At 61.7% G+C, this 56,842-nt stretch carries 52 protein-coding genes and 1 pseudogene; 32 read left to right on the top strand and 21 right to left on the bottom strand.

Annotation, left to right across the window (positions count from 1 at the left end; translation table 11 throughout):
- Together NKH57_RS09960 and NKH57_RS09955 are read right to left on the bottom strand one after the other, a co-directional pair.
- Positions 1 to 408: a hypothetical protein gene (locus NKH57_RS09960; protein WP_352943840.1), complete on the bottom strand. Its 408-nt coding sequence runs from the start codon at positions 406 to 408 to the stop codon at positions 1 to 3.
- Between the two features lie 284 nt (positions 409 to 692).
- A complete protein-coding gene (locus tag NKH57_RS09955) occupies positions 693 to 2,576 on the bottom strand; it encodes a glycosyltransferase family 2 protein (protein ID WP_352943838.1) in 1,884 nt (627 codons plus the stop codon).
- A 617-nt stretch (positions 2,577 to 3,193) separates the two neighbouring features.
- Between NKH57_RS09955 and NKH57_RS09950 the strand changes: the two genes are divergently transcribed.
- Positions 3,194 to 4,117 (top strand): glycoside hydrolase family 26 protein, encoded by a 924-nt coding sequence (locus NKH57_RS09950; protein ID WP_352729833.1) that lies wholly within the window; start codon positions 3,194 to 3,196, stop codon positions 4,115 to 4,117.
- Between the two features lie 88 nt (positions 4,118 to 4,205).
- Positions 4,206 to 4,724, top strand: coding sequence for a DUF995 domain-containing protein (locus NKH57_RS09945; protein WP_352943836.1), 519 nt, complete (start codon positions 4,206 to 4,208; stop codon positions 4,722 to 4,724).
- A 118-nt stretch (positions 4,725 to 4,842) separates the two neighbouring features.
- Here the strand turns inward: NKH57_RS09945 and NKH57_RS09940 are convergent, their stop codons facing one another.
- Together NKH57_RS09940 and NKH57_RS09935 are read right to left on the bottom strand one after the other, a co-directional pair.
- Complete coding sequence (locus NKH57_RS09940) at positions 4,843 to 5,292, bottom strand: DNA polymerase III subunit chi (protein ID WP_109662848.1); 450 nt, start codon at positions 5,290 to 5,292, stop codon at positions 4,843 to 4,845.
- A gap of 39 nt (positions 5,293 to 5,331) precedes the next feature.
- A complete protein-coding gene (locus NKH57_RS09935; protein WP_352943834.1) occupies positions 5,332 to 6,843 on the bottom strand; it encodes a leucyl aminopeptidase in 1,512 nt (503 codons plus the stop codon).
- Positions 6,844 to 6,893: 50 nt separating this feature from the next.
- Here NKH57_RS09935 and NKH57_RS09930 point away from each other — a divergent pair, with 50 nt between their 5' ends.
- The 8 genes from NKH57_RS09930 (at position 6,894) to NKH57_RS09895 (ending at position 15,168) form a co-directional block, all read left to right on the top strand.
- Positions 6,894 to 7,082 carry a hypothetical protein gene (locus NKH57_RS09930; protein ID WP_156938602.1) on the top strand — a complete coding sequence of 63 codons (189 nt, stop codon included), beginning with the start codon at positions 6,894 to 6,896 and terminating at the stop codon, positions 7,080 to 7,082.
- A 113-nt stretch (positions 7,083 to 7,195) separates the two neighbouring features.
- Positions 7,196 to 8,398 (top strand): LPS export ABC transporter permease LptF, encoded by a 1,203-nt coding sequence (gene lptF / locus NKH57_RS09925; RefSeq protein ID WP_352943832.1) that lies wholly within the window; start codon positions 7,196 to 7,198, stop codon positions 8,396 to 8,398.
- A complete protein-coding gene (lptG, locus tag NKH57_RS09920; RefSeq protein WP_352599342.1) occupies positions 8,395 to 9,480 on the top strand; it encodes an LPS export ABC transporter permease LptG in 1,086 nt (361 codons plus the stop codon). The genes lptF and lptG overlap by 4 nt, the downstream gene beginning before the upstream one ends.
- On the top strand, positions 9,480 to 11,900 hold the full coding sequence (locus NKH57_RS09915) for an LPS-assembly protein LptD (protein ID WP_352943830.1): 2,421 nt from the start codon (positions 9,480 to 9,482) through the stop codon (positions 11,898 to 11,900). Before lptG ends, NKH57_RS09915 begins: the two co-directional genes overlap by 1 nt.
- A 100-nt stretch (positions 11,901 to 12,000) precedes the next feature.
- Entirely contained in the window at positions 12,001 to 12,927 is a 927-nt protein-coding gene (locus tag NKH57_RS09910; protein WP_352599122.1) for a peptidylprolyl isomerase, read from the top strand.
- 13 nt (positions 12,928 to 12,940) lie between these two features.
- The gene (gene pdxA / locus NKH57_RS09905) at positions 12,941 to 13,957 is read left to right on the top strand and encodes a 4-hydroxythreonine-4-phosphate dehydrogenase PdxA (protein ID WP_352599124.1); all 1,017 of its coding nucleotides are present in this window, start codon (positions 12,941 to 12,943) and stop codon (positions 13,955 to 13,957) included.
- Between the two features lie 10 nt (positions 13,958 to 13,967).
- Complete coding sequence (rsmA, locus tag NKH57_RS09900; RefSeq protein ID WP_352599126.1) at positions 13,968 to 14,807, top strand: 16S rRNA (adenine(1518)-N(6)/adenine(1519)-N(6))-dimethyltransferase RsmA; 840 nt, start codon at positions 13,968 to 13,970, stop codon at positions 14,805 to 14,807.
- Between the two features lie 67 nt (positions 14,808 to 14,874).
- Positions 14,875 to 15,168: a DUF1330 domain-containing protein gene (locus tag NKH57_RS09895; protein ID WP_023761594.1), complete on the top strand. Its 294-nt coding sequence runs from the start codon at positions 14,875 to 14,877 to the stop codon at positions 15,166 to 15,168.
- Between the two features lie 6 nt (positions 15,169 to 15,174).
- On the opposite strand, the gene gmk is transcribed toward NKH57_RS09895, so the two are convergent.
- The 3 genes from gmk to mltG all read right to left on the bottom strand — a co-directional run bounded on the left by gmk (position 15,175) and on the right by mltG (position 17,986).
- On the bottom strand, positions 15,175 to 15,831 hold the full coding sequence (gene gmk / locus NKH57_RS09890) for a guanylate kinase (RefSeq protein ID WP_013532512.1): 657 nt from the start codon (positions 15,829 to 15,831) through the stop codon (positions 15,175 to 15,177).
- A gap of 3 nt (positions 15,832 to 15,834) precedes the next feature.
- Positions 15,835 to 16,725 (bottom strand): YicC/YloC family endoribonuclease, encoded by an 891-nt coding sequence (locus NKH57_RS09885; RefSeq protein WP_352943827.1) that lies wholly within the window; start codon positions 16,723 to 16,725, stop codon positions 15,835 to 15,837.
- 157 nt (positions 16,726 to 16,882) lie between these two features.
- A complete protein-coding gene (mltG, locus tag NKH57_RS09880) occupies positions 16,883 to 17,986 on the bottom strand; it encodes an endolytic transglycosylase MltG (protein WP_502904068.1) in 1,104 nt (367 codons plus the stop codon).
- Between mltG and NKH57_RS09875 the strand changes: the two genes are divergently transcribed.
- The gene (locus NKH57_RS09875) at positions 17,973 to 18,257 is read left to right on the top strand and encodes a hypothetical protein (RefSeq protein WP_352729913.1); all 285 of its coding nucleotides are present in this window, start codon (positions 17,973 to 17,975) and stop codon (positions 18,255 to 18,257) included. The genes mltG and NKH57_RS09875 overlap by 14 nt on opposite strands.
- Here the strand turns inward: NKH57_RS09875 and fabF are convergent.
- A complete protein-coding gene (fabF, locus tag NKH57_RS09870; protein ID WP_352943825.1) occupies positions 18,245 to 19,507 on the bottom strand; it encodes a beta-ketoacyl-ACP synthase II in 1,263 nt (420 codons plus the stop codon). The two genes, NKH57_RS09875 and fabF, sit on opposite strands and share 13 nt — an antisense overlap.
- A 34-nt stretch (positions 19,508 to 19,541) precedes the next feature.
- Positions 19,542 to 19,778, bottom strand: a complete 237-nt coding sequence (locus NKH57_RS09865; protein ID WP_023761599.1) for an acyl carrier protein — start codon at positions 19,776 to 19,778, stop codon at positions 19,542 to 19,544.
- Between the two features lie 401 nt (positions 19,779 to 20,179).
- Here NKH57_RS09865 and NKH57_RS09860 point away from each other — a divergent pair, with 401 nt between their 5' ends.
- On the top strand, positions 20,180 to 20,710 hold the full coding sequence (locus NKH57_RS09860; RefSeq protein WP_352729820.1) for a putative pterin-binding protein: 531 nt from the start codon (positions 20,180 to 20,182) through the stop codon (positions 20,708 to 20,710).
- Positions 20,711 to 20,726: 16 nt separating this feature from the next.
- Positions 20,727 to 22,700, top strand: a complete 1,974-nt coding sequence (locus NKH57_RS09855; protein WP_352943823.1) for a putative bifunctional diguanylate cyclase/phosphodiesterase — start codon at positions 20,727 to 20,729, stop codon at positions 22,698 to 22,700.
- 59 nt (positions 22,701 to 22,759) lie between these two features.
- Here NKH57_RS09855 and fabG read toward each other — a convergent pair whose 3' ends face one another.
- Together fabG and fabD are read right to left on the bottom strand one after the other, a co-directional pair.
- The gene (gene fabG, locus NKH57_RS09850) at positions 22,760 to 23,497 is read right to left on the bottom strand and encodes a 3-oxoacyl-[acyl-carrier-protein] reductase (protein ID WP_352599135.1); all 738 of its coding nucleotides are present in this window, start codon (positions 23,495 to 23,497) and stop codon (positions 22,760 to 22,762) included.
- A 56-nt stretch (positions 23,498 to 23,553) separates the two neighbouring features.
- Entirely contained in the window at positions 23,554 to 24,507 is a 954-nt protein-coding gene (gene fabD, locus NKH57_RS09845) for an ACP S-malonyltransferase (RefSeq protein ID WP_352943820.1), read from the bottom strand.
- A 276-nt stretch (positions 24,508 to 24,783) separates the two neighbouring features.
- On the opposite strand from fabD, the gene NKH57_RS09840 reads away from it, so the two are divergent.
- A complete protein-coding gene (locus NKH57_RS09840) occupies positions 24,784 to 26,712 on the top strand; it encodes an LTA synthase family protein (protein ID WP_352943818.1) in 1,929 nt (642 codons plus the stop codon).
- 36 nt (positions 26,713 to 26,748) lie between these two features.
- Here NKH57_RS09840 and NKH57_RS09835 read toward each other — a convergent pair whose 3' ends face one another.
- On the bottom strand, positions 26,749 to 28,395 hold the full coding sequence (locus NKH57_RS09835) for a pilus assembly protein TadG-related protein (protein ID WP_352943816.1): 1,647 nt from the start codon (positions 28,393 to 28,395) through the stop codon (positions 26,749 to 26,751).
- A gap of 443 nt (positions 28,396 to 28,838) precedes the next feature.
- On the opposite strand from NKH57_RS09835, the gene rpsF reads away from it, so the two are divergent.
- From rpsF to NKH57_RS09775, 12 genes are all read left to right on the top strand, one after another.
- Complete coding sequence (gene rpsF, locus NKH57_RS09830; protein WP_352943814.1) at positions 28,839 to 29,339, top strand: 30S ribosomal protein S6; 501 nt, start codon at positions 28,839 to 28,841, stop codon at positions 29,337 to 29,339.
- Positions 29,339 to 29,587, top strand: coding sequence for a 30S ribosomal protein S18 (gene rpsR / locus NKH57_RS09825; protein WP_006203718.1), 249 nt, complete (start codon positions 29,339 to 29,341; stop codon positions 29,585 to 29,587). Before rpsF ends, rpsR begins: the two co-directional genes overlap by 1 nt.
- A gap of 260 nt (positions 29,588 to 29,847) precedes the next feature.
- Entirely contained in the window at positions 29,848 to 30,432 is a 585-nt protein-coding gene (gene rplI / locus NKH57_RS09820) for a 50S ribosomal protein L9 (protein WP_031260841.1), read from the top strand.
- A 297-nt stretch (positions 30,433 to 30,729) separates the two neighbouring features.
- On the top strand, positions 30,730 to 32,034 hold the full coding sequence (locus tag NKH57_RS09815; protein WP_352943812.1) for a cyclopropane fatty acid synthase: 1,305 nt from the start codon (positions 30,730 to 30,732) through the stop codon (positions 32,032 to 32,034).
- Positions 32,035 to 32,101: 67 nt separating this feature from the next.
- Complete coding sequence (locus NKH57_RS09810; protein ID WP_352599144.1) at positions 32,102 to 32,425, top strand: YnfA family protein; 324 nt, start codon at positions 32,102 to 32,104, stop codon at positions 32,423 to 32,425.
- Position 32,426: 1 nt separating this feature from the next.
- Entirely contained in the window at positions 32,427 to 33,404 is a 978-nt protein-coding gene (locus NKH57_RS09805) for a small ribosomal subunit Rsm22 family protein (RefSeq protein WP_352943809.1), read from the top strand.
- Between the two features lie 219 nt (positions 33,405 to 33,623).
- A complete protein-coding gene (locus NKH57_RS09800) occupies positions 33,624 to 35,114 on the top strand; it encodes a replicative DNA helicase (RefSeq protein ID WP_023761614.1) in 1,491 nt (496 codons plus the stop codon).
- 225 nt (positions 35,115 to 35,339) lie between these two features.
- On the top strand, positions 35,340 to 36,743 hold the full coding sequence (radA, locus tag NKH57_RS09795) for a DNA repair protein RadA (protein WP_352599148.1): 1,404 nt from the start codon (positions 35,340 to 35,342) through the stop codon (positions 36,741 to 36,743).
- Between the two features lie 84 nt (positions 36,744 to 36,827).
- Positions 36,828 to 37,499, top strand: coding sequence for a CvpA family protein (locus NKH57_RS09790; protein ID WP_023761616.1), 672 nt, complete (start codon positions 36,828 to 36,830; stop codon positions 37,497 to 37,499).
- Positions 37,500 to 37,602: 103 nt separating this feature from the next.
- Entirely contained in the window at positions 37,603 to 39,072 is a 1,470-nt protein-coding gene (purF, locus tag NKH57_RS09785) for an amidophosphoribosyltransferase (protein ID WP_023761617.1), read from the top strand.
- 350 nt (positions 39,073 to 39,422) lie between these two features.
- Positions 39,423 to 40,169 carry an SDR family NAD(P)-dependent oxidoreductase gene (locus NKH57_RS09780; protein ID WP_023761618.1) on the top strand — a complete coding sequence of 249 codons (747 nt, stop codon included), beginning with the start codon at positions 39,423 to 39,425 and terminating at the stop codon, positions 40,167 to 40,169.
- A 167-nt stretch (positions 40,170 to 40,336) separates the two neighbouring features.
- Positions 40,337 to 40,555: a hypothetical protein gene (locus NKH57_RS09775; RefSeq protein ID WP_023761619.1), complete on the top strand. Its 219-nt coding sequence runs from the start codon at positions 40,337 to 40,339 to the stop codon at positions 40,553 to 40,555.
- Positions 40,556 to 40,558: 3 nt separating this feature from the next.
- On the opposite strand, the gene NKH57_RS09770 is transcribed toward NKH57_RS09775, so the two are convergent.
- Positions 40,559 to 41,065 carry an OsmC family protein gene (locus NKH57_RS09770; RefSeq protein ID WP_352943805.1) on the bottom strand — a complete coding sequence of 169 codons (507 nt, stop codon included), beginning with the start codon at positions 41,063 to 41,065 and terminating at the stop codon, positions 40,559 to 40,561.
- Positions 41,066 to 41,466: 401 nt separating this feature from the next.
- Here NKH57_RS09770 and NKH57_RS09765 point away from each other — a divergent pair, with 401 nt between their 5' ends.
- Positions 41,467 to 42,984 carry a S10 family peptidase gene (locus NKH57_RS09765; RefSeq protein WP_352943803.1) on the top strand — a complete coding sequence of 506 codons (1,518 nt, stop codon included), beginning with the start codon at positions 41,467 to 41,469 and terminating at the stop codon, positions 42,982 to 42,984.
- A gap of 101 nt (positions 42,985 to 43,085) precedes the next feature.
- Positions 43,086 to 43,303 (top strand): annotated as a pseudogene (locus tag NKH57_RS09760) (DMT family transporter); the annotation flags it as partial.
- Between the two features lie 138 nt (positions 43,304 to 43,441).
- On the opposite strand, the gene NKH57_RS09755 reads toward NKH57_RS09760, so the two are convergent.
- On the bottom strand, positions 43,442 to 44,299 hold the full coding sequence (locus tag NKH57_RS09755; RefSeq protein ID WP_352943801.1) for a LysR substrate-binding domain-containing protein: 858 nt from the start codon (positions 44,297 to 44,299) through the stop codon (positions 43,442 to 43,444).
- Between the two features lie 114 nt (positions 44,300 to 44,413).
- Here NKH57_RS09755 and NKH57_RS09750 point away from each other — a divergent pair, with 114 nt between their 5' ends.
- The 3 genes from NKH57_RS09750 (at position 44,414) to NKH57_RS09740 (ending at position 48,381) form a co-directional block, all read left to right on the top strand.
- Positions 44,414 to 44,821, top strand: a complete 408-nt coding sequence (locus tag NKH57_RS09750) for a tautomerase family protein (RefSeq protein ID WP_023761624.1) — start codon at positions 44,414 to 44,416, stop codon at positions 44,819 to 44,821.
- Between the two features lie 135 nt (positions 44,822 to 44,956).
- The gene (locus NKH57_RS09745) at positions 44,957 to 47,179 is read left to right on the top strand and encodes an AMP-binding protein (RefSeq protein WP_352943799.1); all 2,223 of its coding nucleotides are present in this window, start codon (positions 44,957 to 44,959) and stop codon (positions 47,177 to 47,179) included.
- A 104-nt stretch (positions 47,180 to 47,283) separates the two neighbouring features.
- Entirely contained in the window at positions 47,284 to 48,381 is a 1,098-nt protein-coding gene (locus tag NKH57_RS09740) for an ISAs1 family transposase (protein ID WP_352943797.1), read from the top strand.
- 147 nt (positions 48,382 to 48,528) lie between these two features.
- On the opposite strand, the gene NKH57_RS09735 is transcribed toward NKH57_RS09740, so the two are convergent.
- The 3 genes from NKH57_RS09735 to NKH57_RS09725 all read right to left on the bottom strand — a co-directional run bounded on the left by NKH57_RS09735 (position 48,529) and on the right by NKH57_RS09725 (position 51,776).
- A complete protein-coding gene (locus tag NKH57_RS09735; protein ID WP_502904069.1) occupies positions 48,529 to 49,347 on the bottom strand; it encodes a CDP-alcohol phosphatidyltransferase family protein in 819 nt (272 codons plus the stop codon).
- Between the two features lie 2 nt (positions 49,348 to 49,349).
- Positions 49,350 to 50,048 carry a phosphatidylserine decarboxylase gene (locus NKH57_RS09730; RefSeq protein ID WP_352661955.1) on the bottom strand — a complete coding sequence of 233 codons (699 nt, stop codon included), beginning with the start codon at positions 50,046 to 50,048 and terminating at the stop codon, positions 49,350 to 49,352.
- Positions 50,049 to 50,471: 423 nt separating this feature from the next.
- Positions 50,472 to 51,776 carry a DMP19 family protein gene (locus tag NKH57_RS09725; RefSeq protein WP_352943795.1) on the bottom strand — a complete coding sequence of 435 codons (1,305 nt, stop codon included), beginning with the start codon at positions 51,774 to 51,776 and terminating at the stop codon, positions 50,472 to 50,474.
- Between the two features lie 274 nt (positions 51,777 to 52,050).
- Here NKH57_RS09725 and NKH57_RS09720 point away from each other — a divergent pair, with 274 nt between their 5' ends.
- On the top strand, positions 52,051 to 52,914 hold the full coding sequence (locus NKH57_RS09720; protein ID WP_352943793.1) for an SMP-30/gluconolactonase/LRE family protein: 864 nt from the start codon (positions 52,051 to 52,053) through the stop codon (positions 52,912 to 52,914).
- 9 nt (positions 52,915 to 52,923) lie between these two features.
- Here NKH57_RS09720 and NKH57_RS09715 read toward each other — a convergent pair whose 3' ends face one another.
- The 4 genes from NKH57_RS09715 to NKH57_RS09700 form a co-directional block, all read right to left on the bottom strand.
- On the bottom strand, positions 52,924 to 53,271 hold the full coding sequence (locus NKH57_RS09715; protein ID WP_352943791.1) for an antibiotic biosynthesis monooxygenase: 348 nt from the start codon (positions 53,269 to 53,271) through the stop codon (positions 52,924 to 52,926).
- Positions 53,272 to 53,400: 129 nt separating this feature from the next.
- A complete protein-coding gene (locus tag NKH57_RS09710; RefSeq protein ID WP_352943789.1) occupies positions 53,401 to 55,281 on the bottom strand; it encodes an ABCB family ABC transporter ATP-binding protein/permease in 1,881 nt (626 codons plus the stop codon).
- Between the two features lie 77 nt (positions 55,282 to 55,358).
- Positions 55,359 to 55,700 carry an ArsR/SmtB family transcription factor gene (locus tag NKH57_RS09705; protein ID WP_023761633.1) on the bottom strand — a complete coding sequence of 114 codons (342 nt, stop codon included), beginning with the start codon at positions 55,698 to 55,700 and terminating at the stop codon, positions 55,359 to 55,361.
- Between the two features lie 67 nt (positions 55,701 to 55,767).
- Positions 55,768 to 56,700, bottom strand: a complete 933-nt coding sequence (locus NKH57_RS09700) for a LysR family transcriptional regulator (RefSeq protein ID WP_352943786.1) — start codon at positions 56,698 to 56,700, stop codon at positions 55,768 to 55,770.
- Between the last annotated feature and the right edge of the window lie 142 nt (positions 56,701 to 56,842).

Below are 56,842 nucleotides of genomic sequence, written 5' to 3'. Positions count from 1 at the left end.
TCAGTAACGCGAACGGCAGCTGGCGCGTTGGCCGAAGCCGCTCGGGCTGCAAATCCAGGGCGAATGACCCAGGAACGGGCCGCCATTGCCTGGACTATAGGAAACCTTCACCGGCGCCGGCCCGCCGACCTGCTGCGGCCGCACGAGAGCCGCATAGATCTCCTGCCTCGTACGCGTCACGGTCGTCATCCGTGTCAGCGGTTTGCGATTGATCAGATGCAGCGGCTTGTTCTCGACGGAGTGCTGCTTCTTGCCGAGCGTATAAACCACGGGCTTGGTGCCGATCGAGCTGGTCTTGTTCGCATCCATGCTCTGGCAACCGGACGCCATCGAGATCAATGCAACAGCGGTAAATGCACAGGCGTATTTCTTGCCGATCCTTGCCCCGCTTACCATAAATTTCTTCATCGCATCCCCTGCCACAAATACAAGTCGCTGGAGCGCTGAGATCTATTTCTCTTATTATGTCTCCGCGCCACGTGAGCAGCCTATCGCCACTCACATCGTGGCCACATATTAGAGGAAGCTTATTAAGATTCAGGCAAACGACATGATGAGCGCGGTCTTTCGGCGCTCAATAAGATTTTATTAAAATTTGATCTTTTGAGCGCGCCGCCACTGCTGCGGTCGCTGGCCTGCTATCAAGCCAAATGCAGTTCAGGGAACTGTTTGCGCGCCTACGCCTCACGGCGTCAGCGCGGTGATACCCAGCCGGGATCGAAGTAAAAATTGCGGGCACCGATGTTGCCCTGGCCGGCGCCGGAAACCACATAGGCGATGCGTACGATGCGGAGGCCGCCGGCGCCCTGCTGCAGGCCATAGACGCCTTCCAGACCGCGATCGTAGAAGCCCACGGCCGGAACGGCGAGCGCCAGCGTGGCAAGCGACGCCTGCAAGGCGAATTTCGCGGCATTGGCACGCAACGGGATCCTGTTCTCGATGACGTGTCTTGCGACGATGACCACCACCAGAAGCCCATAGAGGAAGGCGTTGAAGGCGGCGAACCAGTAGAAGCCGGTGGCGTCGAAGGGGTGATCCACGAGCAGCACGGGCAGCGCCGCGCCGATCGCCAGCGCCACATATGGAGCGAGGGCGCGGGCCGGCAGAAGGCTTTTTGGGCCGCTGCCCTTTGGCGTGACCCGAAAATCGACGAACGATTTGGTCAGATAGTCGCGGATCGACGACAGCGTGCCGGCGAGCACCCAGGGCCAGCGCGCGAAGAAGAGGAACAGCGTGCCTTCCCAACTGATCGTCTTGGCCGTCATCGGGCGCGAGAGGCCGAACGCCTTCAGCATCATAACCAAGCCAACCAGAGCGACGGCGTTCGGCAGATAATAGAAGAGGAAGTCGACATACATGACATTGGCAAAGTTGCGTCCGGTCGACAGCGCATAGATCGGCATGACGTACATCAGCAACGCAAAGACGGCGAACAGCGGATACCAGAGTTGGCAAAAGAGGAACTGGAACCGCATCCGCGGTGACAGCTTAGGGAGATAGCTCGGCGAATATTCGAGCAGGATCGTCATCAGGCTGCGCGACCACTGGAACTCCTGGGTAACGAGGTCGGCGAAGGTCTGTGGGCCGTCGCCATGGGCGATGGCGTCGAGCGCGTGCACCCCGCGCCATCCGGCCGCATTGATCAGCATCGAAGTGGAGTGATCCTCCGCCAGTTCCGGACCGAGACCGCCAGCCTGCTTCAGCGCCTTGGTCCGCATGGCATAGTGCGAGCCAATGCAGAGCGGAGCTCCCCCGCCCGTATGCCCGGACTGCAGAGGTCCGTGAAACATCCCTTCGGGAAACAGCCTGCCGCGCGCCGCCCAACTTTCGGCGGCATTGTTGTCGCAGATGCTCGGCGCCGACACATAACCGACCGCGGGATCGGCGAAGGGATAGAGGACTTCCCTGAGATAGGTCGGCGTCGGCACATGGTCGGCGTCCATCTGAGCGACGAAATCGTAATACTCATAGCCATAATGGTCGTAGAAGAACGCCAGGTTGCCTTCCTTGCAGCGGGTGCGGCGCGGCCATGTCGTACGGTGATAGTCTTCCCTGCCGCGCCGCGTCGAAATCAGCACGCCGCGAGCCTTGCACCAGCGCTCCGTCTCCTCGGAAGGATCCTCATCCGCCAGCCAAGTGTCATGTGGATAGTCCTGCGCAAGCATTGCCTCCAACGTGCGGGCAACCACGGCAAAGGGTTCGGATGGCGCCTTGGTCACGACCATGGCGACCCGCGAGCGCTTCGGGATCGTGTGAAGCTTGGACGGCTTTTTCGACGCATGCACGTTCAGGAGAAAGTACAAAGGCATGAGCGTGAGCCACACCAGAACGAGTGTCGCGAATGCGTATGGCCCAGCATGCTCGACATGCTCGGGCTTTAGCCACCAGATCCAGAAAAATCCGAGCGTGACGAACCAGAAAGCCAGCGCCAGTCTCAGGGTCCATTGCTGAGTGACCGACAGCACGGGCACCAAAAAAGGCCCTTTGCGCGCAGTGGCGGCCAGAGCCGTCTTAGAGCGATGCGCTGCCCGTCTGCTCGCACGGCCGATGATGCCAGCTTGTACGGAAGCACCCATACAGTTACCCGCCGCCACTTTGGGCTTCCGCCGACAAGTGGCTGAAGCTCGCAAAACCCGGGCAACAGAATCGGCCCACACTTTCTTAGTGTCAACTAAATTAGATATTCGTTAAGTATTTTTCCTGAGATCTGGTGAGCTACGCTTGGAAGGCCTTGGGAGAGGAATAGCCGCCATCGAGCGGCTTGTAGCGGGTGAGCCGGCAAACTCTTCGGCGTTGGAAATCCACCGACAGGATCGAGGCCATTCGGAGGGGATCCGGCCAGAGGGCGGCGTCACCCGCAGTGCCAATGACATGGTTAAGCAACTATTAATTGTGCTTGACTCTTGGCCCTGACCGGCTCTTAAATTAGCTAGGGATGATATATCGGGATATTGACGCGAATTTGTGAGTATCGCGGCGAACTTCTCTCTGTAGCTCCTCGGTGTTGGTGCAGCGAGAGATAGTTTTTGGGTGGCTCGGTGCGAAGGCTCGCACGCCCGCCAATGGTCGCTCCGAAATCCCGCAGATTCAGCCAATTGGACCGATTGGTTTTGGACAGTCGTGTCGATCAATCATCGATACGCATGGGCGAAGCTTTAACTTCCGCGGGAAGTTAAAGCTATGGAGGTCAGGCATGAAACGTTCTGCAGCAAATGCACTTGCAATCGCGCTTGCATTGGGCGGGAGCGCCGCATTCACCACAGCAGGAAGCGCCGGCTCCGTCGCCGGGACAGACCCCGTTCAGACGAGCAGCGCCGCTTCGGCATTCGGATCCTACGATCCCTATGGCGACTTCAGCGCCGACAAGAGCGCCAGCATCGAAGAGTTGTTCCTACCCTGGGAGGACGTCGATCTGGCGACGCTGCCACTGGCCGATACGTATGCACTGCAACGCGGCCGTTCGCTGCTTATCACGATTGAGCCGTGGACCTGGTCGAAGGACTGGCGCATCACCCCACCCGAATTGCGCGACGGCATTTTGGGCGGCAAATATGACGCCAACATGCAGGCTATCTGCGACCTGGTGGGACAAATGAAGAGCCCGGTGACCATTCGCTGGGCGCAGGAAATGGAGGACACGAACGGCCGCTTCACCTGGGCCAACTGGGCTCCCAAGGATTGGATCTCCGCTTACAAGCGCGAAGTCGATCTTTGCCGCAAGGCTGCCCCCGCCGCCAAGTATATGTGGTCGCCCAAAGGCGAAGAGGGCTTGGAAAAATATTACCCTGGCGATGACTATGTCGATGTCATCGGCCTGTCGGTATTCGGTCTGCAGAAGAAGGACATTAACGAGGCCGGTCATGACCGTACGTTCGCCGAGATGCTGAAGCCCGGCTATGACCGCGTGGCAAGGTTCAACAAACCGGTCGTGGTTGCGGAACTCGGCTATGTCGGAAAGCAGGACTATGTCTCGAAGTGGCAGGAAGATACCCGTAAATCCTATGCGGAGTTCCCGGCGCTGACTTCGGTCGTCTACTTCAACCAGAAGGAAGTGTGGCCGTGGTTGGATGGCTACGGGCTGCCGGACTGGAGAGTGACGCAGCACGTCCTGCCGTAAGCGCATCATGCCGATCCATCTCCTTCCAGAACCAGCGGTTCGGGAAGATGGTTGAGGCATGGCATAAATCAGTCCGTGGGGGAGTTTGATGAAACGAATACTGGGAAATTGTCGCGGAGCGGCATTCGCCTGCTCCGTTGTGGTTCTTGCCTTCCATATCCCTTCGACAGCCGACGCGGCGACGACAATCGCCGAGCAGGCGCAAAAGGCCACCGCTATTCCTGACGACGGCGTCTACCGGATCTACCAGAACCATTCGTGGCTGTGGGCCAAGAAGGGCGCCGGGTTCTTTGCCGTCAAGCAACGGCAATTCGACGCCTGGACCTACGACAAAGGCAATCCGGGCTATGGCGACGGCATGTGGTTCATCCCCGGCGGCGGCAAGTTGTGCTACCGTGCGCAATGGCATGGCTCCTGGGGTGTGAAGGGCTCGATGACCTGCTTCGAGCATCGCCAGGCAGGCAAGGTGATCTACAAGCGTAAATCACCTGATGGTGAGTGGTATGTTTTCAGGAGTTCGCATCGCAACCGGTCGGACGAATCCATGAAATTGAAATACGGAGACTACGTCACCAAGAAAATGAACCTGATCAAGGCAAAGCAGTAGATACTGTCTTCTGCGACGAGCCACTGGTCTAAAGCAGATCGGCTGAACGGTTCAGGCGACCTGCTTATGTCGCTGTTCTTATGCCTGCCGCTCTCCCAAAACCTTTGGGCGACATGCATCAAGCCTTGCGCTCCCAGCGACGGTCTGGCGTCTGTTGCCAGTAAGTGACGGCATGGCCGGCGTCCTTCATCACCTTCCAGTGTCCCCGCGCCGCTTCGACCTGGGCGGCATCGTGGCCGTCGAACAGGAACACCGCGCGCTCGTAGCCACCGAGGTCAGGCGGCACCGCGCCGTCAACGAGGAACCTTATCTTGGCCTGGTTGGGATTACCGTCTCCGGTGGTCAGCAGGATCGGCTGCTCGCCGGGATATGCCTCACGATCGGTCGCGTGGGCGAGGAACGAATCGTCGCGGAAGGTCCAAAGATGCTGGTCGAGCGCATCACGGCGTTCCTCGGTGCCGGTCTGCACCACGGCGCGCCAGCCACGATCGACGCTGCGCTCCAGGAGGCCCGGCAGCGCATCCTCCAGCGTCGATTCGGTCAGGTGATAGAACAGGACGTCGGCCATCGCTTCGTTCTATAGTGGTTCTATAGTGATTGAATCGGATCACTGCTCATAATTGTCGCGCACCAACCGATCCAGCAACCGGACGCCGAAGCCAGACCCCCAAGACTGGTTGATCTCGTTCGACGGCGAGCCCATCGCCGTGCCGGCAATGTCGAGATGCGCCCATGGGGTGTCCTTGACGAAGCGCTGCAGGAACTGCGCAGCGATGATGGCGCCGCCATAGCGGCCGCCGATGTTCTTCATGTCGGCGTTCTTGGAATCGATCAGCTTGTCGTATTCGGCGCCGAGCGGCATGCGCCACAGCCGCTCCTGTGTAGCGTGCCCCGCGGCCGTCAGCCTTTCGGACAGTTGGTCATTGTTGGAAAACAGCCCGGCATAGTGCTGGCCGAGCGCGACCATGACGGCGCCGGTCAGCGTCGCCAGATTGACCATGAATTTCGGCTGAAAGCGGTCGTTGCAGTACCACATCGCATCGGCCAACACGAGGCGGCCCTCGGCGTCGGTGTTGAGCACCTCAATGGTCTGGCCCGACATCGAGGTGACGATGTCGCCGGGACGCTGAGCATGGCCGTCGACGGCGTTTTCGACCAGGCCGATGATGCAGACCACGTTGGCCTTCGCCTTGCGCGCGGCCAGCGCATGCATCAGGCCTGTAACAGCGGCGGCACCGCCCATATCGCCCTTCATGTCCTCCATGCCGGACGCCGGCTTTATCGAATTGCCGCCGGTGTCGAAGGTGACGCCCTTGCCGATGAAGGCAATCGGATTGTCCTTTGGCTTGCCGCCGTTCCACTGCATGACCGCCATGCGAGCGCCGCGCGGCGAGCCCTGCGCGACGCCGAGCAGCGCGCCCATGCCGAGCTTCTTCATCTCTTTCTCGGCCAGGATCTCAACCTTGACGCCGAGCGCCTCGAGTTCCGTGGCGCGAGCGGCGAACTCGACCGGCCCGAGCACGTTTGCGGGTTCGTTGACGAGGTCGCGCGCCAGCAGGACGCCGTCGATCACCGCCTCGGCATCGGTGAAGGCTTTTTTTGCCGCAGCCGGATCGGCGGTGTGGATGATCACCTTGACCGGCTTTTTCGGCTCGGCCTTGCCGTCGTCCTTGTCCTTCCTGGTCTTGTATTTGTCGAAGGAATAGCTGCGCAGGAGAATGCCCGCCGCAAGGCTTGCCGCATCCTTGCCACTTGGCGACGCGCCGGCGAGATCGAGCACCACTGCCACCTCGGCCGCCTTGCGCAGCGACGCGGCAATGGTGCCGCCAAGCTTCAGCCACGCATAATCGTCCAGTCCCGACACCTTGCCGGCGCCTATCGCCACCAGCCTGTCGAGCGAGGCCCCCTGCGGCGCCAGAACTTCCACCACGCTGGCGAACTTGCCTGTGAACTCGGCCACCGGAAAAGCCCGCTCCAGCGTCTTGCCGGGATCGCAAGCCTTCGCTGCATCGCTCAGGCCGCCCTCATCCGCCGAGAGCACGAAGGCTGTGCCTTTTTTGCTCGACGCGGTCTGAGGTGAGGAGAATTTGGCGAAGGCGATCGACGGTCTTTGGCTCATAATGTCCTGCTTTCAGGGAATGCGCAGCTTTTGGGGAAGGGTTCGAGACGATGCGCGACATTTGGTCGTTTTCTGGCATTTGGCAAGACTTTGCCGAATTCGCATCCCATATGACCTACGGAATCGATGGTGATTCTTCGCGGCACGGCACCGCTTTTCGCCGCAACCTGTTGTTAACCATCGATGTTCTCCCTTTCTTATCCATTCCCGCCGACACTCCGGCCCGCCGGGGCGGGTGACTTGGGACGGGAGCCGGATCGACCCTCTGATGGAGCCAGTTGTGCAGGCGCTGCCGGACGGCTACCCTTGTGTGGTGGCATGATGCCGTTCGAAAAAATCGAGAAAAGCCTTCATGAAGGTCGTTGAACGCTACATCATGCGCCGCACTTTCGTGGTCTTCATGGCCGCGCTTGTCTGGACGCTGGCCATCGTGTGGACGACGCAAGTGCTGGCAAAGATCGACCTGGTCACTGACAGCGGCCAGTCGGCACTGACCTTCTTCGAGGTCGCCGCCCTCATTCTTCCGTCCATCATCCCGGTCGTGGTGCCTTTCGCGCTGGTGGTGGCGGTCGCACAGACGCTCAGCGTCATGAATTCGGATTCCGAGCTCGCCGTCGTCAACGCCGCGGGCGCCTCGCGCTGGACGATCGTGCGGCCAATCATGCTTTTGGCGCTCGCGGCAGCCGTCTTTTCCTTTGCGGTCGACAACGGCATCGACCCCTATGCACGGCAGAAAAACCGGGCCCTGGTGGCATCGTCGCGCGCGGATCTGTTGTCGCTGATCATCCAGGAAGGCACCTTCCGCAAGATCGAAGACGGGCTGTTCCTCCAGGTCGGCGAGCGACTTCCCGACAATCGACTGGGCGGCATCTTCGTCGCCGATTCACGCGAAGAAGGCGTGAACCTCGTCTACTACGCCAAGACCGGCAGCATCGTCGAACGTGGCGGCGAAAAGATGCTGATGATGAATGACGGTGTCATCCATCGCAAAACGCTGACCGGCGATCTCTCAGTCATCCGGTTCACCTCCTATGCCTTCGACATGTCGGCCTTCATGGCGTCAGCTTCGACGGTGACGCTCTTGCCAAAGGACCAGACGACCCAGTACCTGCTCAACCCAAGCGCCAACGACAAAAGTTATCAGCAGAACCCCTATGAATACTTGGCTGAGGTCAACCAGCGATTTTCGGAATGGATGTATTCCATGGTCTTCGCGCTCATCGCGCTCGCGGTCGCCGGAGATGCGCGTTCGCACCGCGAGGCGCGCGTCAATCCGCTGATTACAGCCATCGGGATATCGCTGTTCGTGCGCTGGCTGGGCTTTTTTGCCGCCAGCAAGGCCGACGATATCCCGCAATATGCCTATATGGTTTATGGCATACCGGTCGTGGCTTCCGCGGTGGCGATCTGGTTCATCGTCTCCAACCGGACCATGGAGCTGCCGGTGGCCTGGGCGGACTGGATGACAAACTTCGCCACCCGCATCGGTGACAGCTGGAACGCTCTCAAACTGCGGCTGTCCGGGCGCGGCACTTCAGGGCAAGGGGTCGGCTGATGGGCTGGACGCTGGGCCGCTATTTCTTCTTCCGCTATGTGACGATCACTATCTGGTTCTTCATCGGGCTTCTGGCGCTGGTGTTCCTGATCGATTTCACCGAGCTCTCCGGCCGCACCACCGGCCTGCCCGGCTTCACCTACGGGACGGCAGTGGCCATCTCAGGCCTCCGAATGCCGATGATCATGCTGCAGACCGTGCCGTTCGTCGGTCTCTTCTCGGCGATGGCGACGCTGGTGTCGCTCAACCGGCGCTACGAATTGGTCATCGCGCGTTCCGCAGGCGTTTCCGCCTGGCAATTCCTCTTGCCATGCTGCATCGGAGCCTTGCTGTTCGGCGTCCTGTCAGTTGGCGTCATCAATCCGCTCGCCGCGCATGCATTCTCCTGGTCCGAGCAGATCGAAACCCAGCTGCGTTCCGGAAAATCGAACAAGGTTTCGGCCGATGCCGCACCCTGGATTCGGCAGAAAACCGGTTCGGGGGACACCATCATCGGCGCGCGGGCCATCTTGAACCAGGGCCTGGAGATGGCCGATGTCGTCTTTTTCGTTCTCGACCCGCAAGGCAACATCGTCGAGCGCAAGGACGCCGCCCGTGCCTTCCTGCGCGACGGCTATTGGGAATTGCAGGACGTCAAGACATTGCAGAACGGCACGATCCAGGCATCGGCAAACGATCGCGTGCCAACCAATCTGAAGCCAGAATTCGTGCAGGAACGGCTGGCGCGGCCCGAAACCATCCCGTTCTACGATCTGCCGGGAAAGATCGAAATTGCCCGTTCCTTCGGCCTCAAGGCAAATGCCTTTGCCATGCAGTTTGATTCGCTGGTGGCGTTGCCGTTCCTTCTCGTCGCCATGACGCTGATTGCGGCAACGGTTTCAATGCGATTTGCTAGGATGGGGCAGTCGGCGACGATGATTCTGGGTGGCATCATCGCTGGCTTTCTGCTTTATGTCGTTTCGGTGCTGGTAAAGGCATTCGGCGTGGCGGGATTCGTGCCGACTGTCGTAGCCGCCTGGGTGCCCGTCGTGGTGGCTATGTTCTTCGGGGTGACTTTCCTGTTATACAAGGAAGACGGCTAGTGAGAGAGGCGTTTTTGCCCAGCAACAGGCAGGCCCGGTTGGCGCGCCTCTATGCGGCGACCGCCTTGGCGTGCCTGCTTACCTGCGCCGTCCCGATGCCGGCCTTCGCGCAGGATGTTGGCGACATGGCGACAACGGTTCCGTCCGGCTCGCAGATGTTGCTGGCGGCCGATACGCTGGTCTACAACAACGACAATCAGACGGTGACCGCCGTCGGTGGCGTGCAGATCGACTACGGTGGCAATCGCCTTGTCGCCCAGCGGGTCGAATACAACCGCAACACCAAGCGGATGGTCGCGAGCGGCAATGTCGAGGTCGTCAACAGCGACGGCACCAAGATCAATTCGGAACATATCGACATCACCGATGACTTCGCCGACGGCTTCGTCAACGCGTTGCGCGTCGAAACCATCGACAAGGCGTATTTCGCCGCCGAAAGTGCCGAGCGCATGGGCGGCGTGCTGACCACGTTCCACAATGGCGTCTACACCGCCTGTGAACCGTGCGAGGACAAGCCCGACAAAGCGCCGACCTGGCGGGTCAAGGCGCGGAAGATCATCTGGAACGGCGAGAAGAAGACGGTTCGCTTCGAGAACGCGAATTTCGAGTTCTTCGGCTTTCCGCTCGCCTATCTGCCTGCATTCGAGATTGCCGACCCGACGGTGAAGCGCAAGAGCGGCTTCCTGATACCCGGCATCGTCTACAAAAACGATCTCGGCGTCGGCGTAAAAATTCCCTATTACTTTGCATTGTCACCGACCTATGACCTGACCGTCACAGGTACCGGCTACACCAAGCAAGGCTTCCTCGGTGAGGCTGAGTGGCGCCAGCGCTTCAACAATGGCCAGTACAGCTTGAAGATCGCCGGAATCCATCAGCAGGATCCCAACGCCTTCCTCGACACGGCTGCCTTCCCCAGCACCGCCGGGCACAATGTCGATACGGGTGCGGCGGGCGATCCCAACAAATTCCGTGGCATGATGGGCACGCAGGGCCAGTTCGCTATCAATCAGCGCTGGAATTTCGGCTGGGACGTGCTGCTGCAGACCGACAAGAACTTCTCGCATACCTATAACATCGACAAGTACAATGCCTCCGTCCACCAGTCGTCGGTCTACTTGACGGGTCTCAACGGCCGCAACTATTTCGACGTGCGCGCCATGCATTTCGATGTGCAGGAGGATACGCTTAGCAGCAATGCCGCGGCGCGAAGCGGCCAGCAGCCCTGGGTGCTGCCGTCGCTCGACTACGCCTACATTCCCGACGTGTCGATGGCCGGCGGCCAGCTGTCGCTCAATGTCAACGCACGGGTCATCAGCCGCGACGATCTCGACAAGACCTTCTTCGTCCCCACGCAGCGCGTCCCCGGTATTGAAGGCGAATCCGGACGCCTCACCGCCGAAGCCGAGTGGAAGCGGAGCTTCGTCACCGATGACGGACTGGTGCTGACGCCGTTGCTGGCGCTGCAGGGCGACGTGGACTACCTCAAAGCGTCGTCGGCATCGCTCGACGCCATCAACAACATGGCAACAAATTTGGGCCAGCAGGACGACATGCGCTCGTCGTTTGCCCGCTTCATGGCAACCGCAGGCCTCGAGATGCGTTGGCCGGTGCTGTTTTCCATGGCCAGCGGGTCCAGTCACGTGATCGAGCCGATGGCGCAGGTCTTCATGCGCCCGAACGAACAGTATGTAGGCGGTCTCGCCGTTCCCAACGAAGACGCCCAAAGCATGGTCTTCGACGCGACAACCTTGTTCGAACGCGACAAGTTCTCCGGTTATGACCGCGTCGAAGGCGGTTCGCGCGCCAATGTCGGCCTCCGCTATTCCGGCTCCTACAATAATGGCTGGGGCACCAATGCCATTTTCGGCCAATCCTATCAGATCGGCGGCGAGAACTCCTTCGCCGCGCCGGATCTGGTCAATGTCGGCGCCAATTCCGGCCTCGACACGACCAAGTCCGACTATGTCGGTCTGTTCGGCATCAGCAGTCCCAACGGATTCGCTGCCTCGATCAGCGGCCGTTTCGACGAACAGACCTTCGAGAACCGCCGCACCGAGGTGAAAGCCGCCTATTCCGGCCTGCCCGTGTCACTGAGCGCCAAATACGCCTTCATCCAGGCCCAGCCCCTGTACGGTTTCACGACCGATCGTCACGAGGTCACGCTTGGCGCATCGACGCATCTCGCCGAGAACTGGCGTGTCTTCGGCACCGGAACTTACGACCTTCAGGAAAATCTGTTGGTCAGGGATGGTGTCGGCTTCGCCTACAACGATTCCTGCTTCACCTATCTGATGACCTATTCGCAGTCGCGAGACCTGAACACCAGGGAGGTCTCGCAGAGCATCGGCTTCAATCTGTCGTTCCGCACCCTCGGCGATTTCGGCTCGTCGACCAACGCCATCGACACGATCCAGTAACACGCGGCGACATCGTTTCGCCGCATAGGGCTGGCACGGATTTCGCGCACCTGGAAAAGCTGAAATTGGGCGGAACCGGGATAGAATTGGGATACCAACGATGAGGAAATACCTCTTTTCAGCAGGTTTCGCGTTGCTTGTGGCGGCGACGTCCCTGTCGCTCACCGTGATGACGCCACCTGCTTTCGCCAGCGAGATCAAATACGTCGTCAACGACATTCCGGTCACCACCGGCGACATCGCCCATCGTGCCGCTTTTCTGAAGCTGCAGCGCAAGAAGGGTGACGCTGGCCAGGAAATGATCGACCAGACGCTGCGCATGGCCGAAGCAAAGCGGCTCGGTATCCGCATCAGCGACGCGCAGGTCGAGGCGGCATATCAACGCTTTGCTTCGAGCAACAAGATGCAGCTCAGCCAGCTCGACGGCGTCATGGAGAAGTCAGGCGTCGGCAAGAGCCACTTCAAGGAATTCATTCGTGCCCAAATGGCCTGGAACCAGGCCTTGAGCGCGCGCTACCGTTCCGGCGATGGTACCGGTGCCGTCAGCGAACAGGACCTTGTCAGGAAGATGCTCGAAAAAGGCGGCGCCAAGCCGAGCGCTACCGAGTACATGCTGCAGCAGGTCATCTTCGTGGTGCCTGCGGCCGAACGCAGCGCAACGCTGGCCAAGCGCAAGCGCGAGGCCGACGCAATGCGTGCCCGCTTCAGCGGCTGCAACACGACGCGCGAATTCGCCAAGGGTCTGATCGACGTTACCGTTCGCGATCTGGGCCGGGTGCTGGCGCCGCAGCTGCCGCCGGACTGGGCCGAGCAGATCAAGGCTACCAAGGTTGGTGGCGCCACAGTCACGCGCGCGACCGAACGCGGCGTCGAATTCATCGGTATCTGCTCGTCGCGCGAAGTGTCAGACGACAAGGTCGCCCAGATGGTGTTTGAGAACGAAGGCTCCGGCGACAAGAACGCCGACGAACTCAGCAAGAAATATGTCGACGAGTTGAAGGCGAAAGCCCGTATCGTCAAGCGCTGACGTGGACAGCCCAATGATTGCGCTCGCGTTGAGCGCCGGCGATCCGTCCGGCATCGGGCCGGAGATCGCCATCGCTGCTTTCATGGCGCGCGAGGCCGCCGCCCTGCCTCCCTTCTATCTGCTCGCCGATCCGGCGCTGATCGTGTCGCGGGCGCGCCTCCTCGGCATTTCGCTGCCGATCGTCGAAACGACACCATCACAAGCGGCGCAAGTCTTTGCCGGCGCCCTGCCGATCGTGCCGCTGACTGCCCACAGTATCGACAGCCCTGGCCGGCCCGACCCGGCCAATGCCGCAGCAACCATCGAGGCCATCGACCGTGCCGTCGCCGACTGCCTTGCCGGCGAAGCTTTGGCGGTCGTCACCTGCCCCATCGCCAAGAAGCCGCTCTACGATGCCGGCTTCCGCTTCCCCGGCCACACCGAATATCTGGCGCATCTGACGGCCCGGCACAGCGGCGTCGAGGCGATGCCGGTGATGATGCTGGCAGGCCCCGACCTGCGCACCGTACCCGTTACCATCCACATTGCGCTGGCCGAGGTACCGAAGGCGCTGACCACCGAACTGATCGTCGCCACCGCGCGCATCACCGCCGCCGACCTCGCTCGCCGCTTCGGCATCGCAAAGCCACGGCTGGCCGTTGCCGGGCTCAATCCGCATGCCGGTGAAGGCGGCGCCATGGGCCTCGAGGACGAGCAGATCGTGCGTCCGGCAATCGAAATCCTGCGTGCCGAGGGCATCGATGCTTTCGGTCCCCTGCCCGCCGATACGTTGTTCCATGCCCGGGCGCGGGCCGGCTACGACGTCGCCCTTTGCATGTATCACGACCAGGCGCTGATCCCGGCCAAGGCGCTGGCCTTCGACGAGGCGGTCAATGTCACGCTCGGCCTGCCCTTCATCCGCACTTCGCCCGACCACGGCACCGCCTTCGACATCGCCGGCAAGGGCGTGGCGCGGCCCGACAGCCTGATGGCGGCATTGAAGCTTGCCCGGCAATTGGCCGACACGAACACGGGACCGGTTGCCGCATGAGATCGAAGGCATGAGCGTCGACGGGCTGCCGCCGCTGCGCGAGGTGATCGAGCGTCATGGGCTGCAGGCAAGGAAGGCGCTCGGCCAGAATTTCCTGCTCGACCTGAACCTCACGGGCAAGATCGCACGCACCGCCGGCGACTTGTCCGATGCAACCGTGATCGAGGTCGGTCCCGGTCCTGGCGGGTTGACCCGCGCCTTGCTCTCCAACGGAGCGCGCCACGTCATTGCCATCGAGCGTGACGAACGCTGCCTGGCAGCGCTTGCCGAAGTGTCCGACCATTATCCCGACCGGCTTGAGATTGTGTCCGGCGATGCGCTGAAGACCGATTTCGCGGCACTAGCCAGTCGCGCGGCCGGGGGCGGTGGCCCGGTAAAGATCGTGGCCAACCTGCCCTACAATATCGGCACCGAGCTGCTGGTGCGCTGGTTGACGGTCAGCGATTGGCCGCCCTTCTACACCTCGATGACGTTGATGTTCCAGCGCGAGGTCGCCGAGCGCATCGTCGCGCCCGCCGGCAGCGACAGCTATGGCCGGCTCGGGGTTCTTGCCGGCTGGCGGACGGAGGCGAGGATCGCCTTCGACGTGCCGCCACAGGCATTCACGCCGCCGCCGAAGGTCACCTCCTCGGTGGTGCATCTGGTGCCGCGCCTGGCTCCGCTGGCCGCCGAGGTGAAAAAACTCGGCCGCGTCACCGAAGCCGCCTTCGGCCAACGCCGCAAGATGCTGCGGCAGAGCGTGAAAAGCTTGGGGGGCGAGGCGCTGCTCACCCGTGCAGGCATCGATCCGACACGCCGTGCCGAGACGCTCAGCGTCGAGGAATTCGTGCGGCTGACCAATGCGGTGTAGTGCCGGCGGGTCTGGAAGCGTTTTGCTCGAGGCATAGATAATCTGGCGAACACGCCGGAGGATCAAAATGCCCGCCTATGTCATTTCCGATGTCACGATCCGCGACGAAGAGGCCATCGAGACCTACCGATCCCGCGCGGCGACTTCTATCGCCCAGCATGGCGGGCGCTATCTGGTGCGTGGCGGACGGGTAGAGACACTGGAAGGCATGTGGCATCCCGGACCGCTGATCGTCGTCGAATTTCCCGACATGGAACGGGCCAGGCGTTGGTACGCCTCCGCCGAGTACGCGTCGGCACTGGACGTGCGCGATGCAGCGCTCAGCCGCAACCTGATCCTGGTCGATGGCATAGCGCCCTGAAGCCGGTCAGCCCGTCTTCTCGTCCAACAGTCCCGAGACGAAGTCGAACAGGCCTGGCCGGCGATCGCGCCTTAGTCGCTCGGCGACGACGATGCCGCGCACTTCGGCGAAGGCGCGGTCGAGGTCGTCATTGACGATGACGAAATCATATTCCTTCCAGTGCTCGATCTCGTTGCGGGCGTTTTTCAACCGCGTCTCGATCACCGCCTCCTGGTCTTCGGCGCGGCGCTTCAGCCGCGCCTTCAATTCCTTCATCGATGGCGGCAGGATGAAGATCGAGACAATGTCGGCGCGCATCTTCTCCTTGAGTTGCTGGGCACCTTGCCAGTCGATGTCGAACAGCATGTCGCGTCCTTCAGACAGCGCCAGTTCGGCTGGCTCACGCGGGGTCGCGTAGCAATTGCCGTGAACCTCGGCCCATTCCAGCAGCGCGTCGGAATCGCGCAGCCGCTCGAACTCGCGCATCGTCCGGAAATGATAGTGGACGCCCTCGATCTCGCTGCCGCGGCGCGGTCTGGTGGTGACGGAGACCGACAGTTCGAGACTGGAATCGCTTTCCAGAAGATTGCGCGCGATCGTCGACTTGCCGGCGCCAGACGGCGACGACAGGACGAGCATCAGGCCCCGGCGGCGAATGCGGGACCCCAAATCCTTGGCAACCATCGGCTACTCCAGATTCTGGATCTGTTCACGAAACTGGTCGACCACCGCCTTCAGCTCCAACCCGATCGCGGTAACGGCAGCGGCATTCGACTTCGAACATAGCGTATTCGATTCGCGGTTAAATTCCTGTGCCAGAAAATCGAGCTTGCGGCCGATTGCACCGCCGCCTTCAAGCAGTGCCCGACCTGATGCGATATGCGTCTTCAGCCGGTCGATCTCTTCGCGAATATCAGCTTTGGTGGCGAGGAACGCCGCCTCCATGTACAGCCGGGTCGCGTCCAGATTGGCGGAAGCGTCCATCAGCAGCCTGACCTGCTCGGCAATGCGTTCGCGGATCACCGCCGTCTCGCGTGACGGATCCGCCTCGGCCCGCAGCGTCAGCACCTCGATTATGTCGATATGGCCCGACAACAGAAAAGCCAGCGCGGCACCCTCGCTTTGTCGTGCCTGTTCGAGCCCTTTCAGGGCCACCTCGAGCGCGGCCATGATTGCTGCATCGAGCGCAGCCCTCGCCTCTTCAGTTTCGACGGCTTCGGGAATGTCGAGGACGCCGCGCAGCGAAAGCAATCCGTCTGATGTCGCGGGAGCAAAGCCGAATTGCTCCTGCAGCCGCTTGGCGAGCCCTGCCAGATCCTTCAGGAAGGCTTCATTGACGACCGGTTGCGCCAGCGCGCCGGCGGCACGACCGATGGTCAGCGTCGCCTGGAAATTGCCGCGTGCAAAACGCTTCTGAAGTGTCTGCCTGACGGCTGGTTCCAGCCGCTCGAAGCCTGGCGGCAATCGCAGCCGTATCTCGACGCTCTTGCCGTTGACGGACTTGACCTCCCAGGCAATCGAGGTGCCTTCATGCTCGGCGACGGCACGTGCAAAACCGGTCATGCTCTGCAAATTCATATCGCCCACACGTCCCTGGCGCACACCCCGAAACCGGCTTTACGGCGAGGAGCAAGTGCGGCTTGAAAATGACTGCGCCGCAGACGCCTCAAAATAGGACGCGCGGCGCTTTTGCAAATGTCAGGGCGTCGCCTGATGGGCAAGGCCCTTCTTTATTCTACTGGGCAGCGCCCGCGTCACCGCCGTTGTCGTCGCCATCGTCAGCCGGCCCAGCGGCCCCAGCGTCAGCGGGCTTGTCGACATTGCCGTCCCCGGCGCCACTGGTGTTGATGGTCTTGGCAGCCTCATCTGCCTGCTTCTTCTGCAAGGCGCGATAGCGGGCGACATTCTCATTGTGCTCTTCCAGCGTCGCGGCAAAGACGTGCCCGCCGTTACCATCGGCGACGAAATAGAGGTCGTCCGTTTTCGACGGATTGGCTACCGCCTCCAGCGCCGCGCGACCGGGATTGGCGATCGGCGTCGGCGGCAAGCCGTTGATCAAGTAGGTGTTGTAGGGCGTCTGCTTCTGGATGTCGGACTGGTAGATCGGACGGTCCGCCGGCTTGCCCTTGCCGCCGAACAGACCATAGATGATGGTTGGATCGGATTGCAGGCGCATGCCCTTGGCAAGCCTGTTCAGGAAGACGGCGGCAACCCGTGAACGCTCGTCACCTTTGCCCGTCTCCTTCTCAACGATCGAAGCCAAGGTCACAAACTCTTCGACGTTGGCCAGCGGCAGATCCGGCGCGCGCCGCTGCCAGACATCATCAACCAGCTTCTTTTGATCGGCCAGCAGCTTGTCGATCATCTGCTGGCGTGTCGCGCCGCGCGTGAATCGCAGCGTGTCGGTGGCGAGGCTGCCCTCCGAAGGAATGGTCGCCGGCATATCGCCACTCAAGGCAGTCTCGTCGGCGATGCGCTGCAGCGCCTGCTCGACCGTCAGCCCCTCTGGAACGGTTAGCGAATACATCACCGACTTGCCGCTCTTCAAAAGCTCCATGATGTCGCGCATAGAAGCCCTGGGCTTGATCTCGTACTCGCCGGCCTTCAGCGCGGAATCATTGCCGAAGGCGCGCACGCCAAGGCGGAAGATCCGAGCGTCGCTGACCAGTCCGCGGCGTTCGAGTTGGTCGGCGATGTCCTGGACACCGGTGTTCGGCTTGACCAGGAAGGTGTCGCCATTGGCCGAGGGGCCGGGTTCGGTGAATTCCTGCTTGCCGAAATAGACCGCGACGCCGGCCGCCAGAACCATCAGCATCACCGAGGAAATGACGAAGTTCATGAACACGACGAGTTGGCTGCGTGATGCTCGCGAGCGCTTCGGCGGCGGCGTGCCGGCCTCCGGCCGCAACGCCTCGCTGGCCGTTTTCGGCACGATCGGACTGGATGTCGCGGGCCGCTGCCCCAATTCTCCGTTGCTTGCCGGATTTGTGTTCATTTCGCCCTACCGTTTGATCGCCCAACGAATCCCCAGCGGTAGAGTAGGGGCGAATATGGCAAAATTGACGGCACGCCAAAGCGGCGCCCGTCAGCCGGACGATCAGCCATTGTAGCGCTGGAAGACAAGCGACGCGTTGGTTCCGCCAAAGCCGAAGGAATTGGACAGCGCCACGTCGATCTGGCGGGCCCGCGGCTTGTTCGGCACCAGGTCGATCGCGGTTTCGCGTTCCGGATTGTCGAGGTTGATGGTCGGCGGGGCGACATTGTCTCTGATGGCAAGGATCGAAAAGATCGCTTCGGCGGCACCCGCCGCCCCAAGCAGATGGCCGATCGAAGACTTGGTCGACGACATCGAAATCTTCGACGCAGCATTGCTGACAAGCCGCTCGACAGCGCCGAGCTCAATCGTGTCGGCCATGGTCGAGGTGCCGTGCGCGTTGATGTAATCGACATCGGCGGGGGCCAGCTTGGCCCGGTTCAACGCCGCCGTCATGCAACGGAAGGCACCATCGCCATCCTCGGCGGGCGCGGTGATGTGATGCGCGTCGCCGGTGAGACCATAGCCCGTGACCTCGGCATAGATCTTGGCGCCGCGCGCCTTGGCATGCTCGAGCTCCTCGAGCACGACAACGCCGGCCCCCTCGCCCATGACGAAGCCGTCACGGTCGCGATCATAGGGGCGCGACGCCGTGTCCGGCGAATCATTGCGTTCCGTCGACAGCGCCCGGCATGCGGCGAAGCCGGCGATCGACAGCCGCGTCACCGGCGCTTCGGCGCCGCCTGCCAGCATCACGTCGGCATCGCCCCACATGATCAACCGGGCGGCATCGCCGATGGCGTGGGCGCCGGTGGAGCAGGCCGTGACCACGGCATGGTTAGGGCCTTTCAGCCCGTGCCGGATCGAAACCTGCCCGGAGACAAGATTGATGATCTGGCCCGGGATGAAGAAAGGGCTGATGCGGCGGGGGCCGCGTTCCCTAAGGATCATCGCGTTCTCTGCGATGCCCTCGATGCCGCCAATGCCGGAGCCGATCAGGACGCCGGTGGCGCATTGCTCGGCGTGCGTCTTCGGCTCCCAGCCGGAATCCTTCAGCGCTTCGTCGGCGGCGGCAATCCCGTACAGAATGAAGTCGCCGATCTTGCGCAATTCCTTCGGCTCGAGCACGGCCTCGGGATTGAAGGTGGCATTGCTGCCGTCGCCACGCGGAATGACGTGGGCGATCTTGCAGGCAAGATCTTCCACCTCGAACTCGGTGATGCGCTTGGCAGCGCTGCGGCCGGTCAGCAATTCCTTCCAGCCGTGCTCGAAGCCCATGCCGAACGGCGACAGCAACCCAAGGCCCGTGACGACGACACGCCTCATCGCAGGTCCTCCCCGGTGATGACTGCGGAAAGTGTCAGGCCGAAGCCTTGTCGATGTATTTCACCGCATCGCCGACGGTCAGGATGGTCTCGGCTGCGTCGTCGGGAATCTCGACGCCGAATTCTTCTTCGAACGCCATGACGAGTTCGACCGTGTCAAGGCTGTCGGCGCCCAGATCATCGATGAAGCTCGCCTGATCCGTCACTTTGTCGGCATCGACGCCAAGGTGCTCGATGACGATCTTCTTGACGCGCTCTGCGGTGTCACTCATTTGGGCATCCTCGTCTTTTGTTTGTCTGTCTTCGTTAGCGGGCAGAATGCCGCTAATCAAGCTGAAAGATGGTCCTGCCGGAAACGCAACGGCTACGGACCGGTTTTTGCCCGAACCGCCGGGTTGCGGGCCGCATTACACGAAAATCTGCTGAGGTCCAAGCCGAAATGGGCCTTCTCCGATGACTTTGAACGGGTTCCGACGCGACCCAGCTCCATCCCATCCGTCGCATATCAAAACGGGCTTCCTGGGCATGCCGACCATCCAGACGAAAATCAACATTGGCGATAGGTCGCTAACTGAAAAGTTACTCGGCCATGGTAGCCTTAATGATTCCGTCAAGAAATGGCGCCTCGACGACGGTGGCGCCGGCTTGCGATAATAAGAAAAGGAGTGGACGCATGTCATCCTTGCTCAACAAAAGACGCCTGACGATCAAGCGCTGCCTAGTCATACTGGCGGTTTTCGCACTTGGCATTCTGCCTGCGCGGGCATTGGAATCCATAAAGCTCCCAGAACCGCCGGACACAGTTGCTTTCAATATCCAGAAGAACGGTGAATCGACTCCGATCACGTTGAGGCAGCTGGAGAAGCTCGGCCTCTATAGGATCACCACCCCAAGCCCTTTCGAAAGCGGCCAGCTTACGTTTGAAGGCGTCCTGTTCAGCGATGTGCTCAAGCTGGTTGGATTGGAGGGCAAGGATTCTGTTGTTCTGCGAGCCGTCGACGATTATGTGCAGATAATTCCGAGAGAGGACTGGACCGACGGTCCTCTCCTGCTTGCCACGCGACAGGATGGAAAGTTACTGACCCGACGCACTCAGGGTCCCACCCGGCTCGTATACCCCCTCAATGACTATCCTAGCTTCGATACGCCGATTCGCAAACCACGATGGGTCTGGCTGATCAAGGCGATCGAATCCGGCAACTAGCGCCCGCGTGACCTTGATGGCAAGGTTTGGAAAGACGGGCTGGCGAGTTCCGGTTACATACGGGACAGCTATAGCTGCGGCGGTGGCCTGTTCGGGCATCTTGATCACGATGTTGTTTCTCAGCATCAGCAAGATCGAGTCCTCGCTGCCACGGTTCGGGTTTTTCGCCATCCGCGAATTCCACATCGCCATACGCGACGTGACGCACTTGCGGGATATGGTTTCGCTCGCTCAAGCCGCGCCCACGTCCGCAGCAAGCCTCGATCAGCTATTGGCGGCAAATGATCTGGTTTATGTCCGCTTCGAGCGGGTCGACGGCAGTGGAACTAGTCGCGAAATTCCGGCCTATGCGGCGATCGTGCCGCGCGTCAACGACTCGGTAACGCGGATTGATGCGCTGATCGCGGCCGGGCTACCTCTCGATGCAGACAGATTGAAGGAAATGGGGCTTGAACTCGATCAGATCGTAGCCCGAATGAATGATGAGTATTATAAATTCGGCGAACAGGTAAACGCCGATCTCTACGCCTCGGAAATCAGCCTGAATAGATTTAATTATCAGATAGCCTTCGCATTGGCGATCTTGTCACTACTTGCAATCGGAACGGCCGTGTTGCTTATCGGCCGCCGCGAGACCATAAAGAAACTGGAATTTCTGGCTTGGCGTGACGCGACTACTGGTCTGAAGAATCGTGCCTGGATGTCGGCCAACAGAGACGATTTGCTGGATCAGGCGAAGCTAGCTGGCAAGCAACTCCATCTTTACCTGATCGACCTCGATCATTTCAAGAATGTGAACGATACGTTCGGCCATCACGTTGGCGATCTCCTGCTGAAAGCCGTCGCCGAAATCCTGCAGTTGATCGAACGTCCCGGCGATGTATTTGCTGTTCGACTGGGTGGAGACGAGTTCGCCATCATCGAGATTGGAGTGGTGCATTCGGCCGAAAAAGCTCTCGGCAATCGTCTTCGGGAGCAATTGAATGGGTTTGCCGAATTGGAAGGGCATCAAGTTCGAGTTGGCGCAAGCATCGGCATGGCCAGTTTTCCGGAGCATGGTGCGGACATTTCAACCTTGATGCGCAATGCGGATAGCGCTCTCTACGCCGCAAAAGCCCAGGGGCGAGCTGATCTGGTGACATTTTCTCCTGCAATCCTCAGCCAAATCGATGTGCAACTTGGTGAAGAGGCCGCAATCAAGCGAGCGCTTAATTGCGACGAATTTTTCCTGGTCTGGCAACCGCAATTCGAGTTGGCAACCGGCCGCATGACCGGTGCCGAGGCCCTGGTCCGCTGGCGCGACCCGATCTCAGGGGCGATTCGACCGCCGATATCGTTTATTCCAACAGCCGAACGAAGTGACCTGATATTGGAACTCGACAAATTGGTCTTGAGCAAGGCTTGCCGGCAGGCAGCACAGTGGCTGCCCATTTGCCCGGAGGACTTTGTCTGCTCGGCAAATGTTTCAGGCAAGAGTCTTCAGAACGACGTCTACTTCACCCACCTGGTTGAAGTGTTGCGACAAACGGGACTGCCGGCGTCACGTCTGCAGCTGGAAATTACTGAAGGGGTGTTTGTCCAGAACAGCCGAAGCGCTTTGCATATCCTGACTGAAATTCGAAACATCGGAGTTAGTTTGGCACTCGACGATTTTGGCTCCGGCTATGCGAGTTTCGGCTATCTCGCCGATTTCAACCTGGATCAGTTGAAGATCGACCGGTCGTTCTTGAGCGATTTGGCGTCGTCCCCGAAGAAGCAGAATGTCGTGCGAGGGATCATAGCGCTGGCCAATTCGCTCAGCCTGACAGTCGTGGCCGAGGGGGTGGAAAACGAAGCGCAGCTAGATTTTCTGATCGCTGAACAATGCCACCGCGCTCAAGGGTTCTTCATGTCCAAGCCCATCGAAGAAACGGTGCTGACAAATCATATGATTGCGCGGCGCGGCAGGACGAGAAGCGCAGGAAAATTCAAGCTGAGCCTCTCCGCCTGATCATCGTTCGAAGCCTCATCCCGAACAAACAGGATGCGCGGGGGCGCGTCACAGTCCGGTCAGATCATCGCCATGCCGCCGTTTACATGGATGGTCTGGCCCGTGACATAGGCGGCTTCGTTGGAGGCGAGATAGGCGACGGCGGACGCGACTTCAACGCTGGTGCCCATGCGGCGCGTCGGGATCGCCGCCATGATCGCCTCTTTCTGCTTGTCGTTGAGCTTGCCGGTCATCGCCGATTCGATGAAGCCCGGGGCGACGCAGTTGACGGTGATGTTGCGAGTGGCGATCTCCTGCGCCAGTGATTTGGAAAAGCCGATCATGCCGGCCTTGGAGGCGCAGTAGTTGGTCTGGCCGGGATTGCCGGTGACGCCGACGACCGAGGTGATGTTGATGATGCGCCCGTGGCGGCGGCGCATCATCGGATGGGTGAGCTCGCGGGTCAGCCTGAACACTGCGGTCAGATTGACCTCGAGCACGGTGTCCCAGTCGGCATCCGACATGCGCACGAACAGCCCGTCCTTGGTGATGCCAGCGTTGTTGACGAGGATGTCGACACCTTCGAGATCGGCCTCGGCCTTCTGGCCGAGCGCCTTGACCTCGTCACGGTTCGACAAATTGGCTGGGAACAGCTTGACCCGGTCGCCAAGCTCGGTAGCCAGCGCTTCCAGTTTCTCGACGCGGGTGCCATGCAGGCCGACGATAGCGCCTTGCGCATGCAGCACCCTGGCGATGGCCTCGCCGATGCCCCCGGATGCACCGGTTACGAGCGCCTTGCGGCCGGTCAATTCGAACATTTTTGTCTCCTGATTGAGAAGAACACTCTTTTATAGGGATGGGATCGAATGACGCTTTATGCAAGCGCCGCCAGCGCCGCCTCGACCTCGGCCGCTGAGCCGACCGACGCGGTCGCGATGTCGCGGTTGATGCGCCGCGCCAATCCTGAAAGCACCTTTCCGGCGCCGATCTCATAAAGCGTGGTGACACCGTTTGCACCAAGCCATTCCACAGTCTCGCGCCAGCGCACACGGGCGACCACCTGCTCGACCAGACGCCGCGCGATCTCGTCGGGGTCATCGGTCGGGGTGACGGTGACGTTGGAGACGATGGGCACGACCGGCGCGGCCTTCGTCACGCTGGCCAGTGCCTCGCGCATGATCTCGGCCGCGGGCGTCATCAGTGCGGAGTGGAAGGGCGCAGACACCTGCAGCATCAGCGCGCGCTTGGCTCCCTTTTCAGTGCACAGTTTTGCCGCCAGTTCCACCGCGGCTCTTGCACCGGAAATGACCAACTGGCCACCGCCATTGTCGTTCGCCACCTGGCAGACAGAGCCCTTCCCGGACGCTTGGGCGGCCTCGGCGCAGGCAGCTTCGACATCGGCCTGCTCCAGTCCGATGATCGCCGCCATAGCGCCCTCGCCGGCCGGCACCGCCGCCTGCATGGCGTTGCCACGGATGCGCAAGAGCCGGGCGGCATCGGCAACCGAAACGAAGCCCGCCGCCGCGAGCGCCGAATATTCGCCCAGCGAATGGCCGGCGACATAGGCGACTTTGCCTTTCAGCGACAAACCACGCGATTCCAGCGCCCGGATCGCGGCCAGCGACACCGCCATCAGCGCCGGTTGCGCATTGGCGGTCAGCGTCAACGTCTCTTCCGGTCCTTCCCAGATCAGCTTCGTCAGGTTTTCGCCGAGCGCGTCATCGACCTCCTGGAAAATCCTGCGCGCCTCCGGAAAGGCGTCGGCGAGATCCTTGCCCATGCCGACAGCCTGGCTGCCTTGTCCAGGAAAGGTGAATGCAACGGCCATGCGAGGGCTCCCAAGGGTTGGTTTTGCTTGCCTGGTAGACGAGTTTTGCTTGCCTGTGACGCAAGGCAGGCTGCCAAGTCAAGCCACTTCAATCCTTCCTGACGGCAGTGTCACCCGCCGAGTGCCTGTTCCGAAAAGCTTTTTGCCGATCACACCTGATGAAAACCGCTCACGATTCGTTTGCTGGCTCTTCTTATTTTGCTTACAGGCGCTAGCATTGCGTGACAAATCCATGACAATCGAGTGACGTGTTGTCGCTGGGTGGGGAAATCAAAAGTGGCAAAGAGTTCAAAACGCGCCGGTAAGGCCGCGCCACAGTTCCTGGAAGACGACCCCTCCACCGGCTACCTGCCGGGCAGGAGATGGCCGGTCGTGCGCTATGGTCTGGTCAGCCTGGCCATCGCTGCCATCCTGGTGTTTGCCATCGAACTGATCGTGCGCGGCGACTTTGCCGGCACGGTCTCCTTCTTCCTGCAGCCGCTCAAGCCGGGCTGGACCACCATTGTCGTGTTTGCGCTGATCCTGGTTGGCCTCGATGCGGTGCTTGGGCGCAGCCACCAGAGCCTGATGATTGTCGCGCCGCTGACGCTTTCCCTTGCTTTCGTCGGTCACCAGAAATCTCACTATCTCGGCGATCCGCTCTATCCGACCGATTTCCTCTATGCCCGCCAGATCTTCGCGCTGTTGCCGCTCCTGGTGCGCGATCGGCCGATGACCGCGCTCGCCATGGTCGTCGGCATCGTCGCCGGCCTATCGCTGCTCGTCTACGGCTGGCGGCTGTGGCGCCGCAAGGTACCGGCGCTCAGCCGCAAGGGGCGCCTCGCCCGGCTGACGCTGGCAGTGCCGCTGCTCGCCTTCTTCGTTTCGATCATGGATTACGCCACCTTCTCCTGGACCAGGGATCGGCTGCAGATCATACCGATCATGTGGGACCAGAAGGAGAACTATGCCTCCAACGGTTTTGCGCTGGCCTTTGCCCTCAACGTGCCGATGGCGCATGTCTCGGCGCCACCGGGCTATTCCGACAAGGCAATTGCCGCGATCGGCAGGCCCGACGTAAGCGCCTCGGTACCGGCAGAGAAGCCCGACATCATCATCGTCATGAGCGAATCCTTCTGGGATCCGACCAAGCTGCCCGGAGTCAGCATCAAGCCAGATCCGATCCCCAATGTACGGGCGCTGCGCTCGGGCTCTATGTTCTCGCCGGAATTCGGCGGCATGACCGCCAACATCGAGTTCGAGGCGTTGACCGGCTTCTCGAATGCGTTCCTGCCGGCCGGCAGCATCCCCTATCAGCAATATGTGCGCACGCCGACGCCTTCGCTGGCAACCTTCCTCAAGAGCCAGGGTTACCGGGCGCGCGCCATCCACCCCGGCACGAACTGGTTCTGGAACCGTGGCGCGGTCTATGCTGATTTCGGCTTCAACGACTTCAAATCGGAAGAGACGCTGCCGCCAATGCAAAAGCGCGGGCCGCTGGCATCGGACGCGGCGATGACCGACGAGATCATCAGCGAGGCGGACGCCAGCGACGAGCCGGTGTTCTTCTTTGCCGTCAGCCTGCAAAACCACGGCCCCTATGAGCCGAACCGCTACTACAATCCGACGCATACGGTGCAGGCGCCGATCAGCCAATGGGCGCGCGAATCGCTGCTTAGCTACGCCGAGGGCTCAGCCGACGCCGATCGTGGTCTTGAACGCCTCGTCGAATGGGCGAAGAAGCGCTCCCGCCCGACCGTGATCGCCTTCTTCGGCGACCATCTGCCGCCGCTGGGGCCGGTCTACGTCGAAACCGGGTTCCTCAAGGACAATGTCGCGCCGCGCAAGGAAGCGTCGCCCGAGGCCGCCCTCGAACATCACGAGACGCCGCTGGTCATCTGGTCGAATCGCACCGGGCCGGCTCAAGACATAGGTGCCGTCAGCCCGGCCTTCCTGCCCTATCATATCCTAAAGACGGCCGGCATCACGCATCCGTACTACACCGGCTTCCTGGGTCAGATGAGCGAACGGTATCGCGTCGTCGACCGCAACCTGTTGCTGACGCCGGCTGGCGAGGCCACGCCCGATTGGGCGCGGCAGAAAGAGATCGACCCGGCGATCCGCGATTTCCGCCTTTTGCAGTACGATATGATGTTCGGCAAACGCAATGCGGCGCCCGACTTCTTCCCCGAAACGGTCGACAAGGTTGTCGCCCATACGAGTTGAACAGATTTGTCCTTCCGGACCGATTCGGCCGGGAGCTCAGTTCGTCAATTGCAGCTTCGTGAACTTGTTGGCGATCTGCAGGAACACATTCGGCAGCTTGGTCGGATCGTTCACGGCATAATAGTCGCTCGGGTCCGAAGCGCAGGCGCTGTAAAGCGTGCGGTTGGCGGCGGTGTCGGATTGCAGCACCATTGTGTAGATCTGCACGCCCTCGCTCTTCAATTGCGTACAAACGCTTTTGGTCCAGCCGTCGACATTGCGCGCAGCGGTCGTCTGGTTGTCCGATCCGAAACGACCACCCGCCAGATAGCCATAGGGTGTGTAGTCTGATTTTGTCGGCTGTTCGCTGGCGCCATAGACAACGTTCTCGCCATCGGTGAGCAATAGTACGATCTTGCTGATGCCAGGCGTCTTCCATGGCGCGCCACCGGTATAGGGCGCGCCAGGCGACAGCACCCGCATGCCCCATGACAAGCCTTCAGAAACATTGGTACCCGAGCCGTTCCACTCGTTCATCTCGCTTGCCGCCTTACGCAGCTTGTCAAAATCGTTGGTGAGGGGGACGAGCGGTGTGGGGCAAGAGCGGTTGGGACCAACGGTGATGCGCGAGCCAGTCTCGGTGATGAGTTCCTTGGCGGGGGCAACATATTTGGCGATCTTTTCCTTGTCGGACTTGCCGGGCGTCGACACATCGCTGACGAGATCACTGAGATCGATGCCGAGAAGGTTGGTCTTCTTCTTGGCGAGCTTGACCTTGTCGCTGACGTCGTCGAGATAGGAATTGTTGTAGTATCTAGCCGAATTGCCGTAGGAGCTAGACGGCATCTGGGCGTCTTCCGGATCGTCCGGCGCAAAATACGGAACGAACAGCGTGTCGGGCTTGTTCGGATCGGGCGGCGTGTCGGAAATGTTGAAGGGGCCCGGTCGCGCCTCGACGCAACCTTTCCATCCGGTACCGTTCCATCCGGGCTCCGTCCATCCAGTCTCCTTGAGCTGTTTGAAGAGCGCCATGTGATTGGGACGCTTCCCGTCGATGGTCGGAAAGTTAGCGCCGTTGGTGGACGACTTGCCGTCCATATCGATCCAGGACGGGTCGAATTCGTCACCGTCGACGTTGACGGCTGTAACAAATGGAGCCAGCGACGCGCGGACCTGGCGCGTCGGCGATTTTGTCGATTCGAGCGTATCGAGCAACGATTTGGTCGCCGTCCTCAGCGCCGTCATGCGCGCGCCGGCCATCGAGCCAGTGTTGTCCAGCACCAGCACGACTTCCAGCTGGTTGTTTGATTCGACGGCGGCAGCATCGACCGCGATGTGCTTGCTGTTGCCGAACAGGAAGGCAAAGTTCAGATTGACGTCCGCCGTGGCAACCGCCTTTGTCTTGATGAAATTGATGCCCTTGTCGACGCTCAACGTCGCCTGCGCATTTCCGAGTTCGCCGTGCCCGACGATATTGGCCTGGAAATAACGGTTGAAGGCGTCATTGCGGGTGACGTCGAGATCGCCAAGATGCGAAGAGGCAAGGTTTGCCCCATCGAGGGCATTCTGAAGATCGCTCTTGGCCCGCATGAGGGTGGAGACATCGGTTGCGAAACCGACGGCTGTCAGGATGACCGGCAGGCCCAGACCCATTACAAGCGAAAAATTGGCGCTCTTCGAGCGCCAGAACTTTTTGAGAAGCATTCTTACCCCCGAAATGCCTGCTGCTTTTTGTCGCGGCTTATCCGGTTCTTGCGCCTTCGATAATGAATCGACCGTTTACGGCGAGATTTCCACTCCCATCACGTGACTTTGTGGTTAAGGCGAAGTTGCGCAAACCACAAACTCCGGCCACGGTTGCTGCTTGATTTTGGCCTCGCGCGACTCGTAAAACGTCGTCTGCCCTTGCTTTGCAGCCGGATTGCTATATAGACGCCCGCAATCTGCCGGTCCTTGCTGGGGGCTGAACGGAGGGCCGGAGGTTTTCGAAAACCTCCGTGTGATGCCAGAAGTGCCTCCGCCTCCCGTGTCTCCGCTCTCGACCGTCTCGTCATGCTCCTTTCTTCCCCGATTTTGCGGGTCAGAGAAGTTGCAGAGGCTTTTGCCGCCGGGAACCGGGAGAGAAACGAAGAAAGGCATAAGACATAATGGCTCTTTACGAACATGTGTTTCTTGCCCGGCAGGACCTCTCGCAGCAGCAGGTCGATGCGCTTGTCGAACAGTACAAGGGTGTCATCTCCGCGAATGGCGGGTCCGTCGGCCGGGTCGAGAACTGGGGACTGAAGTCCCTCACCTACCGGGTCAACAAGAACCGGAAGGCTTACTACACGCTGATGGACCTGAATTGCCCGCCGGCCGCGCTCAACGAGATGGAGCGCCAGATGGGTCTGTCCGAAGACGTGCTGCGTTTCCTGACCATCAAGGTCGAGGCGAATGAGGAAGGCCCGTCGGCCATGATGCAGAAGCGCGAAGAGCGCTCGGAACGCGGCGGCTTCGGCGATCGCGACCGTGGCGATCGTGGTCCGCGCTCGTTCGGCGACCGTGATCGCGGCGATCGTGGCGATCGTCCGCCGCGCTCGTTCGGCGACGCCGGTGCCGATCGTGGTCCGCGCCGTCCGCGCGAAGGCTTTGAAGGGGGTGCAGAATAATGGTCGACATCAACCAGATCCCGACCCGGCGCCCGTTCCATCGCCGCCGCAAGACCTGCCCGTTCTCCGGCGCCAACGCGCCCAAGATCGACTACAAGGACGTGCGTCTCCTGCAGCGCTACATTTCCGAGCGCGGCAAGATCGTGCCGTCGCGCATCACCGCCGTCAGCCAGAAGAAGCAGCGCGAACTCGCCAAGGCGATCAAGCGCGCCCGCTTCCTCGGCCTGCTGCCCTACGTGGTTCGCTAAAACTCCTCTCTGAAAACCGGGATCCAGTTTTCGGGCTCACTATCTAGCATGCGGGCGGCTTGCCGCCCGCTCTTCTCCCACGGCGACGGGCGCCGCAGGGTTGAACAACAAATCCCGGGTTGAGGTCAAAAACCTCTAACTGCCGCGACAGGCAGGACAGCGACACCAGCGCCCCAGGCGTTCAAGCTTCCTGACCTGTTCCAATGACATTCGGCGTCGACCTCACCGATCGAGTGGCGCCCAACCGAAGGAACAAAACCATGGAAGTCATTCTTCTCGAACGCGTTTCCCGCCTCGGCCAAATGGGCGATACCGTCAAGGTAAAGGACGGCTTTGCCCGTAACTTCCTGCTGCCGCAGGGCAAGGCGCTACGCGCCAACGAAGCCAACAAGAAGAAGTTCGAAGGCCAGCGCGCCCAGCTCGAAGCCCGCAACCTCGAGCGCAAGTCGGAAGCCAGCCAGGTTGCCGAAAAGCTGGACGGCAAGAGCTTCATCGCCGTTCGCTCCGCCGGTGAAACCGGACAGCTTTACGGTTCCGTTTCGACCCGCGACATTGCCGACCTGCTCACGGCGGAAGGTTTCTCGGTCAACCGCAACCAGATCCTGCTCAATCAGCCGATCAAGACCATCGGTCTCACCAATGTGGCGATCGCGTTGCATCCGGAAGTCGAAGTCACGATCACGCTCAACATCGCCCGCACGGCCGACGAAGCCGAACGCCAGGCCAAGGGCGAGACACTGACCACCGCTGAAGCCATCTATGGCGACGACATCAACGACAATGCCCGGCCGGAAAACTTCTTCGACCCGAACACCGAATTCGAGGGCGGCGAAGACAACGCCTGACCATACGTCGCAGAGGATTGGAGCTGTGCTCCGATCACGATTGGAGCTTTGCTCCGATCACTTTGTCGGCATCCAGCCATACTGGACCAACGCCCGGGCCTCGCGCCCGGGCTTTTTTGTGCCAATGGAACTTTTCGAACCCCTATATATTGTTGCAGACTATAGCGTCGCGCGTCCTTTGGTCGCGCAAATGACGTTGTGAACTTTGGCTCGGCGCAAGGCTCCGCGGAAAATCGATTCCGATTCTCGCGGTTACGCGCCAAGACAGCCTGTCTGGCCGAGAGGGGACATTTGGTCATGAATATTCTGTTGAAGCGCGTTCTCGACCGCCTGGTGCGCACCGGCAACCTTAAGGTGACCGGCCCCAAGGGCGCGACGGTGGTTTTCGGCGACGGCAGCGGCGAACCGGTGCACATGCACATCAAGACGACACACGCCGAGCGTGCCATCACCTTCGATCCGATGCTGGCGGTTCCGGAATCCTACATGGACGGCGAACTCGACATTCTCGAAGGTGGCGTGTTGGGCGTGATGCGCATCGCCTTCCAGAATATGGGCAGCGGCGGCATCGACGCCACCTGGTCGAAAGCCATAGAGGGCCTGCGCCACGCCTTCCGCCGCCTGCAGCAGATCAACACCGCTTCGCGCTCGCGCCGCAACGTCCAGCGCCACTACGATCTGTCAGGCGATCTCTACCGGCTCTTCCTCGACGACGACATGCAGTATTCCTGCGCCTATTTCGAGCAACCGGACATGACGCTCGACGAAGCGCAGTCTGCCAAAAAACGTCATATCGCCGCCAAGCTCAGGCTCAAATCCGGCCAGACGGTGCTCGACATCGGCTCCGGTTGGGGCGGGCTCGGCCTCTACCTCGCCAAGGCGTTCGACGTCGACGTGCAGGGCGTGACATTGTCGACCGAACAGCATGGCGTCGCCACCGACCGGGCACACGCGCAAGGGCTGGAAAGCCGCGTGCATTTCGAGCTCAAGGACTACCGCGAACTTAACGAGCGTTTCGACCGCATCGTCTCGGTCGGCATGTTCGAACATGTCGGCGTGAACCATTACCGTACCTTCTTCGACAAGAGCGCGACGCTGCTCAAGCCGGATGGCGTCATGCTGTTGCATACGATCGGCCGCTCCGGCGTGCCGTGGGCGACCAGCGCCTTCATACGCAAATACATCTTCCCGGGCGGCTACATCCCCGCGCTTTCGGAAGTCATGCCGGCGATCGAGAAGTCGGGCCTGGTCGTCACCGACGTCGAAATCCTGCGGCTGCACTATGCCGACACGTTGAAGCACTGGGGCCAGCGCTTCGCCGCCAATCGCGACAAGGCCAAGGCGATTTATGACGAACGCTTCTGCCGTATGTGGGAATTCTACCTGGCGGCGTCGGAAGCCGCCTTCCGCTGGCAGGATCTGGTCATCTTTCAGATCCAGATCACCAAGAAGAACGACACACTGCCGATGACACGCGATTACATCGCCAAGTGCGAAAAGACGCTTGAGATGCGCGATATGGGGCATCGCGAAACGGCACCGGTCAAAAAGAGCCCTGCTGCCAAGCCAGCTCGCCGCCGCAAGGTCGCGGATCCGGAATAAGCATTGCCGCTTGCCATTGTCGGCGCCTGCACTGAAAAGGTCCCGTGATCGTCTCGGGACCTTTTTCATGACCTACGTCCTCTATGCCGCCGCCGCTCTGGCCGAGATCGCCGGCTGCTTTTCGTTCTGGGCCTGGTGGCGATTGGAAAAGTCGCCGCTTTGGCTGCTCCCCGGTCTGGCCTCGCTCGCGCTGTTCGGCTTCCTGCTGGCGCTGGTCGACACGAACGCCGCCGGCCGCGCTTACGCCGCCTATGGCGGCATCTACATTGCGGCGTCGCTTGGCTGGTTGTGGCTGGTGGAAGGCGTGCGACCCGACCGCTGGGATTTTGCCGGAGCGGCGCTCTGCATTGCCGGCGCTTCGGTGATCCTTCTCGCACCGCGGGGCGCGTGAGATGGAACTGCCGGCGCCGCTTCGCCAAGGTGTAGAGCGCGTGCTCGAAAATGTTCCGCTGGCGACGCTGAAGCAAGCGGCAAAAACGCTGTCGGACCGCTACCGTGCCGAGTTGCGCGACGGCCGCCTGCACATGGCCGAGGATCTGGCGGTGAAGGCCTATTTGGCGACGCGGCTGCCGGCGACCTATGCCGCGATCCGCGCCAGCCTTGACGCGCTGAGCGACGCCAAGCCCGACTTTCAACCCAGGAGCCTGCTCGACGTCGGCGCCGGCCCTGGTACGGTGCTTTGGGCCACGACCGACCAGTGGCCAGATCTCGAACAGGCGGTGCTGCTGGAAGCGAGCGCGGCGGTGCGCAAGGTGGGCGAGGTGCTGGCCGGCGACGCGATTGCCGCCCGGACCAGTTGGCTGGCCGGCGACGCCACCATCGATCTTGCCGGCCTCGAGCCAGCCGACCTGGTGACGTGCGCCTATGTGCTTGATGAAATCGTTCCGGCATCCCTGCCGAAGCTCATCGACCGGCTCTGGCAGGTCACGCGCGACACGCTGCTGATCGTCGAGCCGGGCACTCCTGCCGGATGGCAACGCATCCTTGCCGTGCGCCGACAATTGATCGAGGCGGGCGCGCAGGTGCTTGCGCCTTGCCCGCATCAGGCGCCCTGCCCGCTTGCCCAGCCGGACTGGTGCCATTTCTCCCGCCGCGTCGCCCGCTCGCGCCTGCACCGGCTGGCCAAGGACGCCGACGTGCCGTGGGAAGACGAGAAGTTCATCTATGTCGCGGCTTCCCGCGACGCGCCCACCTCGCGCCGGGCACGGGTTCTTGCGCCGCCGAAATCCGGCTCCGGCAAGGTTCTGCTCAAGCTTTGCAGGGAAGACGGCACTGCCGCCGAGCGCTTGTTCACCAAGCGTGACGGCGCCGACTTCAAGCTCGCCCGGCGGCTGGGCTGGGGCGACAGGCTGGACGAAACCGCAATATGACCAGCGTAACTGTTCTTGCTTTGTTCTGACGAGTCAGATACGAATCAACGCCCTGTCGAGTCAAACGGAATCGGGGCACGGGCATACTCTCCTGTGGACGATTGGTCGTTCCTGTGAACAACGGGCATCGAGGCTCTTTGGTCGCGCAGTGATGCAGAAAGGTCAGCATCGACTCATCTCGTTCTGATATCGAAGGTCGGGATTAAAATCGGGGACATCATGGCAGAGGCAGCGCGAAAATTCGGCGTCGCGGAAACACCACTTTATCGGGAAGCGCCAAACAACATCGAGGCCGAGCAGGCGCTGCTCGGCGCCATTCTCGTCAACAACGACGCCTTCTACCGGGTCTCGGACTTCCTCAAGGCCAGCCACTTTTACGAGCCGCTGCACCGCAAGATCTATGAGGTGGCGTCCGAATTCATCCGCATGGGCAAGGTCGCGACGCCGATAACGCTAAAAACCTTCCTGCCGGCCGACGAGAAGGTCGGCGACATGACAATGGCGCAATATGTCGTGCGGCTGGCGGTCGAGGCCGTCACCGTCGTCAACGCCACCGACTATGGACGTGCCATCTATGACCTTGCCACGCGCCGCGCGCTGATCACCGTCGGCGAGGACATGGTCAACATCGCCTATGACGCGCCGGTCGACATGGCGCCGACCGAGCAGATCGAAGACGCCGAGCGGCGGCTGTTCGAGCTGGCCGAAAACGGCCGCTACGACGGCGGTTTCGAAAGCTTTTCCGATGCCTTGAAGAATGCCGTCGACATGGCCAGCGCCGCCTATATGCGCGATGGCCACCTGTCCGGCATCGCCACCGGCCTGCGCGATCTCGACCACCGCATGGGTGGCCTGCAGCCGTCGGATTTGATCATCATCGCCGGCCGTCCAGGCATGGGCAAGACGTCGCTGGCCACCAACATCGCCTATAATATCGCTGCCGCCTACGAGCCCGCACAGCAGGCGGACGGCTCCGTCAAGGCGGCCAATGGCGGCGTCGTCGGCTTCTTCTCGCTCGAAATGTCGTCGGAGCAGCTGGCCACCCGCATCATCTCCGAGCAGACCGAGATCCCGTCTTCCAAAATCAGGCGCGGCGACCTGACGGAAGCCGATTTCGGCAAGCTCGTCGCCTACACGCAAGAGAACCACAAGCGCCCGCTCTACATCGACCAGACGGGTGGTATTTCGATCGCCCAGCTCGCGGCGCGCGCCCGCCGCCTCAAGCGCCAGCGCGGGCTGGATCTGATGGTTATCGACTATATCCAGCTCATGCAGGGTTCATCAGCCAAGGCGTCGCAGAACCGCGTCCAGGAAATCACCGAGATCACCACCGGGCTGAAGGCGCTCGGCAAGGAGCTTGGCGTGCCGATCATCGCGCTCTCACAGCTTTCGCGCCAGGTCGAAAGCCGCGACGACAAACATCCGCAGCTGTCCGACCTGCGCGAATCGGGTTCGATCGAGCAGGACGCCGACGTGGTGCTGTTCGTGTACCGCGAGGAATATTACATCAAGAACAAGGAGCCGGAGAAAGGCACGCCCGAGCACCTGGCTTGGGAAACAAAGATGATCGAGGTCCAGGGCAAGGCCGAAGTGATCATCGCCAAGCAGCGCCATGGTCCGACCGGCACCGTCAGCCTTGCCTTCCAGGGCGAGTTCACCCGCTTCTCCGACCTTGCCGAGGAGCATCACCTGCCGGAAAGGTTCGAGTGACCTGTTGAGAAAGGTCTCGTTTCCTGGCGCCCCCCTCTGTCCTGCCGGACATCTCCCCCTCCAGGGGGGAGATCGGATGTCATCGATTCTTTCGCCAATTTTTGGCGCTGAAAAGAAGGCGCAAGCGCTGAAGCTGCAAATCTCCCCCCTTGAGGGGGAGATGGCCGGAAGGCCAGAGGGGGGCGGCGCTGTCCCGCTAACCTGTCACCACCCGGCACCCCTCTGATGGCCAAATCCCGCGTCCAATTCATCTGCCAGAGTTGCGGATCGGTGCATCAGCGCTGGGCCGGCAAATGCGATGCCTGCGGCGAGTGGAACACGCTGGTCGAGGAAGGCACGTCCGGCGGCATCGGTTCGGGCCCGGCCAACACGCGCAACGCCCGCAAAGGTCGCGCGGTGGTGCTGACCACGCTGTCGGGCGACATCGAGGATGCGCCGCGCATCAGCTCGGGCATCGGCGAGCTCGACCGCGCCACCGGCGGTGGTTTCGTGCGCGGCTCCGCGTTGCTGGTCGGGGGCGATCCCGGTATCGGCAAATCAACGCTGCTCACCCAGGCAGCCGCCGCACTGGCGTCAAAGGGTCACCGCATCGTCTATGTCTCGGGCGAAGAGGCGGTCGCGCAGATCAGGCTGCGAGCGCAGCGGCTTGGCGTCGCCTCCTCCCCGGTGGAACTTGCCGCGGAGACCAATGTCGAGGACATCCTCGCCACGATTGCCGACGGCAAGCGGCCTGACCTCGTCATCCTGGATTCCATCCAGACGCTGTGGACCGATCTCGCCGATTCGGCGCCAGGCACCGTCACCCAGGTGCGCGCCGCCGCCCAGGCGATGATCCGCTATGCGAAGTCCACGGGGGCGGCGATCGTGTTGGTCGGCCACGTCACCAAGGAAGGCCAGATCGCCGGGCCGCGTGTCGTCGAGCATATGGTTGACGCCGTGCTCTACTTCGAAGGCGAAGGCGGCCATCATTACCGCATCCTGCGCACGGTGAAGAACCGTTTTGGACCGACCGATGAGATCGGCGTGTTCGAAATGTCGGACAAAGGCCTGCGTGAGGTCGCCAACCCATCCGAGCTTTTCCTTGGCGAACGCCATGCCAAATCGCCGGGCGCGGCGGTTTTCGCCGGCATGGAGGGGACAAGGCCAGTGCTGGTCGAGATCCAGGCGCTGGTGGCGTCCTCCTCGCTCGGCACGCCGCGCCGTGCCGTGGTCGGCTGGGACGGCGCGCGGCTGTCGATGATCCTGGCGGTTCTCGAAGCCCATTGCGGCGTGCGCTTCGGCAGCCACGATGTCTATCTCAACGTCGCCGGCGGCTATCGCATTTCGGAGCCCGCGGCCGATCTGGCGGTGGCGGCGGCCCTGGTTTCCTCGCTCACCGGTCTTGCCCTTCCCGCCGATTGCGTCTATTTCGGCGAAATCAGCCTTTCGGGCGCCGTGAGGCCGGTTGCGCATGCGCAACAGCGCCTCAAGGAAGCCGAAAAGCTGGGTTTTGGAAGCGCGGTTCTGCCCTCGGGCAGCGGCGAGCTGGCTTGGGGGATCGGGGCCGGATCTTTCCAGCCGACCGAGCTTGCCGACCTGGTGGCACGCATAGCCGGCTCACGCCGAAGCCGCGTGGACGAGGAAGATTAGGGCATCGGACCCAGAAGCGGGAAACGGCTTTGGGAAACCCAATGCTCCGCGCTATAATGCGGCTCATGGAGTGGGGCGAAAGACATGCCGATTACGCTGCTTGACGGAATTCTCGTCGGCTTCACTCTGGTCTCGGCGATGCTCGCCATGGTTCGCGGCTTCTCGCGCGAGGTCCTGTCCGTCGTCTCCTGGGCGGCAGCGGCAGCGGCGGCGTTCTTCTTCTACAAGCCGGTCCTGCCCTACCTCGCGCCCTACATTGAGAATGAAAAGATCGCGATGGCGGCATCCGCCGGCGTCGTCTTCATCATCGCACTGATGGTCGTCTCGATCATCACAATGAAGCTTGCCGACTGGATCATCGATTCCAGGATCGGCGCGCTCGACCGCACGCTCGGCTTCCTTTACGGCGCCGCGCGCGGCATCCTTGTCGTTGCCGTCGCACTGCTGTTCTTCAACTGGCTGGCCGGCGCCAAGGCACCGGCCTGGGTCACGGAGGCCAAGTCGCGGCCATTGCTCGAGCAGATCGGCGCCAAGCTCGAGAGCCTGCTGCCTGAGGATCCGGAAAACGCGATCATGAAGAAGCTCAACCCGAATCAGCCGGCCGCAGAGACGCCCGCAGCTCCGGACGCCCCGGCGGCGGATGCTCCCGCAGGCGGCGACGATGCCAACACGCCGGCGCCTGACGATAATGACACAGGAACGCCTCCGGCCGACAATGCCCCGGCCAATCCGGCGCCGGCTGCACCGGCAAACTGACGCCGGAAATGGGCGTCGGGACTTGACTTGTGTGAATGGCTGCACGGAGCGCGTTGCTTTCGACGCGAACCCGCATTATATGGCGATTTTAGCGGAGCTTAAGATGGCAGACGCAGACGACGTGCTTTCCGCCGAGGCTGACGACCATTTCCACGACGAATGCGGCGTATTCGGCATTTTCGGCCGGCAGGATGCCGCGGCTATCGTCACATTGGGCCTGCATGCGCTGCAGCATCGCGGCCAGGAAGCGGCCGGCATCGTTTCCTACGACGGCAGCCAGTTCCACGTCGAACACCATGTCGGCCTAATCGGCGACACCTTCACCAAGCAGCGCGTCATCGACAGCCTGCAAGGCAACCGCGCCATCGGCCACACGCGCTACGCCACGACCGGCGGCGCCGGCATGCGCAACATCCAGCCTTTCTTCGCCGAGCTCGCCGATGGCGGCTTTGCCGTCGCTCACAACGGCAATCTGACCAATGCCATGACCGTACAGCGTGCGCTGCAGAAGCAAGGCGCGATCTTTTCCTCCACCTCCGACACCGAAACGCTTTTGCACCTCGTCGCTACCAGCAAGGAGCGCGATCTCAACTCGCGTTTCATCGATGCGGTGCGGCAGGTCGAGGGTGCCTTCTCGCTGGTGGCAATGACGGCCAAGAAGATGATCGGCTGCCGCGATCCGCTCGGCATCCGGCCGCTGGTGCTCGGCGATCTCGACGGCGCCTGGATCCTGGCTTCCGAAACCTGCGCGCTCGATATTATCGGTGCGCGTTTCGTGCGTGACCTGAAGCCCGGCGAGATGGTAGTCGTCACGTCCAAGGGCATTGAAAGCCTGTTCCCCTTCGAGCCGCAGAAGACCCGCTTCTGCATCTTCGAATATGTCTATTTCGCGCGACCGGATTCGTCGGTCGAAGGCCGCAACGTCTATGAGGTGCGCAAGCGCATCGGCGCCGAGCTGGCGGTCGAAAGTCCGGTCGAGGCCGACATCGTCGTGCCGGTGCCGGATTCCGGCACTCCGGCGGCGATCGGCTTTTCTCAGGCGGCCGGCATTCCGTTCGAGCTCGGCATCATCCGCAATCACTATGTCGGCCGCACCTTCATCCAGCCGGGCGATTCGATCCGCCACATGGGCGTCAAGCTGAAGCACAATGCCAACCGCCGCATGATCGAGGGCAAGCGCGTGGTGCTGGTCGACGACAGCATCGTGCGCGGCACCACCAGCCAGAAGATCGTGCAGATGGTGCGCGACGCCGGTGCCAAGGAAGTGCATATGCGCATCGCCTCGCCACCGACACGCGCCTCCTGCTTCTACGGCGTCGACACGCCGGAGAAGTCGAAGCTTCTGGCATCGCGCATGTCGGTTGAAGAAATGGCCGAGTTCATCCGCGTCGATTCGCTCGGCTTCCTCACCATCGACGGGCTCTACCGTGCCGTCGGCGAGGCCAGCCGCGACAACGACCAGCCGCAATTCTGCGACGCCTGCTTCACCGGCCAGTACCCGACCCGCCTGCTCGACTTCGAAGGCCACGACAATGTGCGCACGCTGTCGCTGCTGGCGACGAGCGGGACGTAGGGCCTTGCTGCAACTGTGAATTTCGCCGGTTTGCAAATTTCGCCGCGATCACTTTGTTGCGGCCTCCTCGAAGCAGCCGATCTCCCCCCTTGCGGGGGAGATGCCCGGCAGGGCAGAGGGGGGTGCTGTCCCTCCATCCTGTCCATCAATTCCAGCCGCGCGCGTGGCCGGGTTCTCTCTCGGGGTCGGATCATTTCGAAAATTGGCGATCCTTCACACCCCCCTCTGTCCTGCCGGACATCTCCCCCGCAAGGGGGGAGATTGCGCTCCCACCTCCGCTTTCGCCAAATATGCAGGCTGACGAGGCAGAGCCAAGTCCGAGTTAGAACGCTAGCCCTCGGAGTTGCCCGTTGACCCGTCCCCTCGACCTTACCGGCCGCGTTGCGGTCGTCACCGGCGCCTCGCGTGGCATCGGCTATTTCATCGCCAAGGAATTGGCTGCCGCAGGCGCCCATGTCGTCGCGGTGGCGCGCACTGTCGGCGGCCTGGAAGAGCTTGACGATCAGATCAAGGCTGCCGGTGGCCAGGCGACGCTGGTGCCGCTCGACCTCGCCGACATGGCCGGCATCGACCGGCTGGGCGGCGCCATCCACGAACGCTGGGGCAAACTCGACATTCTCGTCGCCAATGCCGGCGTGCTCGGCGTCATCTCGCCGATCGGTCATGTCGAAGCAAAAACCTTCGAGAAGGTGATGACCATCAACGTCACCTCGACATGGCGGCTGATCCGCTCGGTCGACCCGCTGCTGCGGCTTTCCGACGCCGGGCGAGCGATCATCCTGTCATCCAATGCCGCGCACTCGGCCCGCGCGTTCTGGGCGCCCTACGCAGCGTCCAAGGCGGCGGTCGAGACGATGATGCGTTCCTGGGCGCATGAGACGCAGAGCCTGCCGCTGCGCGTCAATGCAGCCGACCCCGGCGCCACCCGGACCGCCATGCGGGCGCAGGCGGTGCCCGGCGAGGATCCGGCGACGCTGCCGCACCCCTCGGAGATCGCCAAGCTCATCGTACCGCTGGCGAGCCCCGACTTGAAGGAGACCGGGCTGATCTTCCAGGCCAAGCACAACCGCTTCGTCGCCTATCGGCAGCCGGAATAGTCGCACTCGCGCGGGCGGTAGCGTGACAAACCCGCCGCCTCATCACGCGGCTGTGATGTGACGGCTAGAGGCTGCGCCGCGGCCATGCTTTCGTCACTTCCGTGGAGTTGGTAGGATCACAGCGACTCCCACAACAAGCGCCCAACTGGCAGAACGAGGAAATCCCAATGGCAACGACCGCAGCGTTGGTCTGGTATCTGGTAATCGCCGGCCCGCAGGGCGGCATGGTCGTCCTGCCCAGCACCTTCGACAAGCGCGAACAGTGCACCGCCGCCATCGCTGAGTATCAGAAACAGCCGACACCGGCCGGCTGGTCGGTGCAATGCGTGCCGAGCGCCTCGCCCTTCACCGACGAGGGCGATGCGGAAGAACCGTCAGCGCAGTAAGCGTCAGCGCCGAGCTGAAACCGTCAGTTCCGGCTTCTGGTTGATGGTCTGGAACACCACGCAATAGCGCTCGGTCAGCTTCAGCAGTGAGTCTACCCGCTCCTGCGGCTCATCGGTGTCGAGGTTGAAATTGACCCGAATGGCGCGAAAGCCGACCGGCGCATCTTTTGCCACACCGAGCGTGCCGCGAAAATCGAGGTCGCCTTCTGCTTCCACCGTGGCGGCGCCGATCTTGAACTCGAGCGCCGTCGCCACCGCCTTCAGCGTCACCCCGGCGCAGGCCACCAACGCTTCCAGCAACATGTCGCCCGAGCAGAGCTCAAGGCCCGAGCCACCTGTTGCCGGATGCAGCCCGGCGATGGCGAGCGCCCTACCCGTCTCCACCTTGCAGGCGACCGACTGGTCGTCGATCGAGCCCTTGGCGCGAAGCGTGATCAGGGCCTGCGAAGCGTCGTCACGATAGGCCTGCTTCAGCGGCGCCTGCATGGCCTTCAGTTCGGTCGCATCCATGCTCTCTCCCTTTCGTCGACTGTCTCGTCCAGTCGAGATTTGCGCCGATCCCACGGGAAGGCAATATTGTTCATTGCCACTGCATACAAGCCATCCGCCAAGACGCGGTCGGAGCCAAGCAGCCCGCTCGCCGCCGCCGAGAAGCGAGCCGACAATTCTCCGGGCGTCGCGGCCATTGCCGCGGCGGCCAAACCCACTGCTCTCAAATGGCGGCCAGGTCACGCCGGCTGTCGCCTATCACCCACGTAGCCGGGGCGTGGCGGCTGCCGGTCTCCTTTCCCGTACGGCAGGACGAAGGGAGAAGGAACGCAGCAGCGTCAGTTGCTCAACCACACAGCCATTTCCTTTGACTTCGACCGTCTCGGCCATACCTATGTGGGAGTCGTTCTCGCGGAGCCATCATGCCGGTCAAGCTGAAACTGATCTTCCTTATCCTGCCTGTGCTTGCCGCCCTGGCGCAGCCCGTCCTGGCTGAAACGGCGGAGCGGCCGGCACCTTCGGGCGGCGTGCTGTCCCTGCTGCCGCCGCCGCAGATCACCAGGCACTCGATCACCCTAGCCGGGCGCAAGCTGGATTATCAGGCAAAGGCCGCCACCCTTTCGCTGCTTTCGGGCAAGGGCGATGTCACGGCGGAGATCTTCTATGTCGCTTACACGCTGGAGCCACCGTCAAGCGCGGCCAGAGACCCGCAGCGGCCGATCACCTTCGTGTTCAATGGCGGCCCCGGAGCAGCGTCCGCCTATCTGCATATCGGTGCACTCGGTCCGCGTATTATCGCAACGGGAGCCGAAGGCGAATTCCTGCCCTCGCCGCAAAGACTCATCGACAATCCGGACAGCTGGCTCGACATGACCGATCTCGTCTTCGTCGATCCGGTCGGGACAGGATACAGCCGCGAGGCACCGGGCCAGGACACGCACGACTTCTGGGGCGTCAACCAGGATGCCAGCTCGGTCGGCGCCTTCATCCGGCTCTATCTGGCGCAGAATGGCCGCACCGGATCGCCGCTGTTCCTCGCCGGCGAAAGCTATGGCGGGTTCCGGGCGGCGCTGCTTGCCAGGACATTGCAGGAGGATATCGGCATCAGTCCGAACGGCATCGTGCTGATCTCCCCGGCGCTGGAGTTCACGCTGGTGCAGCCCGACGAATTCGAGCCGCTGCATTGGGCGCTCGAACTGCCTTCGCTGGCGGCGGTGCGCCTGCGCGCCGCAGGCGTCAGCGGCGATGCCCTGCGGGAGAAGCTGGCGGAAGTCGAACAATATGCGCTGGGAGATTACCTCACGGCGCTCACCAGCGGACTGGAGCAAGGCAGGCGGCTGGCGAGCCAACGCGTGGCTGACATCACCGGCCTGCCGCTCGAACTCGTGCAGCGGAACTCCGCACGCATACCGACCGGCCTGTTCGCAAGGGAGTTCGCCCGTGCCAGCGGCAAAGTGCTCAGCCCATACGACGCCATGATCGGCACGGCGGACATCGCGCCCGAGAGCGCCCGCATCGCCGGCCCGGATCCCGTGCTCGACCGGAGCGTCCCGGCGTTAACGTCGGCTTTCGTCGGCTATATCAGCAACGAGTTGAATTTCCGCACCGATGTCAGCTATCGGCTGCTCAATGGCGAAATCAGCCACAATTGGGATTACGGGACCAGCGCCTCACGGCAAGGCTATGCCGGGGTGATGAATGATCTGCAAAAAGCACGCTCGCTGAACCCTTCGCTCGGCGTCGTGATCGTCAACGGCTACACCGACCTGGTCACGCCTTACCTCGCCTCGCGTTACCTGGTGAACCAGATCTCGTCGCTCGCCAATGCCAAGCCGATCCATCTCGATGTCGTCGAGGGCGGGCACATGATGTATTTCAGATCCGATGGTCGGCGCGCCCTGAAAGAAGCCGCCTCGGAGCTCTATCAGGTGACGCAATAAGCTTTGTGACAGCGCAGCTCGCCATGGAACGTCCGCCCCAACATGAGCACGGGGCTGGCGTAGCGCTGCACCGAGTTTCACCCGTATAGCGCACGCAGCCGATCCTGTGGACGGAGGACGCGCGGCTCATCCCGGCGGCCGAATCCGGATTGCTCTGCTCGGCCGAAGTGCGGTTCGCGGTCCGGTTTGCCTTTCTGTTCCTGGGCGGATTGCACCAGTCGCCAGCATGATAGGCGGCACTATCGTGTTGTGCGCTGTGTTTGCCCATGCTGGGCGGGATTGGCTGATGGCCCGCTCGCAACGCATGACGTCAAATATTCTTAAAAAAAGTTACACAGTCGTGGAACCATTATCCGGGTCAGGCATTGTTGGTGCGACGGGCCATCCCCAAGTCCCCCCAAACCCCTCGGCCCGTCCTACTCTCAGCCGACCCCAACGTCGGCTTTTTCTTTGCCGTTCAGCCGGCCGACGAGGCAAGGTTGCCACTGAGCAGTGTCGCCAGATCACCCGCCGGACCATCGGCGCCGGCGCGCAGCCGGATCGCGAATTCAGCCGTCGGAACCTGCGGCAGGCCAAGCTCGCGCGGCGCCTCGATAATGCCGGAATGGGCAAAGCGGGCCGTTCGCAGCGTCAACGCGACACCGGCGTTCACCGCCGTGCGCAGGCCGGCCAGACTGGCACTTCCGGCAGCAATGCGGTAGCGGCGGCCGGCCGCATCGAGCGCGGCAAGTGCCGCTTCGCGAAAGCCGCAATAGGGATCGAGCAGCGCCAGCGGCAGTTCCTCCTGCCGCGAGGCCAAGCCTTTTTGCGAGCACAGCCATATCATCGGCTCACGCAGAACGCCGACTTCGTCCGGCACTGCCGCCTGACGCATGACGATCGCCAGATCGAGTCCGCCGGACTGCAGCGCCTCCGCCAGTTCGGCGGAGCGGCCGACACGCAATTCGATCCTGACGCGCGGGTGACTGACGGCGAAGGCACGCAGCAGGTCCGGCAGGCCGCTATCGGCGAAATCCTGTGTCGTGCCGATGGCGACGCGCCCGGCAGCGCGTGCCCCCTTCAGCGCCAGCCATGCCTCCCGATGGGCGGCAAGGATACGCCTGGCATGGCCGACGAGGTCCTCACCCGCCGGCGTCAGGCCGCGGCCCCGCCCTTGCGGCGCCAGTAGCGGCTCGCCGACGATTTCCTCCAGCCGCTGCATCTGGGCGGTAACCGCCGAGGGCGAACGGCCGACATTTGAAGCCGCCTGGGCCAGTGAGCCGCTGTCGACGAACGCTAGGAAGGTTCTGAGCAGATCGGGATCAAGCGTTTCCATAATTTGATAATATCGAACTTTAAGTTAAAAACAATTCGATTTTCTTGACTGAATAGGGGTGACATAGTCCCGTCCAGCGGCGATCAGACGCCGCTCGAACCAAGGAGAAGAGAAATGCCCATCATCAACATCAGCGTCACCGGCAGGCCTGACGCGGCTCTTTCCACTCGCATCGCAAAAGAAGTCACCGAAATCACCGCCACGCAGCTGCGCAAGGATCCGACGATCACCGCGGTTGCCATATCCTACATCGATCCGCAGCACTGGTTCGCCGGCGGCAAGTCGCTGGCCGAGGACGGCACCCATACGTTCTGGCTTGATATCAAGGTGGTTGACGGCACCAACACCAAGCTCGAGCTGGAGGCCTATCTCAAGGCGATCTTTGCGGCCTTCGGCCGCCTGTTGGGCGGCGTGCATGAGGAAAGTTATGCCTTCGTGCACGAAGTGCCGGCGGCGGCCTATGGCTATGGCGGCAAGACGCAGGAATTCCGTTTCATCAGCGGACGGTTGAAGGCGGCGTGAATACAGACCATTTTCGCGCGGGGCGAGAAGGTAAGCTTGCCCTCATCCGCATTGACGTTGCTCCCACATGGTCTAGGTTCTTGGCGAAGCGGCCGCAAAAGAGCCGAGATGATAAAACGTTGGGAGAGACGCGGCATGATCCTGACACTGGCGCTGCTTGCAGGTCTTGCCCTCGCCTGGCTGCTGATCGGCGTGGTGGAAAAATTCCGCCTCGGCGTGCGCTTCACCCAGGCGCTGCTCTATGTGCCGTTCAAGCTCGCCTACCGGATCGCCGACGCCCGCATCAGGATCGCCCGCAACGCGCAGGCTCCCGTCATCTACGTCATCTCGCATCAGTCGCGTTTCGAGCCGGCGCTGATGCTGTCGCTTCTGCCGGACGACACACTGCACATACTCGACGAGGTCTCGGCGCGGTCCCCTTGGCTCGAACCGTGGCGCGGGCTTGGCCGCACCATCGCCTTCAATGCGGAACACGTCTTCGTCAGCCGCCGGCTGGTGCGTGTCCTCAAAGGCAAAGGCCGGCTCGCCGTCTATCTGCCGGATGCGGTCGAGCCTGACGTCAAGACGTTTCGGCTGTTTCGTGCCGTCACCCGCATCGCCATGCAGGCGAACGCCAGCATCGTGCCGGTCTTCGTGGGCGGCGCACGAAGCCTGTCGGTGTCGTTGACGCCGGCGGACAAGGCACCACGGCACTGCTTTCCGCAACTGTCGATCAGTGTGCTGGAGCCGATGACCATCGCCGAACTGGTGGCGCGCAACCCCGACCAGGCCTCAAACACCAATGCGCTGTTCGACCGCGTCGCCGAGGCACGGCTTTTCGCCACTAACCTCGATCGCGGCCTGTTCCTGGCCATGCGCGATGCTGCCGACCGCGTCGGCGCTTCTCACCCGATCATCGAGGACGTCATCTCCGGCGCGCTGAGCTACCGCAAGATGTTCATCGGCGCCCGGGTCCTCGGCCGCCGCTTCGAGGCGGTCACGGCGCCGGGCGAAGCGGTTGGGCTGATGGTGCCGAACGCCAATGGCGTCGTGCTGTCGCTTACCGGGCTTCTGTCCGCCGGCCGGGTGGCAGCGATGATCAACTATACGGCAGGGCCGGCGAGCGTGACTGCGGCGGTGCGCACGGCGGTGATAAGGACCGTGATTTCCTCCCGCGCCTTCGTCGAGAAGGCCGACCTTGCCGATATCGTCGAGGCTGTCGAAAAGGGCGGTGCCAGGCTGCTTTGGCTGGAGGATGTGCGCGAAGGCGTCACGGCGCTGGACAAGCTTGCCGCCGCCTTGCTTTGGCGCTGGCCGCTGCAACGGCTGGATGCGGCCAAGCCGGCGGTGATCCTGTTCACCTCAGGATCGGAAGGCACGCCCAAGGCGGTGATCCTTTCGCACAAGAACCTGCTTGCCAACGCCATGCAAGCCGAGGCACGCATCACCATCTCGCCCGCCGACATCCTTCTCAACGTGCTGCCGGTGTTTCACTCGTTCGGGCTGACGGGCGGCACCATCCTGCCGCTGGTCACCGGCGTGAAGTTGTTCCTCTACCCCTCGCCTCTCCACTACAAGATCATCCCCGAGGTGGCGCGCAAGGCGAAACCGACCATCATGTTCGGCACCGACACGTTCCTCGCCAATTATGCGCGCACCGCCAAGGATGGTGATTTTTCCAGCCTGCGCTTCGTCGTCGCCGGCGCCGAAGCGGTGAAGCCGGAAACCCGCCGCATCTATCGCGAACGCTTCCAGGCGGAGATCATCGAAGGATTCGGACTGACCGAGGCCGCCCCCGTGGTTGCCGTCAACACCGCAATCCATGGCCGCGACGGCACCGTCGGCCGGCTGCTGCCGGCCATGCGCATGAAGCTGGAGACGGTCGAAGGCATCTCCGGCGCCGGACAATTGTGGCTCGACGGACCAAACCTGATGATGGGCTACATGACCGCGGAGCGTCCCGGTGAACTGCAGCCCTTGACCGGCTGGCACGACACTGGCGACATCGTTTCGGTCGACCGCGAAGGCTTCATCACCATACGCGGCCGCGCCAAGCGCTTTGCCAAGATCGCCGGCGAAATGGTGTCGCTCGGCGCGGTCGAGATGCTGGTGCAGTCGCTATGGCCGGAAGAACGGCACGCGGCGGTGGCCGTGCCGGACAAGCGGCGGGGCGAACGCATCGTGCTGGTCACCACGGCCGACGACGCCAATCCCGACGAGTTGCGCAAATTCGGCAAACAGGCAGGTGCGGCCGAACTGATGGTGCCCAACGACATCGTCAAGGTCGAGGAAATCCCGGTGCTGGGTTCCGGCAAGACAGACTATGTGTCGACGAGAAAGCTGGCGATCGACAGGCTGGGACTCGGCGTCGCGGCGTAATCTCCCCCCTTGAGGGCAGGGGAATCGCAGATAAGTTGATTTGCTCTTGCCAAGTAGGAAAAGAGGGATTCTTGAGAGGCTTTCTCGTTACAGAGGAGGCCGCAGTGCCGTTGGTTATGTCTATCCTGCGCGAGGTTCGAGATCCGCGCGATATCAATGCGCGGCATAATCTTGCGGAGCTTCTGTTCCTGGCGCTTGCAGCGACGCTGTGCGGTGCCAAAAGCTGTGTGGACATTGCTGAATTCGTGGAGGGGCGGGAAGACGATCTGAAAGAGATCGTCGAACTGAAGCATGGATGTCCGAGCCACGACACCTTCAGCCGGGTGTTTCGGCTTCTTGATCCGCAGGAATTGTCGAACGCGCTGAGCGCCTTCATGTCGGCGTTGCTGCGCGAACTTGGACTTGGCCCGCCGCGTGGCGTGGTGGCTATCGACGGCAAGGCGCTCAGGCGCGGCTATGAGAAGGGGCGTGCCTTCATGCCGCCGCTGATGGTCAGTGCCTGGGATGCCGAGACCAGGCTGGCGATTGCGACAACGCGGGCGCTGGCCTCCGACGAGGTCGGGGCGACGCTGGCGTTGCTGAAGAGCTTGGATCTTAAGGGCTGCACGGTCACCGCCGACGCCCTGCATTGCCGCCCCGACACGGCCCAAGCGCTGATTGCGCAGAAGGCGCATTACGCCTTCGGGCTGAAGGCCAATCGTGGCCGTCTGTTTGCCGCGGCTGAGAAAAGCTTTGCCGCGGCAGGCGAGATCGCCTGCTTCGAAACGCGCGACACTGCTCACGGCCGCACCGAAGTGCGCCGAGCCAGCATCTTGCCGCTTGCCAAACTCAAGGACCTGCCTGTGTTCCCAGGCCTCAAGGCCATCGGTCGCATCGAAGCCCTGCGCACGGCCGACAATAAAACGGCTGCGTCGGTCCGCTACATCGCGCTCTCCAAGCTGCTCACGCCCAGGAAATTGGCCGAGACCGTACGTGCCCACTGGACAATCGAAAACCAGTTGCACTGGAGCCTCGATGTTGTCTTCCATGAAGATGACGCCCGCACCCGAAAGGACAACGCTCCACAAAATCTGGCCGTCATCCGAAGACTCGCGCAAAACATCTTGGCTGCCCATCCGCTCGACAAACCAATTGCCAGCAAGATGCGAAGGGCAAACTGGAGCAAAGACTTCTTCTATGACCTCTTTACTCATATGCGATAGCCCTGCCCTTGAGGGGGAGATGTCGCCGAAGGCGACAGAGGGGGTCGGTTCGACCGGGTGTCTTGCGACAGTCAGAGGTTGGCGCTTCACGCGCGCGACCCCCTCTGGCCTGCCGGCCATCTGACCCTCAAGGGGGGAGATAATGACTTAACCTATATCCGAAGGCGGTATCTTCTCACCCTCCAGCTTGGCGCGTTTCGAATAGGCGCGCACGCTGAACGGCAGGAAGATCAGGTAGCCGGCGACCGACGCCGTCAGCGTGTACCAGGGATAAGTCATCAGCAGGAGCACGTAGAGCACGACACCAAGGATAATCGGCAGCACCTTGTCGCCCGGGATTCTCAGGTTCTTGCCGGAATAGACCGGCAGCCGACTGACCAGCAGGAAGGCGACCAGAATGGTGAAGCCGGTGGCGACAAAGGCGGCTGGACGACTGGGCTCCAGCCCGGTGCGGAGGAAATAAAGATAGAGCGGCAGCATCACCAGCACGGCGCCGGCCGGCGCCGGCACGCCGACGAAATATTCGGACTGCCATAGGGGGCGATCGGCCTTGTCGTCGTCGAGCACGTTGAAACGGGCGAGCCGCAGCCCGCAGGCGATGGCGAACAGAAGTGCAGCGATCCAGCCCGGCGAGCCGGCGCGGTCGAGCAGGAAGGCATAGAGCACCAGAGCAGGTGCCACGCCGAAATTGACGATGTCGGCCAGCGAATCCATCTGGGCGCCAAATTTGGAGGTTGCCTTCAGCATCCGCGCCAGGCGGCCGTCAATGCCGTCGAGGAAGGCTGCAAGCAGCACCATCACCACCGCCGGCTCGAAGCGGCCTTCGAAGCCGAAGCGGATGCCGGACAGGCCGGCGCAGATGGCAAGTACCGTGACCAGATTGGGCAGCACCATGCGCATCGGGATTTCGCGGATGCGCGGACCGCCGCTGGCATGGGCCTCGAACTTTTTGTATTGCGTGCCCACGGTCAGGAAATCCGAACAAGAGGCGTGCCGGCGACACCGCCGAATTCGGCCAGCACCGTTTCGCCGCCGACCGCCGTCTGGCCAACGGCAACACGCGGCGTGGCGGCCAGCGGCAGGAACACATCGACACGCGAGCCGAAGCGGATCAGGCCGAAGCGCTCGCCGATGGCGATCGAGCCGCCGGCCTCGGCCCAGCAGACGATGCGGCGCGCCACCAGGCCGGCGATCTGCACAGCCGCAACCGTGCCGTTGGGACTCTCGATGACCAGGCCGTTGCGCTCGTTCTCGGTGCTGGCCTTGTCGAGTTCGGCATTGAGGAATTTTCCCGGCCGATGCTCGATCTTGGTGATGCGCCCGCGTACGGGAGCGCGGTTCACATGGCAGGAAAACACGTTCATGAACACGGAGATACGGGTCATTTCGACGTTGCCGAGACCAAGCTCGCGCGGCGGCACGGCCGGCCCGACCGCAGAGATGATGCCGTCTGCGGGGCTGACCACGAGGTGGTCGTCGACCGGCGTGACGCGCTCGGGATCACGGAAGAAATAGACGCACCAGGCCGTCAGGATAAGGCCGATCCAAAACAGGATCGAGGAAAAATAGCCGAGGAAAAGCGTCGCCGCGCCAAAGGCCGCGATAAAGGGATAGCCTTCGCGATGGATCGGTACGAACGCGTTCTTGACCGTATCGACAAGGCTCATCGGGTAAAAACGGGCTCCGTTTCAATTGCGGCCTCAATAGCCGAAAGCCCCCCTCGCCGCAACGCAACAATCGGCAAGGCTGTATTGGCCGCGTCCTACAGAAGCGGTGGTGCGCTTGCCTGTCGGCGTCATTGTCGGCAGAATTCGGGGCACCGCCGGTTCAAAATGCGGGAACAAGCCGACCGCCCATGATCCTAAACCCCAACACGGTGCACCTCATTGCCAAGCGATGGGCCGCCACAAGTAGGTTCTGCTCGCGCTGGCGGCATCGAATGGCAGCGCAATAGCGCAAGCCAAGCTATCCTTTGACTGCAGCAAGGCCGCCAGCGTGGCGGAAAAGGCCATTTGCGCCGACCATGCTGATGGAACGTTCTTCCTGACGGAGAAAAAGTAGCGCGGCGCCATCGAGACGACCGGACCAGATTAGTTGGCGCCATCGGCTTCGGCTCGCGCAAAATGTTCTTCGATTTCAAGCCTACCGGCGTCCGCTAGCGGGTCTTCCGCGCTCGATCTCAAGAGCATGCTGCCGTTGGGAGCGGACAACAAGAGCAATGGTCTAGCGCCAGCAGCAACTGTCCAACTGACGACCGATCCTCCCTCTCTCGGAACCAACATCGACGGCAAGGCAACTGCTCCTGCAGTGTCTACTCCAGCCCTGCGCAAAAGAAGGTCGAGGGCTGCTGGCGCCCGATAGGCTTCAGCCAATTTGATGACGGTCGCTATTGAATCGGCGCCGACATGCGACAGCTTCAAGCCGACACGTGGAACACTGTCACCAAATAACTCATCGATGTCGTCGGTGACGCTGTCGTTGGGTCCGAAGTCGAGTTCCAGTTCCGTGCCATCGGCAGCAAGGTACTGGTATGCCGCTGCATGTGTCGACGTGACCACGCACAAAAGCGCCCTGCAGGCATTGGTTACGACAGGAAAAGCCATCTGCTTCTCGCCGTCTATGTCCAACACCCTTCCTTCGCCGACCCCGAGCTTGACCTCGGGTTGCGGCAAGCCTGCACAGGCTAAACCGATGCCCACTTGAAGTCGGCTCGTCATCACTGCTTTCAGATGGAACACCGAGCGATGGCGCAATCGAGGTTCACGCCTGGGATTAGCCATCACAACGTCGAGAATGGCCTCCTGGCATTCGGCATCGTCGACAATCTCCAGTTCAGGCCATGAGGCAATCCAACCCACTGCGCGGGCAAGCAACGGGACGCTATCTTCCTCCTTGTAAAAAAGATCGTCGAGCTCATCAAGGAAATCAGCGCGACCACCTTCGAATCCGGTCTGTTCCTCCGCTTCTTTTGGGTGTTCCCTGACCCAAGCGACCATTTGTTCCAAAGCAGCCAAATGATTTGTCGCTCGCATTCCAGCCAGAGCCAACCTCGCATCGGAGGTAATTTTGTCGAAGCCACCATGGTAGTTGCGGATAAATTGGCTGTGGCCGCCATTGCTTACTTCCAGGGCGTAGAGATCGGTATGAAAAAACTGCCTCGCCGATGCCGGAATTTCGTGATCTTTGTAGAGGCCCTGATTGAGCATCGCGTTGACGAAATCCATGACCGCGGTCACGAGATCAGCAACGTAATTCTCCTTGGCAGCGCGCTCGACAGCTGAAAACGGGACAATAACTGAAGACACATGCGGGCTGGCCATCGGCTGCTCCGAACGGACGGGCGAAACCGTTCTCGACTGCTGAAGCTTTTTCTTCCGCGAAAAAATTCCGAACATGCCAGCGGCCTTCTTATCTGCAGCAGCAGAATAATACCTTGAAGAGCAAATAAAAGCATTTGAAATTCATTTTCAAGTGTCTAGTCGCCGACGTTTTTAGAGCATTCAGAAAACTGATTTCGAGATTTTGCTTCAGGAGCTCAGCGTAGCGGTGGCCGAGTTGAATTGTTGCGTGATGCCTGTCGGCAACGCACGCCGTCATCCGTCCTTGGTGAGACAGCGTCTTTCTGGACCGCCCGGCCATGATGACGTGCGCAACAAGGAGCTCTCGCAAATGCAGAAACAACCGGCCACCCAAGCGCATCTCCTGACCGCCGGCCTCGCCTTCGGCGAGTCGCCGCGCTGGCACGACGGACGGCTCTGGGTCTGCAATTGGGGGACCGGCGAGATCGTCGCCGTCGATGCCGACGGCAACCGCGAGGTCACGCTCACCGTGCCAGCTGTCCTGCCCTACTCCATCGACTGGCTGCCGGATGGCCGTCTGCTTGTCATCTCCGGTCGCGACGGCTTGCTATTGCGACAGGAAGCAGATGGAAGGCTCGTCACCCATGCCGATTTGCGCAGCCTCTCGAATAGCCCGTGGAACGAGATCGTTGTCGATGGGCGTGGCAACATCTATGTCAATGGCGGCGGCCCGGCGCCGGCGCCGGGCGAGCATTTCGGTCCCGGCACGATCGTGCTGGTCACGCCGGGCGGTGCCGTCCGGCAAGTGGCGGAAAACATCGCCTTTGCCAACGGTATGGCGGTCACCCCGGACAACAAGACGCTGATCGTCGCCGAATCGCATGCCAACAGGCTGACTGCCTTCGACATTGCGGCCGACGGCACTCTGTCCAACCGGCGGGTCTGGGCTGATGTGGACGGCTATCCCGACGGCATCTGCCTCGATGCCGAGGGGGCGATCTGGTATGCGGATGTTCCCAACAAGCATTGCGTGCGCGTGAGCGAAGGCGGTGAGGTGTTGCAGACGGTCGTTGCCGATCGCGGCTGCTTTGCCTGCATGCTGGGCGGCACCGACAGGAAAACGCTGTTCATTCTCGCCGCCGAATGGCGTGGCTTCGAGCACATGGTCAGCGACGCGCGCACCGGCCAGGTGCTCAGCGTGGACGCACCGGCACCCGGCGTCGGCTGGCCGTAGGAAATCCTATTACAGTCCGGGAACACGCCGATAGTTGGCGATGTCGGCCCGAACACCGAGCCGGGCGATCGTCTCCTGCGGGTTGAAGGCGATGCGCTCGTGCGCCGCCTTGACGATCGGCACGACATTGTCGACGGCCGCCTGGCTCTCCCATTCGACGATGGTGACGAGGTTGAATTCGCCCGGCCCCGAGAATTGCTCGAGCAGGAAATCCTGCACGAAGCCCTGCTGCCGGCGCAGCAATTCATGCGTTGTCCGGACCTTGGCGAGTATCTCCTCGCGAGCGGCGGCCGGGACGACGAATTTGTCCACCCTGAACACGCTGCCGCCGTTAACGTTCTGATTTCCCTTGCTCATTTCGATCATTCCGTTCTTGGATCATGTTGCTTCCGGGCTCCAAGAACGACCTACAATCTCAACTTAAGTTGAGGTCAAGCGGAAATTTCTTCCTTCTCATCTGGTAGGCGGCTCACCTGGTAGGCGGCATCAATTCACCTCGGATAGCCGGCGGCGAACGATGACGCCAAGTTCGTCGCCCTCGCGGGCGATGCGCAGCCGCTCCTCGGCTTCCGTTGCCTCGCGCTGGCGATCCCACATCGAGGCGTAGAGGCCATGCTTGTGCATCAGTTCGGCATGCGTTCCGCGCTCGGCGATCTGGCCGTCCTGCAGCACGATGATCTCGTCGGCCGTAATCACCGTCGACAGCCGGTGGGCGATGACGATGGTGGTGCGACCGCGGCTGACCAGGTCGAGCGCCGCCTGGATTTCCTGCTCGGTGTGGCTGTCGAGGGCCGAAGTCGCTTCGTCGAGCATCAGGATCGGCGGGGCTTTCAGGATGGTGCGGGCGATCGCCACGCGCTGCTTCTCGCCGCCCGAGAGTTTCAGCCCACGCTCACCGACCATCGATTTGTAGCCATCTGGCAGCCGCTCGATGAAGGGGCCGATCTGGGCGAGTTCGGCAGCCTTGCGCATATCCTCCTCGCTGGCACCGACGCGGCCGTAGCGGATGTTGTAGGCGATGGTGTCGTTGAACAGCACAGTATCCTGCGGCACCATGCCGATTGCTCCGCGCAAGCTCTCCTGCGTCACGTCCCTGATATCCTGGCCGTCGATCAGCACCTGGCCGTCCTGCACATCGTAGAAGCGGAATAGAAGCCGCGAGATGGTCGACTTGCCGGCGCCCGATGGCCCGACAATGGCGACGGTCTTGCCGGCCGGCACCTCGAAGCTGACGCCCTTCAGGATCTTGCGGTTCGGGTCGTAGGAGAATTGAACGTCGCGGAACTCGACCTTGCCGGCGCTAACAGTAAGTGGCTTCGCATCCGGCTTGTCGACGATCTCCTGCGGCACATCCAAAAGGTCGAACATCTGCTCGATATCGGTCAGCCCCTGGCGGATTTCGCGGTAGATGAAGCCGATGAAATTGAGCGGAACCGACAACTGCATCAGCATGGCGTTGATGAAGACGAAATCGCCGACCGTCTGCGTGCCGGCCTGCACCTCCAGCGCCGACATGCACATGACGATGACTGTGCCGAGGCCAAAGATGATGCCCTGGCCAAAATTCAGCCAGCCAAGCGAGGTCCAGATGCGCGTTGCCGATATCTCGTAGCGTGCCATGGAGCGGTCGAAGCGCTCGGCCTCCATGCCTTCGTTGTTGAAATACTTGACTGTTTCGTAATTGAGCAGCGAATCGATCGCCTTGGTGTTGGCGTCGGTGTCGCTATCATTCATGTCGCGGCGGATCGAGATGCGCCAGTCGCTGGCGCGCACAGTGAACCAGACATAGACCCAGACGGTGACCGCCACGACGGCCACATATTTCCAGCCATAGGTGTAGGCGAAGATGCCGGTGGTCAGCGCGAATTCGAGAATCGTCGGCGCTGTATTAAGCATGATGAAGCGCACGATCGTCTCGATGCCCTTGGTGCCACGTTCGATGATGCGCGACAGGCCGCCGGTGCGGCGCTCGAGATGAAAGCGCAGCGACAGTTGGTGCATGTGGACGAAGGTGCGGAAAGCAAGCTGGCGCACTGCGTACTGGCCAACGCGGGCAAACAGCGCGTCGCGCAACTGATTGAAGCCAAGCTGCACCAGGCGCACGACATTGTAGGCGACGACCAGCATGACAGGCGCCAGCAGAAAGCTCGGCAGCGGCGGCACCGATTTGGCGTCACCGGCCAGCGCGTCGGTCGCCCATTTGAAAAAATAGGGACCGGCGACCAGCGTCAGCTTGGCCACAACCAACAGAAGCGTCGCCCAGGTGACCCGGGCTCTCAGATCCGCACGATCCGCCGGCCACATATAGGGCCACAGGTTGAGCAGCGTCTTGAAGGTCGAAGAGTCGGAGACGGTTTTTTTGGCCATTCTTTGTGCCTTCTTCTTATGTCTTTTTGACTATGATCTCTTCCGAAAACAGGGCTGCAGTTTTCGGGATCATGGATCTAGCGGCCGGAGCAGCAGGAATTGACGAGCGCGGTCAGCGACATCGAGACATCGGCGAGCGCTGCGTGGTCGATCGCATAGCGCGAGCGTTGGCGATCAGGCTCGAACCGGACCAGCCCGGCTTCGACCAATATCTTCAAATGCTGTGACACGGTGGACTGCGCCAGATCGAAACGATCGACGACCTCGCGGCAGCAACAGGAGCTGCTGGCCGACAGGTATTTCAGGATTTCGATACGCGCCGGGTGCGAAAGCGCTGCCAGCCGAGCAGCGACGGCGCGGCTGTCCGGGGCCTCCGACGCGGAGCGGAGTGTATGGGTTTCGAAGGGGCTGTCGCTCATCGTCCATCGGCGATAAACGATGGTTGGCGCTATCGCAAGCTACTCTTCTGGGCAGACCAGATAGCGGCTAACGCTGTGAGATGGACTTCTCGATCCCCGGGATATCGGCTATCCGTTCAGCCAGAAAGTCGACCAGCAGGCGAACCCTTGCAACGCCCGCGCGCTCCGGGACGATCAACATGTTCAACGGGACGGACGGCAGCGAATAATCATCCAGTAAGGTCTCGAGCAGGCCAGCCTCCAAAAGATCTCCGACAAGCCATCGATGAGCCGGTGCGATCCCTCGACCCGCGACCAGGGCCTCACGCGCGGCAAGCCCATGGTCGACACGCAGTCGCCCCGCGAAGGGCACCATATAGCGCTCGCCTCCAGCGCCCTGCAAAGCAAGAGTTTCACTGCCCGCCACGTTCGACATCCGGATGCCCTCATGTCCAGACAGGTCCGACGGGACAGCCGGTCTCCCTCGCGCCGCCAGATAATCCGGCGATGCCACGAGCAGGCGCCGTGACAGGCCGAGGGCCCGCAGCTTCAACGAGCTGTCAGTAAGTGGTCCCAAGCGAAGCGCAATATCGACGCCTTCCCGGACCAAATCCACACGCTCATCGGTGAGGCTGAGGTCAATTCCGATGTCGGGATATCGGTCCTGAAAGGCGAAGATGAGCCGGGTGGTGTGCAAGACCCCGAAAGCGGCCGTACAGGATATCCGGATGGTGCCAGCCGGCGCGCCACGTGCGCCCCGCGCTTCGTCGCCGGCCTGCTCGACAAGGCGCAGGATCTGGATACTGTTTGTATAGTACCGCCTACCCTCATCGGTCAGCGTGACCCGCCGGGTGGTCCTGCTGAGCAAAGGCACACCCACCGCCTCTTCAAGCTCCTGCAAATGCCGCGTAACCGTCGATTGCCCTATGCCGAGTTCGCTGGCAACCAGCGACAGATTACCCCGTTCCGCAACGCGAACGAAGGTGCGGATGCGTTCGAACGTGATATCCGATTTATCCATTATTCGGCACAATCTTATGCATTATGAATACGTAGCGGATCATGTCGATATTGCCTAGCTAGTGCGCATCCATAAACGCTGTTTTTGCGAGTGTTCTGAGCCAGTTTGGCGGCCCAATTCATGCTGTTCTTGCGGCGCGTTA

Origin of the sequence: Mesorhizobium sp. M1050 (assembly GCF_040318715.1) — a bacterium.
Taxonomy (GTDB): domain Bacteria; phylum Pseudomonadota; class Alphaproteobacteria; order Rhizobiales; family Rhizobiaceae; genus Mesorhizobium.
The sequence above is the reverse complement of the archived record's forward strand: the minus strand, read 5'-3'. Positions and strand labels throughout refer to the sequence as shown.

Bases quoted from the DNA above. Each gene is read 5' to 3' on its own strand.
- NKH57_RS09960 (WP_352943840.1), bottom strand. From the start codon at position 408: ATGAAGAAATTTATGGTAAGCGGGGCAAGGATCGGCAAGAAATACGCC.
- NKH57_RS09955 (WP_352943838.1), bottom strand. From the start codon at position 2,576: ATGGGTGCTTCCGTACAAGCTGGCATCATCGGCCGTGCGAGCAGACGG.
- NKH57_RS09950 (WP_352729833.1), top strand. From the start codon at position 3,194: ATGAAACGTTCTGCAGCAAATGCACTTGCAATCGCGCTTGCATTGGGC.
- NKH57_RS09945 (WP_352943836.1), top strand. From the start codon at position 4,206: ATGAAACGAATACTGGGAAATTGTCGCGGAGCGGCATTCGCCTGCTCC.
- NKH57_RS09940 (WP_109662848.1), bottom strand. From the start codon at position 5,292: ATGGCCGACGTCCTGTTCTATCACCTGACCGAATCGACGCTGGAGGAT.
- NKH57_RS09935 (WP_352943834.1), bottom strand. From the start codon at position 6,843: ATGAGCCAAAGACCGTCGATCGCCTTCGCCAAATTCTCCTCACCTCAG.
- NKH57_RS09930 (WP_156938602.1), top strand. From the start codon at position 6,894: ATGCGCGACATTTGGTCGTTTTCTGGCATTTGGCAAGACTTTGCCGAA.
- lptF (WP_352943832.1), top strand. From the start codon at position 7,196: ATGAAGGTCGTTGAACGCTACATCATGCGCCGCACTTTCGTGGTCTTC.
- NKH57_RS09910 (WP_352599122.1), top strand. From the start codon at position 12,001: ATGAGGAAATACCTCTTTTCAGCAGGTTTCGCGTTGCTTGTGGCGGCG.
- pdxA (WP_352599124.1), top strand. From the start codon at position 12,941: ATGATTGCGCTCGCGTTGAGCGCCGGCGATCCGTCCGGCATCGGGCCG.
- rsmA (WP_352599126.1), top strand. From the start codon at position 13,968: ATGAGCGTCGACGGGCTGCCGCCGCTGCGCGAGGTGATCGAGCGTCAT.
- NKH57_RS09895 (WP_023761594.1), top strand. From the start codon at position 14,875: ATGCCCGCCTATGTCATTTCCGATGTCACGATCCGCGACGAAGAGGCC.
- gmk (WP_013532512.1), bottom strand. From the start codon at position 15,831: ATGGTTGCCAAGGATTTGGGGTCCCGCATTCGCCGCCGGGGCCTGATG.
- NKH57_RS09885 (WP_352943827.1), bottom strand. From the start codon at position 16,725: ATGAATTTGCAGAGCATGACCGGTTTTGCACGTGCCGTCGCCGAGCAT.
- NKH57_RS09875 (WP_352729913.1), top strand. From the start codon at position 17,973: ATGACGAAGTTCATGAACACGACGAGTTGGCTGCGTGATGCTCGCGAG.
- mltG (WP_502904068.1), bottom strand. From the start codon at position 17,986: ATGAACTTCGTCATTTCCTCGGTGATGCTGATGGTTCTGGCGGCCGGC.
- fabF (WP_352943825.1), bottom strand. From the start codon at position 19,507: ATGAGGCGTGTCGTCGTCACGGGCCTTGGGTTGCTGTCGCCGTTCGGC.
- NKH57_RS09865 (WP_023761599.1), bottom strand. From the start codon at position 19,778: ATGAGTGACACCGCAGAGCGCGTCAAGAAGATCGTCATCGAGCACCTT.
- NKH57_RS09860 (WP_352729820.1), top strand. From the start codon at position 20,180: ATGTCATCCTTGCTCAACAAAAGACGCCTGACGATCAAGCGCTGCCTA.
- NKH57_RS09855 (WP_352943823.1), top strand. From the start codon at position 20,727: ATGGCAAGGTTTGGAAAGACGGGCTGGCGAGTTCCGGTTACATACGGG.
- fabG (WP_352599135.1), bottom strand. From the start codon at position 23,497: ATGTTCGAATTGACCGGCCGCAAGGCGCTCGTAACCGGTGCATCCGGG.
- fabD (WP_352943820.1), bottom strand. From the start codon at position 24,507: ATGGCCGTTGCATTCACCTTTCCTGGACAAGGCAGCCAGGCTGTCGGC.
- NKH57_RS09835 (WP_352943816.1), bottom strand. From the start codon at position 28,395: ATGCTTCTCAAAAAGTTCTGGCGCTCGAAGAGCGCCAATTTTTCGCTT.
- rpsF (WP_352943814.1), top strand. From the start codon at position 28,839: ATGGCTCTTTACGAACATGTGTTTCTTGCCCGGCAGGACCTCTCGCAG.
- rpsR (WP_006203718.1), top strand. From the start codon at position 29,339: ATGGTCGACATCAACCAGATCCCGACCCGGCGCCCGTTCCATCGCCGC.
- rplI (WP_031260841.1), top strand. From the start codon at position 29,848: ATGGAAGTCATTCTTCTCGAACGCGTTTCCCGCCTCGGCCAAATGGGC.
- NKH57_RS09815 (WP_352943812.1), top strand. From the start codon at position 30,730: ATGAATATTCTGTTGAAGCGCGTTCTCGACCGCCTGGTGCGCACCGGC.
- NKH57_RS09810 (WP_352599144.1), top strand. From the start codon at position 32,102: ATGACCTACGTCCTCTATGCCGCCGCCGCTCTGGCCGAGATCGCCGGC.
- NKH57_RS09805 (WP_352943809.1), top strand. From the start codon at position 32,427: ATGGAACTGCCGGCGCCGCTTCGCCAAGGTGTAGAGCGCGTGCTCGAA.
- NKH57_RS09800 (WP_023761614.1), top strand. From the start codon at position 33,624: ATGGCAGAGGCAGCGCGAAAATTCGGCGTCGCGGAAACACCACTTTAT.
- radA (WP_352599148.1), top strand. From the start codon at position 35,340: ATGGCCAAATCCCGCGTCCAATTCATCTGCCAGAGTTGCGGATCGGTG.
- NKH57_RS09790 (WP_023761616.1), top strand. From the start codon at position 36,828: ATGCCGATTACGCTGCTTGACGGAATTCTCGTCGGCTTCACTCTGGTC.
- purF (WP_023761617.1), top strand. From the start codon at position 37,603: ATGGCAGACGCAGACGACGTGCTTTCCGCCGAGGCTGACGACCATTTC.
- NKH57_RS09775 (WP_023761619.1), top strand. From the start codon at position 40,337: ATGGCAACGACCGCAGCGTTGGTCTGGTATCTGGTAATCGCCGGCCCG.
- NKH57_RS09770 (WP_352943805.1), bottom strand. From the start codon at position 41,065: ATGGATGCGACCGAACTGAAGGCCATGCAGGCGCCGCTGAAGCAGGCC.
- NKH57_RS09765 (WP_352943803.1), top strand. From the start codon at position 41,467: ATGCCGGTCAAGCTGAAACTGATCTTCCTTATCCTGCCTGTGCTTGCC.
- NKH57_RS09755 (WP_352943801.1), bottom strand. From the start codon at position 44,299: ATGGAAACGCTTGATCCCGATCTGCTCAGAACCTTCCTAGCGTTCGTC.
- NKH57_RS09750 (WP_023761624.1), top strand. From the start codon at position 44,414: ATGCCCATCATCAACATCAGCGTCACCGGCAGGCCTGACGCGGCTCTT.
- NKH57_RS09745 (WP_352943799.1), top strand. From the start codon at position 44,957: ATGATCCTGACACTGGCGCTGCTTGCAGGTCTTGCCCTCGCCTGGCTG.
- NKH57_RS09730 (WP_352661955.1), bottom strand. From the start codon at position 50,048: ATGAGCCTTGTCGATACGGTCAAGAACGCGTTCGTACCGATCCATCGC.
- NKH57_RS09725 (WP_352943795.1), bottom strand. From the start codon at position 51,776: ATGTTCGGAATTTTTTCGCGGAAGAAAAAGCTTCAGCAGTCGAGAACG.
- NKH57_RS09720 (WP_352943793.1), top strand. From the start codon at position 52,051: ATGCAGAAACAACCGGCCACCCAAGCGCATCTCCTGACCGCCGGCCTC.
- NKH57_RS09715 (WP_352943791.1), bottom strand. From the start codon at position 53,271: ATGAGCAAGGGAAATCAGAACGTTAACGGCGGCAGCGTGTTCAGGGTG.
- NKH57_RS09710 (WP_352943789.1), bottom strand. From the start codon at position 55,281: ATGGCCAAAAAAACCGTCTCCGACTCTTCGACCTTCAAGACGCTGCTC.
- NKH57_RS09705 (WP_023761633.1), bottom strand. From the start codon at position 55,700: ATGAGCGACAGCCCCTTCGAAACCCATACACTCCGCTCCGCGTCGGAG.
- NKH57_RS09700 (WP_352943786.1), bottom strand. From the start codon at position 56,700: ATGGATAAATCGGATATCACGTTCGAACGCATCCGCACCTTCGTTCGC.